This window comes from Nostoc sp. CALU 546, from assembly GCF_048836525.1.
Window position 1 is genome coordinate 1 of record NZ_JAWJTF010000035.1, and the last position, 57,671, is coordinate 57,671.

At 41.3% G+C, this 57,671-nt stretch carries 53 protein-coding genes (1 of these 53 running past the window's edge); 29 read left to right on the forward strand and 24 right to left on the reverse strand.

Annotated features, from left to right (window positions below; all coding sequences use genetic code 11):
• Positions 1–176 precede the first annotated feature (176 nt).
• From RRG12_RS18485 to RRG12_RS18500, 4 genes are all read left to right on the forward strand, one after another.
• Positions 177–1,289 carry a precorrin-8X methylmutase gene (locus RRG12_RS18485; RefSeq protein WP_420760280.1) on the forward strand — a complete coding sequence of 371 codons (1,113 nt, stop codon included), beginning with the start codon at positions 177–179 and terminating at the stop codon, positions 1,287–1,289.
• Between the two features lie 412 nt (positions 1,290–1,701).
• Complete coding sequence (locus RRG12_RS18490; RefSeq protein WP_420760281.1) at positions 1,702–4,023, forward strand: ATP-binding protein; 2,322 nt, start codon at positions 1,702–1,704, stop codon at positions 4,021–4,023.
• Between the two features lie 52 nt (positions 4,024–4,075).
• Positions 4,076–4,549 carry a response regulator gene (locus tag RRG12_RS18495; protein ID WP_069073249.1) on the forward strand — a complete coding sequence of 158 codons (474 nt, stop codon included), beginning with the start codon at positions 4,076–4,078 and terminating at the stop codon, positions 4,547–4,549.
• Positions 4,550–4,839: 290 nt separating this feature from the next.
• The gene (locus RRG12_RS18500) at positions 4,840–6,582 is read left to right on the forward strand and encodes an ATP-binding protein (RefSeq protein WP_420760282.1); all 1,743 of its coding nucleotides are present in this window, start codon (positions 4,840–4,842) and stop codon (positions 6,580–6,582) included.
• A gap of 131 nt (positions 6,583–6,713) precedes the next feature.
• On the opposite strand, the gene RRG12_RS18505 is transcribed toward RRG12_RS18500, so the two are convergent.
• The 3 genes from RRG12_RS18505 to RRG12_RS18515 form a co-directional block, all read right to left on the reverse strand.
• A complete protein-coding gene (locus RRG12_RS18505; protein WP_420760283.1) occupies positions 6,714–7,727 on the reverse strand; it encodes an alpha/beta hydrolase in 1,014 nt (337 codons plus the stop codon).
• 68 nt (positions 7,728–7,795) lie between these two features.
• Entirely contained in the window at positions 7,796–7,921 is a 126-nt protein-coding gene (locus tag RRG12_RS18510) for a hypothetical protein (protein ID WP_420760284.1), read from the reverse strand.
• A 77-nt stretch (positions 7,922–7,998) separates the two neighbouring features.
• A complete protein-coding gene (locus RRG12_RS18515) occupies positions 7,999–8,508 on the reverse strand; it encodes a hypothetical protein (RefSeq protein ID WP_420760285.1) in 510 nt (169 codons plus the stop codon).
• Positions 8,509–8,768: 260 nt separating this feature from the next.
• Between RRG12_RS18515 and truB the strand changes: the two genes are divergently transcribed.
• On the forward strand, positions 8,769–9,653 hold the full coding sequence (truB, locus tag RRG12_RS18520; RefSeq protein WP_420760286.1) for a tRNA pseudouridine(55) synthase TruB: 885 nt from the start codon (positions 8,769–8,771) through the stop codon (positions 9,651–9,653).
• A 393-nt stretch (positions 9,654–10,046) separates the two neighbouring features.
• On the opposite strand, the gene RRG12_RS18525 is transcribed toward truB, so the two are convergent.
• From RRG12_RS18525 to RRG12_RS18550, 6 genes are all read right to left on the reverse strand, one after another.
• Positions 10,047–11,258 (reverse strand): endonuclease, encoded by a 1,212-nt coding sequence (locus RRG12_RS18525; protein WP_420758009.1) that lies wholly within the window; start codon positions 11,256–11,258, stop codon positions 10,047–10,049.
• 212 nt (positions 11,259–11,470) lie between these two features.
• On the reverse strand, positions 11,471–12,250 hold the full coding sequence (locus tag RRG12_RS18530) for a hypothetical protein (RefSeq protein WP_420760287.1): 780 nt from the start codon (positions 12,248–12,250) through the stop codon (positions 11,471–11,473).
• 32 nt (positions 12,251–12,282) lie between these two features.
• Positions 12,283–12,492 (reverse strand): hypothetical protein, encoded by a 210-nt coding sequence (locus RRG12_RS18535; protein WP_420760288.1) that lies wholly within the window; start codon positions 12,490–12,492, stop codon positions 12,283–12,285.
• Positions 12,493–13,099: 607 nt separating this feature from the next.
• Positions 13,100–13,936: a CheR family methyltransferase gene (locus RRG12_RS18540; RefSeq protein ID WP_069070820.1), complete on the reverse strand. Its 837-nt coding sequence runs from the start codon at positions 13,934–13,936 to the stop codon at positions 13,100–13,102.
• Positions 13,937–14,134: 198 nt separating this feature from the next.
• Positions 14,135–14,665 carry a hypothetical protein gene (locus RRG12_RS18545; RefSeq protein WP_069070819.1) on the reverse strand — a complete coding sequence of 177 codons (531 nt, stop codon included), beginning with the start codon at positions 14,663–14,665 and terminating at the stop codon, positions 14,135–14,137.
• Between the two features lie 184 nt (positions 14,666–14,849).
• Positions 14,850–15,416 carry an HD domain-containing protein gene (locus tag RRG12_RS18550; RefSeq protein ID WP_069070818.1) on the reverse strand — a complete coding sequence of 189 codons (567 nt, stop codon included), beginning with the start codon at positions 15,414–15,416 and terminating at the stop codon, positions 14,850–14,852.
• A gap of 632 nt (positions 15,417–16,048) precedes the next feature.
• Between RRG12_RS18550 and RRG12_RS18555 the strand changes: the two genes are divergently transcribed.
• The 3 genes from RRG12_RS18555 to RRG12_RS18565 all read left to right on the forward strand — a co-directional run bounded on the left by RRG12_RS18555 (position 16,049) and on the right by RRG12_RS18565 (position 17,302).
• Positions 16,049–16,600 carry a DUF2231 domain-containing protein gene (locus RRG12_RS18555; protein WP_420760289.1) on the forward strand — a complete coding sequence of 184 codons (552 nt, stop codon included), beginning with the start codon at positions 16,049–16,051 and terminating at the stop codon, positions 16,598–16,600.
• Between the two features lie 80 nt (positions 16,601–16,680).
• Entirely contained in the window at positions 16,681–17,097 is a 417-nt protein-coding gene (locus RRG12_RS18560) for a DUF2809 domain-containing protein (RefSeq protein WP_420760290.1), read from the forward strand.
• Positions 17,075–17,302 carry a DUF167 domain-containing protein gene (locus RRG12_RS18565; RefSeq protein ID WP_420760291.1) on the forward strand — a complete coding sequence of 76 codons (228 nt, stop codon included), beginning with the start codon at positions 17,075–17,077 and terminating at the stop codon, positions 17,300–17,302. The genes RRG12_RS18560 and RRG12_RS18565 overlap by 23 nt, the downstream gene beginning before the upstream one ends.
• Before the next feature lie 122 nt (positions 17,303–17,424).
• Here the strand turns inward: RRG12_RS18565 and RRG12_RS18570 are convergent, their stop codons facing one another.
• Positions 17,425–18,036, reverse strand: a complete 612-nt coding sequence (locus RRG12_RS18570; RefSeq protein WP_420760292.1) for a glutathione S-transferase family protein — start codon at positions 18,034–18,036, stop codon at positions 17,425–17,427.
• Between the two features lie 199 nt (positions 18,037–18,235).
• Between RRG12_RS18570 and RRG12_RS18575 the strand changes: the two genes are divergently transcribed.
• From RRG12_RS18575 to RRG12_RS18590, 4 genes are all read left to right on the forward strand, one after another.
• Positions 18,236–18,937, forward strand: a complete 702-nt coding sequence (locus RRG12_RS18575; RefSeq protein WP_420760330.1) for an SOS response-associated peptidase — start codon at positions 18,236–18,238, stop codon at positions 18,935–18,937.
• Between the two features lie 112 nt (positions 18,938–19,049).
• On the forward strand, positions 19,050–19,571 hold the full coding sequence (locus RRG12_RS18580; RefSeq protein WP_069070822.1) for a photosystem I assembly protein Ycf3: 522 nt from the start codon (positions 19,050–19,052) through the stop codon (positions 19,569–19,571).
• Between the two features lie 82 nt (positions 19,572–19,653).
• Complete coding sequence (gene gatC, locus RRG12_RS18585; protein ID WP_069070812.1) at positions 19,654–19,944, forward strand: Asp-tRNA(Asn)/Glu-tRNA(Gln) amidotransferase subunit GatC; 291 nt, start codon at positions 19,654–19,656, stop codon at positions 19,942–19,944.
• Between the two features lie 273 nt (positions 19,945–20,217).
• The gene (locus RRG12_RS18590) at positions 20,218–20,478 is read left to right on the forward strand and encodes a MoaD/ThiS family protein (RefSeq protein ID WP_012412483.1); all 261 of its coding nucleotides are present in this window, start codon (positions 20,218–20,220) and stop codon (positions 20,476–20,478) included.
• Between the two features lie 250 nt (positions 20,479–20,728).
• Here the strand turns inward: RRG12_RS18590 and RRG12_RS18595 are convergent, their stop codons facing one another.
• The 5 genes from RRG12_RS18595 to RRG12_RS18615 form a co-directional block, all read right to left on the reverse strand.
• Positions 20,729–23,674 carry a lamin tail domain-containing protein gene (locus RRG12_RS18595; protein WP_420760293.1) on the reverse strand — a complete coding sequence of 982 codons (2,946 nt, stop codon included), beginning with the start codon at positions 23,672–23,674 and terminating at the stop codon, positions 20,729–20,731.
• A 325-nt stretch (positions 23,675–23,999) separates the two neighbouring features.
• On the reverse strand, positions 24,000–24,857 hold the full coding sequence (locus RRG12_RS18600) for a lysophospholipid acyltransferase family protein (protein ID WP_069070810.1): 858 nt from the start codon (positions 24,855–24,857) through the stop codon (positions 24,000–24,002).
• Positions 24,858–25,191: 334 nt separating this feature from the next.
• Complete coding sequence (locus RRG12_RS18605) at positions 25,192–26,139, reverse strand: IS5 family transposase (protein WP_420758163.1); 948 nt, start codon at positions 26,137–26,139, stop codon at positions 25,192–25,194.
• A 133-nt stretch (positions 26,140–26,272) separates the two neighbouring features.
• The gene (locus tag RRG12_RS18610) at positions 26,273–26,809 is read right to left on the reverse strand and encodes a hypothetical protein (protein ID WP_420760294.1); all 537 of its coding nucleotides are present in this window, start codon (positions 26,807–26,809) and stop codon (positions 26,273–26,275) included.
• Positions 26,810–26,991: 182 nt separating this feature from the next.
• Positions 26,992–28,428 carry a carotenoid oxygenase family protein gene (locus RRG12_RS18615; protein ID WP_420760295.1) on the reverse strand — a complete coding sequence of 479 codons (1,437 nt, stop codon included), beginning with the start codon at positions 28,426–28,428 and terminating at the stop codon, positions 26,992–26,994.
• A gap of 312 nt (positions 28,429–28,740) precedes the next feature.
• Between RRG12_RS18615 and RRG12_RS18620 the strand changes: the two genes are divergently transcribed.
• Positions 28,741–30,294 (forward strand): YcjF family protein, encoded by a 1,554-nt coding sequence (locus RRG12_RS18620; protein ID WP_420760296.1) that lies wholly within the window; start codon positions 28,741–28,743, stop codon positions 30,292–30,294.
• 606 nt (positions 30,295–30,900) lie between these two features.
• Positions 30,901–32,694, forward strand: coding sequence for a protein kinase domain-containing protein (locus RRG12_RS18625; protein WP_420760297.1), 1,794 nt, complete (start codon positions 30,901–30,903; stop codon positions 32,692–32,694).
• 88 nt (positions 32,695–32,782) lie between these two features.
• On the opposite strand, the gene RRG12_RS18630 is transcribed toward RRG12_RS18625, so the two are convergent.
• On the reverse strand, positions 32,783–33,562 hold the full coding sequence (locus RRG12_RS18630; RefSeq protein WP_420760298.1) for a class II glutamine amidotransferase: 780 nt from the start codon (positions 33,560–33,562) through the stop codon (positions 32,783–32,785).
• Between the two features lie 229 nt (positions 33,563–33,791).
• Positions 33,792–34,310 carry a 5-(carboxyamino)imidazole ribonucleotide mutase gene (purE, locus tag RRG12_RS18635; RefSeq protein WP_069070804.1) on the reverse strand — a complete coding sequence of 173 codons (519 nt, stop codon included), beginning with the start codon at positions 34,308–34,310 and terminating at the stop codon, positions 33,792–33,794.
• A gap of 152 nt (positions 34,311–34,462) precedes the next feature.
• Between purE and nagA the strand changes: the two genes are divergently transcribed.
• The 4 genes from nagA (at position 34,463) to RRG12_RS18655 (ending at position 37,178) form a co-directional block, all read left to right on the forward strand.
• Positions 34,463–35,626, forward strand: coding sequence for an N-acetylglucosamine-6-phosphate deacetylase (gene nagA / locus RRG12_RS18640; RefSeq protein ID WP_420760299.1), 1,164 nt, complete (start codon positions 34,463–34,465; stop codon positions 35,624–35,626).
• A gap of 371 nt (positions 35,627–35,997) precedes the next feature.
• Positions 35,998–36,255 carry a hypothetical protein gene (locus tag RRG12_RS18645; RefSeq protein ID WP_069070802.1) on the forward strand — a complete coding sequence of 86 codons (258 nt, stop codon included), beginning with the start codon at positions 35,998–36,000 and terminating at the stop codon, positions 36,253–36,255.
• Between the two features lie 119 nt (positions 36,256–36,374).
• Positions 36,375–36,683 (forward strand): DUF3181 family protein, encoded by a 309-nt coding sequence (locus RRG12_RS18650; protein WP_069070801.1) that lies wholly within the window; start codon positions 36,375–36,377, stop codon positions 36,681–36,683.
• A 279-nt stretch (positions 36,684–36,962) separates the two neighbouring features.
• Entirely contained in the window at positions 36,963–37,178 is a 216-nt protein-coding gene (locus RRG12_RS18655) for an acetyltransferase (protein WP_420760300.1), read from the forward strand.
• A 97-nt stretch (positions 37,179–37,275) separates the two neighbouring features.
• On the opposite strand, the gene RRG12_RS18660 is transcribed toward RRG12_RS18655, so the two are convergent.
• Positions 37,276–37,758 (reverse strand): ABA4-like family protein, encoded by a 483-nt coding sequence (locus RRG12_RS18660; RefSeq protein ID WP_420760301.1) that lies wholly within the window; start codon positions 37,756–37,758, stop codon positions 37,276–37,278.
• A gap of 637 nt (positions 37,759–38,395) precedes the next feature.
• On the reverse strand, positions 38,396–39,436 hold the full coding sequence (cobW, locus tag RRG12_RS18665; RefSeq protein WP_420760302.1) for a cobalamin biosynthesis protein CobW: 1,041 nt from the start codon (positions 39,434–39,436) through the stop codon (positions 38,396–38,398).
• A 107-nt stretch (positions 39,437–39,543) separates the two neighbouring features.
• Here cobW and RRG12_RS18670 point away from each other — a divergent pair, with 107 nt between their 5' ends.
• Positions 39,544–40,782, forward strand: coding sequence for a tetratricopeptide repeat protein (locus RRG12_RS18670; protein ID WP_420760303.1), 1,239 nt, complete (start codon positions 39,544–39,546; stop codon positions 40,780–40,782).
• A 193-nt stretch (positions 40,783–40,975) separates the two neighbouring features.
• Here the strand turns inward: RRG12_RS18670 and RRG12_RS18675 are convergent, their stop codons facing one another.
• Entirely contained in the window at positions 40,976–41,692 is a 717-nt protein-coding gene (locus tag RRG12_RS18675; RefSeq protein WP_420760304.1) for a heme oxygenase (biliverdin-producing), read from the reverse strand.
• Positions 41,693–42,254: 562 nt separating this feature from the next.
• On the opposite strand from RRG12_RS18675, the gene glmM reads away from it, so the two are divergent.
• The 7 genes from glmM (at position 42,255) to hpsP (ending at position 51,609) form a co-directional block, all read left to right on the forward strand.
• Positions 42,255–43,727, forward strand: coding sequence for a phosphoglucosamine mutase (gene glmM, locus RRG12_RS18680; protein WP_420760305.1), 1,473 nt, complete (start codon positions 42,255–42,257; stop codon positions 43,725–43,727).
• Between the two features lie 388 nt (positions 43,728–44,115).
• Positions 44,116–44,871: a glycosyltransferase family 2 protein gene (locus RRG12_RS18685; protein WP_420760306.1), complete on the forward strand. Its 756-nt coding sequence runs from the start codon at positions 44,116–44,118 to the stop codon at positions 44,869–44,871.
• 35 nt (positions 44,872–44,906) lie between these two features.
• A complete protein-coding gene (gene hpsL / locus RRG12_RS18690; RefSeq protein WP_069074626.1) occupies positions 44,907–46,562 on the forward strand; it encodes a hormogonium polysaccharide biosynthesis protein HpsL in 1,656 nt (551 codons plus the stop codon).
• An 11-nt stretch (positions 46,563–46,573) separates the two neighbouring features.
• Positions 46,574–47,725, forward strand: a complete 1,152-nt coding sequence (locus RRG12_RS18695; RefSeq protein ID WP_420760307.1) for a glycosyltransferase family 4 protein — start codon at positions 46,574–46,576, stop codon at positions 47,723–47,725.
• Between the two features lie 356 nt (positions 47,726–48,081).
• Complete coding sequence (hpsN, locus tag RRG12_RS18700) at positions 48,082–49,062, forward strand: hormogonium polysaccharide biosynthesis glycosyltransferase HpsN (RefSeq protein ID WP_420760308.1); 981 nt, start codon at positions 48,082–48,084, stop codon at positions 49,060–49,062.
• Between the two features lie 52 nt (positions 49,063–49,114).
• Positions 49,115–50,290: a hormogonium polysaccharide biosynthesis glycosyltransferase HpsO gene (gene hpsO, locus RRG12_RS18705; RefSeq protein ID WP_420760309.1), complete on the forward strand. Its 1,176-nt coding sequence runs from the start codon at positions 49,115–49,117 to the stop codon at positions 50,288–50,290.
• Positions 50,291–50,430: 140 nt separating this feature from the next.
• Complete coding sequence (hpsP, locus tag RRG12_RS18710; protein WP_420760310.1) at positions 50,431–51,609, forward strand: hormogonium polysaccharide biosynthesis glycosyltransferase HpsP; 1,179 nt, start codon at positions 50,431–50,433, stop codon at positions 51,607–51,609.
• A gap of 577 nt (positions 51,610–52,186) precedes the next feature.
• On the opposite strand, the gene ssuD is transcribed toward hpsP, so the two are convergent.
• A complete protein-coding gene (ssuD, locus tag RRG12_RS18715; protein WP_069074735.1) occupies positions 52,187–53,332 on the reverse strand; it encodes an FMNH2-dependent alkanesulfonate monooxygenase in 1,146 nt (381 codons plus the stop codon).
• Positions 53,333–53,611: 279 nt separating this feature from the next.
• On the opposite strand from ssuD, the gene RRG12_RS18720 reads away from it, so the two are divergent.
• The 3 genes from RRG12_RS18720 to vapC are packed head-to-tail and all read left to right on the forward strand — an operon-like array spanning position 53,612 to position 55,653.
• Positions 53,612–54,859, forward strand: a complete 1,248-nt coding sequence (locus tag RRG12_RS18720; protein ID WP_420760311.1) for a tetratricopeptide repeat protein — start codon at positions 53,612–53,614, stop codon at positions 54,857–54,859.
• A 6-nt stretch (positions 54,860–54,865) separates the two neighbouring features.
• Entirely contained in the window at positions 54,866–55,249 is a 384-nt protein-coding gene (locus RRG12_RS18725) for a hypothetical protein (protein WP_420760312.1), read from the forward strand.
• Positions 55,246–55,653, forward strand: coding sequence for a type II toxin-antitoxin system tRNA(fMet)-specific endonuclease VapC (gene vapC, locus RRG12_RS18730; protein ID WP_420760313.1), 408 nt, complete (start codon positions 55,246–55,248; stop codon positions 55,651–55,653). The genes RRG12_RS18725 and vapC overlap by 4 nt, the downstream gene beginning before the upstream one ends.
• Positions 55,654–55,703: 50 nt before the next feature.
• Here vapC and RRG12_RS18735 read toward each other — a convergent pair whose 3' ends face one another.
• From RRG12_RS18735 to RRG12_RS18745, 3 genes are all read right to left on the reverse strand, one after another.
• A complete protein-coding gene (locus RRG12_RS18735; RefSeq protein WP_420760314.1) occupies positions 55,704–56,510 on the reverse strand; it encodes a phosphate/phosphite/phosphonate ABC transporter substrate-binding protein in 807 nt (268 codons plus the stop codon).
• Positions 56,507–56,752 (reverse strand): hypothetical protein, encoded by a 246-nt coding sequence (locus RRG12_RS18740; protein WP_420760315.1) that lies wholly within the window; start codon positions 56,750–56,752, stop codon positions 56,507–56,509. Before RRG12_RS18740 ends, RRG12_RS18735 begins: the two co-directional genes overlap by 4 nt.
• 494 nt (positions 56,753–57,246) lie before the next feature.
• Positions 57,247–57,671, reverse strand: the final stretch of a protein-coding gene (locus RRG12_RS18745; RefSeq protein ID WP_420760316.1) for a TauD/TfdA dioxygenase family protein. It continues 439 nt past the right edge of the window; only the last 425 of its 864 coding nucleotides appear in the window; the start codon falls outside the window, past its right edge — the gene reads right to left on this strand; it ends in the stop codon at positions 57,247–57,249.

The following is a 57,671-nucleotide window of genomic DNA, read 5'->3' on the forward strand; positions in this document are numbered from 1 at the left end:
TCAAAGCGGATTCCTATAGTCTGTTTGTAAGGGTCGGGATATTTAGCCAAAGCTTGCTCAAGTTCATCTAACATAATTCTTTCTTGAAACCTGGCTCTAAACCCAGCAACTTTAGTTTTAATTTATACTCCTAACCTGCTGCCTCCTGCCTCCTAACTCCTGCTTTTTTGTAAATCATGAATGCTGATTGCTTAACCATTAAAGAACTCACTGATGCAGTAGGAGGCGGTTTAACTCCGCGGATGGTACGCCATTATCATCAATTGGGACTGCTACCGCAACCAGTGCGATCGCCTAGCAATTACCGTCTCTATACTAAAAAAGATATCCTCCGGTTGCAACGGATTGTAGCATTGAAGCAGCAAGGGTTTCAGCTAAACCACATCCGCAATATTTTGGAGGTGGAACCAGAGGCGGATACAACTGTTAACCTCATGGGACAACTCCAGCAACAATATCGGGCGGTGATGCAACAAATTTCTCAACTGCGGCAAACTGCATCAGCATTAGAAGGATTATTGGGGCGCGATCGCCATTGTCAAATTATCCAGGCGGAAGTTTTGGCGCAACTCAAGTTACTGGATGTCGAAACCCAAGCCGGATTGGGGGGATTGGAAAATCTGTGGAGTGGCTTGGATGCCGAAATTCATAACCATTCAGAAGCTTTTACTGAATCGCTACAACGTTTACTACCTGATTTGTCTCACCGTTCAGAAATTGAACAACACCTAATTTCTCAGTTGGTTTTGGCTTGTGGCGATGTGAGTTTGGTGTCCTTTGTCAAATTGAGTCGAGGCGCGATCGCAGCTAGTCGAGCAGCTCTATCTTCAAGTTGTCAAATTGTTGTCGATACCCAAACGGTTGCTGCTGCTTTAGATCAAACCCGATTAGTTCATTTGGGATGCCGCATTGAAACCTTGATTGATAACCCTCATATTACCACCGCCACAGAAGCAGAACTCGCTTTTTGGCAACATCGACAATGGCGAGAAAACTTGCAGCAAGTAAGTCCGGGTTGTGTGCTGGTAGTTGGTTATGCTCCCTCAGTACTTGTAGAAATTTGTGAAGCAATCGCTAACCAGAAAATTCAGCCTGCACTAGTAATAGGAATGCCCATTGGCTTTAGCCATGCTCCCGCAGCCAAGCGACAACTGATGCAACAAGGGATACCTTATATTACAGTTGAAGGAACTTTGGGAGGTGGCGCTTTAGCTGCAACTGCCCTAAATGCTTTGGTGGAATCACTGATTGATAAGCCAGATTGTCATTGTTATCTCAATGAGTACTGAACAATTGACAAAGATTTCTTGCTGTTTAAGGTATTGAAGAAGAATTCAGAATTCAGGACTCAGAATTCAGGAGTCAGAATTCAGGACTCAGAATAAATCAGTCGGGGATTCAGACCCGCGACTTTCTTGTTGACCACCAAATCGTAGATTTGGTGAGGGTGCAAAAACGCCGGTTATTCAGACGCTCTCTACGAGACGCTAAAAGCGAACGCAAACTCGCTAACGCTGTGCTATCCGCCAGTCATACAGAATACCTTTCCTGTATTTTGACTCCTGACTCCTGAATTCTGTTCGATAACCGTAATAAGTACAGTTGAGATGCGATCGCATTCATAACTTATCGGCATATACTTTAAAGAAATGTGACATTTAATTGCGCTATTGTAAAAGTCAGCTTTACATAAGTTCAGTTATGAGCCAGCCTGAATATACTACAGCCCAAGCAACAGCCCTGACTAACCACGATCGCAAACCTATTCATATACCTGGCTCTATTCAACCTCATGGAGTTCTACTAGCACTCAGTACTCAGCTAGAGATACTGCAAGTTAGCAACAATACCCAAGCATATTTAGGCAAGGAGCCAGAAGATTTACTTGGTCAACCTTTGAGCGATTTACTTAACTCTTTGCAAGTGGAAACTGTTAAGCAGTGCTTGGTGAAAAAAATTGGCAGTGCAAACGCTTTTAAAGTATTAATAAATACCTTACATGGTGAACGATACTTTGACGCGATTGCTCATCGTACAGAACAGGCTGTGATTTTGGAGCTAGAACCGACTGACTCAAAATCGGAGTTGAGTTTCTTAAGCTTCCATACTTTGGCAGGTGTTGCGATCGCAAAAATGCAAAGCACATCCAATCTGATAGAATTTTTGCATTTGGTAGCTGAAGAAGTCCAAAAAATCATTGGTTTTGATCGGGTGATGGTCTATCAATTTGACCAGTCGGGAGCGGGTTCTGTTGTTGCAGAAGTCAAACGGGAAGATTTATCACCTTATTTAGGACTCCACTATCCGGCTACAGACATTCCGGCTCAGGCTAGGGAGTTATACACGCGCTGCTTTCTCCGATTTCTCCCCGATTTGACTGCCGAACCTGTCAAACTAGTTCCAACGGAAAACCCGACAACACATCAGCATCTTGACTTAAGCTACTGTCTGCTGCGGAGTTTTGATTGGTGTTGTGCAGAATATCATCAAAATATGGGAGTGAAGGCTCTTTTGGTGATTTCGCTCATTCAAGAGCAGAAGCTTTGGGGATTAATATCCTGTCACCATCAAACACCAAAGTATATTTCTTACGAAGTCCGCAAGATGTGCGAATTTTTGGGACAAATCGTCTCTTCAGAATTAGCGCACAAAATTAGTCACTCAGAATGGGACTATAAGGTAAAACTCAAATCGCTACAGTCCGAGTTCCTTGAATCTATTTCCCAAGCAGACAATTTTATCGATGCTCTAATTAAACCTGAAATCCGCTTGCTCGATCTTGTTAGTGCCTCTGGAGCGGCAGTTTGTCTGGATAATGAAATTACCCTTGTGGGAACAACACCGAATATTGATGAAGTTCGAGCGCTCATTGAATGGGCGGATACCCAAGTTAGTGACAACCTGTTTTCCACTGATTCTCTACCCAAGCTTTACCCAGAAGCGCTGAGATTTAAAGATACTGCTAGTGGTTTGCTGCTACTGCGGATTTCTAAAATTCGCCGCTATTACATCCTTTGGTTTCGTCCTGAAGTTCTCCAAACGGTACATTGGGCTGGAAATCCACAGGAATCTATTCAAACCAAGGCAGATGGTAGCCATACTTTATCTCCACGAAAATCCTTTGAACAATGGCAAGAAACGGTTAGATTAACTTCTCTACCTTGGAAAGCTTGTGAACTTGATAGTGCGATCGCTCTCAATAATGCGATCGTTGGTATTGTACTCTCAAAGGCAGATGAGTTAGCTAAAATCAACCTGGAGTTAGAGCGCAGCAATCAAGAACTAGCATCCTTTGCCTACGCCGCTTCCCATGATCTCAAGGAACCTTTGCGGGGAATTTATAACTTCTCGACAGTACTGCTAGAAGATTATGGTCAACTATTAGATGATGAAGGAATTGAGTGCTTGCAAACAGTAGTCTCATTGTCTGTACGCATGGAAACTCTCATTAATGCTTTGCTGCGACTTTCACAGTTAGGACAAGCGCACCTGCGAGAGCAAGCAACTGACCTCAACGAATTACTCACCCAAGTAATTGAAGTCTTTCGTGCTAGTCGCCAAGACTCTGGGCTGATGGATATTCGTATTCCTCGGCCTTTGCCAACAGTTCAGTGTGACCGAGTTCTCGTTAATGAAGTCTTCAGTAATTTGCTTAGTAATGCCTTCAAATACAACGATAAAGCGGAGCAATGGGTTGAGATTGGCTACTTAGATGAGGGACTGGCGACTAGGGACTGGCGACTAGGGAAGAGTTTTCTTAACCCAATCCCCAATCCCCAATCCCCAATCCCCAATCCCCAATCCCCAATCTTTTATATCCGCGATAACGGTATTGGAATTCCACAGCATCACCTAGAAACCATTTTTAGATTATTTAAGCGGCTTCATTCCCAGGAAAAATACGGTGGAGGAGCGGGTGCTGGACTAGCTATTGTTAAGAAGATTGTTGAGCTTCACAACGGTAAAATTTGGGTTGAATCTACCATAGGCGTTGGCTCAATGTTCTATTTTACGCTGGAATAGTTTAAGATAATGACTAAATATGTATTTTTGTTAAGCTCTTTTAAGACCACGAATGACAAAAAAACTTCATGAACCGCTGCTCGTTGTTGAGGACAGCAATGAAGATTTTCGGATGCTGCAACGCCTCATGCGGCGCATGGCTGTCCAAAACCCCATACACCGTTGTACTAATGGAGATGAGGTTTTAGAGTTCCTCTATCAACAGGGGAAAGATGCCTACGCTAAGGGCGAAAACTTACCCAACTCTAAAGTAGCATTACGACCCTCTGTGATCTTGCTCGATCTCAATCTGCCAGGTATTGATGGCCGTGAGATTTTAGATCGGCTCAAGCAAGACAAGAGTTTCAAGGGAATTCCCATCGTTGTTTTTACCACATCATCTAACCCCAAGGATATTGAATTGTGCTACCAAAAGGGCGCAAATGGATATCTGGTAAAGCCGATGGATGCTCAGGAATTAAAAAAGACGATCCAGGCATTTGTGGATTACTGGCTTGAAGCCAATACGCCACCCGTCTTGGATTAATTTGTTTATTTTCTGCTGATGAGGCAGTAGGGACAATGGGATAACTAAGGAGACGGCTCAGAGGACACAGCGACATTTTCCTCTTTGAGTCACTGTGTCTGCTTGTCTCTGATATATGTGTTTTCCCCATTTTCCTGTTTTTTACCGATGCTCGACTGCTTGTATTGCTTTAGAATTACTAAAGAATTTAGATTTTATTTATACTTATTTTATATTATTTTTAGAATTATGCAATAAAAACACAATCTGGATAAAAGGGATCTATATGACTCCCTGATCCTCATAACCTTATGTTGGACATACGGACGCTACTCATCATCGATGATTGTGCCGCAGATCGAAAAATCTATCGTCGGTATCTTTTGAAAGATCCGCACCAGTCCTACCAGATTTTGGAGGCAGATTGTGCCGAAGATGGACTTGCTTTGTGCCGAAAAGTCCGCTGCGATGTCATTCTGCTGGATTTTTGCCTACCTGATATGAGTGGGTTAGAACTCTTCGATCAGATGCAGCAGGAGATATTTGAGACTTCTGTCCCCGTAATTATGTTGACAGGGCGTGGCGATGAAGAGGTTGCTGTGCAAGTAATGAAACGGGGTGCTTTGGATTATTTAGTCAAGCAACATTTGACACAGGATGTGCTGCAACTAGCAGTCCGCAATGCCATTAAGCAATCGTGCTTGCAAGCCCAACTCCAGAAAACTCAAGATAGACAGCGCCTAATTGCCACGACTGCTTTACGAATTCGCCAGTCTCTTAACTTAGAGCAAATTTTGAATACGGCTGTAGCCGAGGTACAGCAACTTCTGAAGTGCGATCGCGTGATGGTCTATCAGTTCGCCCCAGATGCGGACGGTAAAATAGTTGCCTCATCAGTTGAATCATACCGCACTGTCGAATTGTGCGATCGCATTGGGGCGGGGACTGGGGAGCAGGGGAGCAGAGGAGCAGAGGAGCAGAGGAGCAGGGGGGAAGTTGCAGTAGGTCTTTCCCCTCTGCCCCTTTGCCCCTCTGCCCCTCTGCCTTTTAATTCCCAATCCCCAATCCCTTATATTTATGAGCTTGGCTTGTGTAATTGTGTCAGCCTAAAAGAGCAATTTAATACTAAGGCAAATCTGGTAGTTCCGATTAATCTGAGTAATAATGGGAACCCAACGCCCAAGCTTTGGGGTTTATTGATTGCTCACCATAATTCTGGGGAACGACACTGGCAAACTGATGATGCCCAAATGCTCAATGAAGTATCAGTGCAACTAGCGATCGCTATTCAACAGGCGGAATTGTTAGCCCAAACTCAAGCAGCCCTTGCTAAAGAAAAGCAACTCAATGTATTTAAATCCCAAATCATTGCAACGGTTTCCCATGAGTATCGCACGCCGCTAACTTCAATTCTGGCTGCTGCATCAACTTTGGTAAAACATAGTCAGCAACTAGATGAGTCTAAACAACAGAGGTTTTTGGGAATCATTGAACAGAAAGCAAGGTATATGTCCAAACTTGTGGATAATATGCTTCTGGTTAACCAATTTGAACTGGAAAAACCCAAGTTTAAACCAATCCCACTTGATTTACTACATTTTTTCTCCGACCTCATAGAACAAGAACGAGAAACAGCAGGCGATCGCCACGAATTGATTTTTAAAATTACTGGGAAAAACCAGGAATTTTGGGGCGATCGCGGACTTTTACAGCAAATTTTTATTAACTTAATATCCAATGCAATTAAGTACTCTCCAGATGGAGGTACTGTGGAATTCCACCTCATCAGTAAAGAATCAGAAGTAATCTTTTACATCAAAGATCAGGGAATTGGTATCCCGATAGCAGATCAAGAAAATTTGTTTCAATCCTTCAGTCGTGGAAGTAATGTTGACACAATTCCTGGTACAGGCTTAGGGCTAGCGATCGCTAAAGGTTGTGTTGAGTTACATGGTGGTAATATTACCCTGTCCAGTGAAGTGGGGCAAGGAACTAAAGTTACAGTCAACTTACCAAAGGCATTCCCAATCAGGGCAAACGCATCTAAACACTGACGAAATGATAGTTATTTTTATACATATCTGCGGCAGAAATTTATAGCGATCGCTCGAAAGCGACTAATGTCCATACTGGACTAAACATATTTTTTGAGTCTCTTCGTTTTTTTGCAAAATTGGGATGCTCACTAGGAATCTGGATTGATGCATTTGAGATCCTCACAGCCAAAAGCTTGAGTCATCATTGCAGATAGCTGTTGAGAAACTTGCCTATCAAAGTTGAGTTCTCGCATGATTTGGTCATAGGCATGTCCCTGCGTGATCCGCGTTGCCATTTGCTCAAACTCTAGCCAAGTCAAATCACTCTCAACAAATGCTTTCGCAAGGGTAATTATCAGTTCCTCATAATCATTGTCTTCCAGTTTCGTCATCATTCGGTGTTCAATTTGAAGTGAATCATCGAAACAGTAATACCAAGATTTTGGTTGCTGCTTAAGTACTCTTCGGAAAAAATCTTGCTGTTTCGAGCGATTAACAGCATGATCTGCTTCACTACATACCATTAAGATAGGGGCAGAAACACAGCCTTGAGCCTTTTCTAAAACCTGATATCCCAATTCAAGAAATATCCGTAATGCCTTAAGACGAAAACCTTTATAACCAAAATTACCAGGTGCATCTTTGTTAAACCATTCAAAGTAAATTGGCAAGATTTTTATAAGTAAATCGAATAGTGAGTAGCGGCTACCTAAATAAGGCGTGAACAATAAGGTGCGGTCAATCTCTTGAGGATGCTCTAAAGCTAACCAAGCAGCTAAAGTTCCACCAGTCGATAATCCACCAATCACAACTTCTTGACCTAACGTTTTTGCAATCTCTAACCATTTAATTACAAATTCTTGATAAATCTTAATATCTGTTGGCAGAGGTGGAGGGTTTTGATGCCTCCAGTCACCGGAGCGTCCATGACCGGGTAGTAAAGGAATTAAAACATTATATCCGGTGTTAAATAAGGCTTTACCGAGCGGCTCGAACTGGTAAGGGCCTGCTGTAAAACCATGCAAAAATAAAAAAACTTTTGATCTAAAGTCAGGGTGAATCAAAAATTTGGAACGACAGGCTTCATTCTTTAGACCCAGTGTAGATTCTAATTGGTGAACTTGCTCTAGGATTTCTGCTGTTTTTTGAATGCCAGTTTTCATTGATTCCCGGTCGTATTTACAGATATCAACTTATTTTATCAAGGGCAAAGTTGAAATCTTAACCAGTTTTAGCTGAGTCTGCGAACCTGATCTTGAATTCCCAGTTCACGCAGCGTCTTTGCAGGAGAAGGGGTTGACCTCTGTTCTTGTAGCGAGAATAGGTCGATATTAGTCAAAGGTGCAATCGTTGTCATCTGCTCCAACCCCTACCCTATGAGTAGATTGAGGGTAGGGAGTGCTGCGGTGCGTTTAAAAATAAATCTTGTGATTCTTAATCTCGAATTTCTATCTTGCTAATTAGCCATTCTTTGATTGTTTTCCCACAAGGTTCAGAACTTTGGCAATCACTGACGTTTTCTATCTGATAATACATTCGTACTTTTTTATTGACGTATTTCTCTGGTTCGCAAACATCAAATGTTGCACCGACACCTTCATGTAATTTATCATTTTCGTCGATAACAGTAACGTAACATTTTAAGTCTCCATTTTGCATCTCTTTGATAGTACCCAATGTCGGTTTATCGTTAGGAACTTCATTAGTTTTATTGTTTTTAATAGGTGTTTTTTCATTTGATGTTGAATTACTAGTTTTTTTGCTAGCTTCGATATTATCTATCTTTTCTTTATTTGCAGAAATAGATTCAGAATTAACTGGAGTACTTGTTGCAGTCTTTGCTTGATTAACTTGATTTTGTTGAGAAGCAGTATTGCCATCGCTACAACTTGCAATCAACATAGAACAAAGAATTAATGTAGTAGTGAAGATTGTTTTTTTCATTTTATTAATTTTTCTATAAAATTTCTTTATTGATTACAATAATATGTATTGTCACTTATAAGCGACATCGTGGTATTTACTGTATATGCTCGGCGTTATCTGCGCTTTTTGTGAATTATTCGGTAAAGTGCTTAGAGAATGTATTTAGCCTAGTTAATGTGTATAAATTAATGCTTAATTAAGCCTTGATTACCAAATATTAATGCTTTGAGCATTAAATAAGTATTTAATAGAGTTTAGAAGCTGTAAGTATTGATTTTGTGTTATTTCAAGGTTTTCTCAACTTAAACAAACCATCTGACTGGACTTCCCACGACTGCGTAGCGCGGGTGCGAAAATTATTGCGCCTCAAACGTGTAGGACATGCGGGAACCTTAGATCCAGCCGCTACAGGGGTTTTACCGATCGCACTTGGTAAAGCCACAAGACTATTGCAATATCTCCCAGAAAACAAAGCTTACAAGGCTACGATTCGCCTGGGTGTGCGGACTACAACCGATGATTTAGAAGGTGAAATCATCAATTCTCAACCTTGTGCTGGATTGAGTTTGGCAGAGGTGAAAACTGTACTGGCACAATTTGAAGGCAAGATTGAGCAAATACCACCGAGTTACAGTGCAATTCAAGTAGATGGTAAACGCCTCTACGATTTAGCACGTAAAGGTGAAATAGTGGAAGTTCCAGTGCGGACAGTGGAAATTTTTCGCATAGAAATTTTGGACTGGAGAGAAGGAGATTTTCCCGAATTGGATGTTGCGATCGCATGTGGATCTGGTACATATATTAGAGCGATCGCTCGTGACTTAGGTGCAATCTTAAAAACCGGTGGCACTCTTGCAGCTTTAATCCGCACCCAAAGCAGTGGTTTCGATTTAGCAGATAGTCTCACTTTGAGCGACTTAGAAACTAAGCTGCAAGCCGGGGCATTTCAACCTCTTGCCCCTGATGCAGCGTTACAACATTTGTTGTCTGTGACTTTACCAGCAACATCTGCTCAAAAATGGTGTCAAGGTCAGCGAGTTTCTCTAAATTCTGATATTACTGGGATGGTGCGAGTTTATGAAGAAGAGACTCGCTTTTTGGGTGTTGGAGAATTACAAGATGAAGTGTTAATTCCTCAAATGGTTTTTGAACCAATTTCTTGAAGAAGAATTCAGGAGTCAGAATGGGCTAAACCTTAGCTATCCGCTAACAGAATTCAGAATTTAGGAGTGGAGCCGGAGACGTTTCCGTTAGCTCCGGTAAGAATCAAGATGTTCTCTACGAGACATTGGGTGTAGCTAGCTTACTTTGTTAGCTGTAAGGGTACGCGGACTCGCTACCCTTGCACATAATTCAATTCTGACTCCTGACCCCTGAATTCTTTCTTGTTAAACCAATTTAATGTGAAGTTGCATATATCTTGATCCCTCTAAATCCCCCTTAAAAAGGGGGACTTTGATATGATATATGTTCTTCCGGTTCCCCCCCTTAATAACTACGGTGTACACACAAGTTGAATTACCCCCCTTAGTCTTTCAAGGGTAGGTATTTAAAAATCAGGCAGTAGAGAGGGTGATTTGAGAGACATGGAGTTGTGGAGTCAAGGAAGGCCAAGGTTCAGGGAAAAAGCTACCTTGAGGTAGGGGAAGACGATTAAGAACGGCAGCCTTAATCACTAAAAATCCACGACGGAAACATGAGAGACAACGATGGAAGACACTATTTTTCAAATTGCGTCGTGCAACGTGGGTTTGTGGTAATTCGTCTAAACTACTAATAGGCAAATTGGCATCAATAGCACCTCCAACACTAACCTGCCATAAAGTAGCGATTGCGATCGCTAACCAATGTCTCTCGGCTCGTTTGGTATCTGTCATTTTAGTTTGATGCCAAGCAAAACCACCTCTTTTACCGTCTTTAAATAGACATTCAATCCAAGAGCGCATCGAATACCAACAAGCATCCGCAACTTCGGGTTGTAAATCGGTGAGAATTAACCAAGGTTCGGCATAGCCCTCGTCATGACGGGCTAACAATGTACATTCAATCGGGTTACTTTTGAAACAAGTTACCAATGACTCAAATGACTGACCAACTTCTCGAACAAGAGTATTTAGAGGTAGCCAAGAAACAGTACCTTTAATTTGAAACTGCCCCTGAAGGTTAATCCGCATAAAAGGATGCCAACCACAGTTCAAGATTTGTTGATACAACCACTCAGCATAAAGCCCTCTATCTGTGGTGACAATTACAAACCAATCTGGTGGTACAGTTTTGTCTATATGGCGAAATAATTCTTCCCAGTGAGGTTTCCAACTTCCAGGAATGGTAGCTTCAACTATTTTCCAGGCAATTGGAATTCCACAGCCACGGTAAACAATGCTAATTGCTAATACAGTAAAGCGATCGCTTAAAGTTGAAGCATCTGCTGCCAATGCTAGACGTTTTTCACCTTTAGGCCAAAGACTTAGAATCCAAGATAGTAGTGGACTAAAACAAGATGTCACATCCAATGAAGTTCGACCAGTTTTTGTTTTATCTTCTGCGTCTCGATACCATTCCCGCAGTTGCTGACGTATAGTATTCTCCTTTTTACCCAGTAGTTCTGCTAAAAATACTGAAACCGTTGTCAGTCCACTTGATTGGGTCATTACTATCCCAAAAGTCCACATTGCCAGTACAACAGCTTGAGGTTTTGTGAGATTTGGCATTTTTTCAATTACTTTTCTAGTCCATTCTCTTAATTCCTCGCTTTTTCCTACTTGCATTCACCCTCCTGCACCCGTAGTAATTCTGCTGATAAAAGCTAGATAGTATTTTACCTGCAAAAATACGCCTTTATTAAATACCTACCCTTGAAAGAGGATTAGGGTGGGGTAAAACCTTGATTAATCAGCTATTTCAGACTTGTGTATACACCGTAGTTATTAAGGGGGGCTAGTGGGGATCGAATTATATGCAGCTTCATAAAAAATTGGTATTAAACCAAATAACTTGTATTGGGTACGATCGCAAAAAAGGCATACTCATACCAAGCAGTCCAGATGAAACTGCGAATCCATCGCTGACGTTTTTCGGGACTCAACTCATATTCAAACGCCCCACGAGATACATCAATAGAAGATAGATGAGAGTTGCAACCGCAGCCATGTTGATAAGTAAAACCATATTTAGAAGCAATACTTTGTACTTTCATTTGGATAGCAAATACCTTACCTGCATGGAGTATGGCATCCCAAGAACGTTTGTGTTCGATATCGCGTTTATCAAATCGTAAGGCACGTTCTTCAAAAACATGATCGCGGTAAATTGGTGCTAGATGCACATGGTAGAAACTTGCTGGTAATTCATAACCAAACTCGTTGAACAAATCTATGCCAATGCGAGCCACTTTTACTTCATCAGCATAATCTGTCCCCTTTGACTCCACATTATGGAGAATTTCTGCAAAGTTCGGATAGCTGTGTTTGAGAAAGTCTTGTCCAAAAAAGTCAAGAGTTTCCCATGCCAGTTGTGCAAATAGCTGGGAAAATGACGGTATCAAGTGAGCCAGTTGGGGGCGATCGCTAAATAAGTCAACATCGCCATGTTCTAATTTGTATAAGAACAACTGTGCCATCTCAACATAGTCTTGGGGATGGGAAAGTCCGATACTTGGGGTTCCTCTAGCAATGTCTTGCCATATAGAAGGTAGTTGAGAAACGTGAACGGCATTTTCTCCAGCAATGACTGCAACAGGAGGACATTCGAGAAGTTGCATCGACAATCTCCTTTAAGACGTTAATGTGTAATTTACCTTAAGCGATCGCTATATCTGTCTTCTGAACACAAGTGAAGTACTCCGGCTTGCTTCGCTGAAACCGGAGCTTCAGAAAAAACAACCATCATCGTTTCGCGTCTCATTCGCCGTTGCCACGTTGGGTATATCGCAGGGATATTCGGGACTAAACCCGATGATGGTCTTACACAGCGTCTCTCGGTTTGCACCGTTTGTCTCTTCATGGAGAGAACCCGCGTAGCCGTCCGCCTTCCGCAGACAGTTTTATTACTTTCTCGTACACCCCTGTGTGGCTTATTTTTTACCGTAGGACGTAACCTTGCGAACCAGTGACCAAGGTTTTTCCCCCTTTCTCACGCTCTTAGACTTGGTAAGCGTACTACCGCTACTGTGACCGTTTGTTATGAGCCGTGTGGGTGGGTCAACAACCATTTATATATTACTATAAATATGTACACATTATGAACATATTTATGAGTAAAAAAGATTTGCATGTTCGTATATCCTCTAGAAGACACGACAAACTCAAGGCTTATGCACAGGACAAGGAAAAGACGGTGACTCAACTTATTGAAGACTGGATCGATAGGTTGGCAAGTCCAAAAACTGACGATTCCTTAACCATCCCACTCCCTAATCAACCTGGCGGTTGATATTGGTCGGAGATGTTTTTGTCATCGTCCGGCTATCCATCCCCTTCCTGCTGCGCTGAGGAAGGGGAATTCCGCCGAATTAGTTAAAAATGTTTGACAGACTGTCTTTTGACAGCAAACGCAATTTTACTGATAATTTTCAGGGCGCTGCTTATTTTACCCTCTCAGAGCATTCTCTTCAGCCACCTGCAATTTTCTTATATATTTTCTCGCCTCTGACTATCTCCTCATAGTACTGCTCATAAGGGGTAAACCTGATGGATTCTTGTCGTCCTAAACCCAAAATTCCAAAGGTGCAAAGACTATTATAAAACAGTTCATGTACCCGCTTTTGAAGTACCTGATTGAAATATATAAGAACGTTACGACAAAGGATGACATTAAACTCATTAAAAGAACCGTCAGTTGCTAGATTGTGCTGTGCAAAAACAACATTTTCTCTTAGGGATGCTCGAAAAATAGCATTGTCATAAGCGGCTGTATAATATTCTGAAAAAGACTTTTTGCCGCCGGCTTTTAGATAAAGCTGAGTGTATTCCTGCATCAATTTGAGAGAGAAAATCCCACTTTTGGCATTTTGTAATACCTTCTCATTCGTATCAGTAGCATATATGCGGCAACGGTGATAAAGTCCTTCTTCTTGCAGTAAAATTGCCATTGAATATACTTCTTCACCGGTGGAGCATCCAGCGTGCCAAATGCGAATAAATGGATAGGTTTGTAAGAAGGGGATAACTTGATTTCTGAAGGTGTTATAAAAGCTAGGATCACGAAACATTGATGTTACATTCACCGTCAGAGCAAGCAAAAATCGTTCTAAATAGGCCCGGTTGTGAAGTAACCGCTCTTGTAATGCAGAAACATTTGCTAACCCCTCTAATTGCATGAAGCTATGAATGCGGCGCTTAAGTGAGGAAATAGCATAATCCCGAAAATCATAACCATAGTATTGATACATCCCTTCCAAAAGCAGATGTATTTCGATGTCCTCTAAGATCGGTTTGGGCAGAGGCATAATAATTCGTAATTCGTAATTCGTAATTCGTAATTTGTAATTTGTAATTTGTAATTATTACTCCAGGCATGAATAGTTTTTTTGAAAAAATGATGCTGGATTTTTGGTAATTTTCATAAATAATTTTAGCTGCTCGTTAGCAAAAGTAGCTTGCTGAATCAATTAAACTTGATTGCGGTGCTACTTATGGGTTTCAGGTTAACTAAGTGCTGCGACTCCTAAAACAGCGATCGCAATTATTGCAATTCCAGCTAGCCATCTCACTTGGTAACGCAGATTTTTTATCTCTTGGCTCAAATTTTCTGTCTGTGGAATGGAATATGGTTGTAGTTCTGTAACTTCGATTGGTACTTGTTGGGGTATATTTGGTAGATTTCCAAAAGACACTTGTGTATGTAGCCAACTAGTAATCAGTTGGGGACAGTTTTTCTTAAACCAATTAAAAGCTAAAGTTTTAAAAACTGGTTTGGACATTCTGGCTATTAATTTCATCACCCTGTTTAGAGGCTTTGAGCGAAGCTTTTGGTTGATCAGATTGACTGAACCAACATCATAGAGACAACCCATAATTAGTTTTACAGTGGCTTCTTCACTGTTAATCAAGTTTTGCAGTAAAAGCAGAACATCATGCATACGCTCTGCTTCAATATATTTTTCTGCTAAGTTCTCTGGAGGACTTACTGAAGAATTTACGTTTGTATTAAGGGTGTTTTGTCTTACTATAGTCATATTAGCAACATAACAATGAGAAGAATATAAGTATACTATCTACCGAGGGAAAGATTTTTTATCTAGAGAGAGAACCTAAAAGCCAATTTTTTCTTGTGATAGACATGACTATATCGTGTCTGTAAAAAGGTTATTTGTCTAGTTCCTATGAATTTTTTTTCTACTTCTGGGTAAATAAACTTTTTTATGAAGATGCTAATACCTCAATTTGTGCAACTACCCGTTCTAATTCGTCAATGATTACAGTGCTTTCAGTCTTTTTGAAGGCATCTACAAGCGCCCGGTAATACCAAAGAGTTCCTTCTTTGCGCCCCTGAAAACGTTCCCAAAGTGATTCACCTAAAATGCGATAATCTTTGAGAATAGATTGAGCATTATACAATTTATCTGCTAGTGACACGAGCAGAACTGATGGAGAAGCAGTAGGAATATGAGCAATATAAGCTTCCTTGCGCTGTCGCCAAGGGGGTTTTGGAGTTGTATCAGCGTCAGTACAACCATCTACAATTGCTGTTACATTGTCACCAAAACGGTGGCGAATTTCTTCCCGTGTTGCGTCGCCACCCTGATCTTCGATCGCATCGTGTAAGAGGGCTGCGATCGCTTCATCTTCATTTGCTCCGTATTCTAAAGCAATACTGGCGACACCTAATAAGTGGGCAACGTAGGGGACACCTGAACCTTTACGAACTTGGTTAGCGTGCAGTTGGGTGGCATAAGTCAGGGCTGCGGTAAAGCGTTCTGAGAGCATTGTATCAAAGGAGTCAGGATAACTCCGCCGAATAAAGAAAGGGCTTGTGTCAATTTTATAACAAACCGTTCCAAGTCCAGAGGTCACAAACTCGGATTTCTCACCGATGCTCAAAGCTTATGCTTTTGCAGGGGAGCAGAGGAGAGTTATTGTACAAGTTCTTTCCCCTCTGCCCATTCTGACTCCTGACTCCTGACTTCTGAATTCTGTTCGATAAAAGTAGGAGCCTATGTATTTAATTGCCTAGAAAGTTAGAATTTCGGTGAACTTTTTGAGATAAGTGCTAGTTGCCAAAGAATGCGTTTACGTCTTCACAAACCTGGATATAAAAGCATTTTTTATTGCAAATAATATCATTATACTTTTAGATAGACAACATTTAAACCCATATTACATCGCTAGATAGATAAAAATATGATGAAATTTTATTAAATTACCTTCAAGATATGTTGTTTTCAGCAGGAGTTAAATTAATCATGCCAAATAGTTCTAGATTAAGAGAGCAAGTGCTGAATAAAGCAGTAGAAAAACTAAAAGTATAACTAGACAAACTAACCCTACAAGCTGAAGCTTATTTTAGAAAAAATCTTTCAGCTTCAAAATATAAAGCTCATAAATTCAGGATACTAATAATGGAAACTACAGAAACCACACAAACAAGTTCAACACCTTTTCCAAATATTCCACCAGTTATTGAAAGTAACGACAGTGAGTATCGTGATACCGGCGTACCTAGCACAGTTGCGATCGCAGGACATCCTCTACATCCATTGAGTGTGATCTTTCCCATAGCCTTTTTAGCCGCCGCCTTGGGAAGTGATATCGGCTACTGGTTAACTGGTGACTTCTTTTGGGCTAGGGCTTCATTATGGTTAATCGGACTCGGATTAGCTGGAGGCGTACTTGCATCTGCGATCGGCCTCAGCGACTTTTTGAAAATTGAACGAGTCCGTAAACGTACCGCAGGTTGGGCGCATTTGATACTTAACGTTTCTATTTTAGTTTTATCACTCATCAACTTTCTCCTGCGTTGGGGCGACGCTGAATCCCGAATAGTACCTTGGGGATTGCTAATCTCGCTTATTGTCGGTATACTAACCAGTGTTTCCGGGTGGTTCGGTGCTGAACTCTCCTATCGCCACAAAATCGGTGTGGTGGGTGCAGGTAGCAGAAGATATCCTTAACCTGTAATATCCCAAATTGCGAATTATTGACAAAGAGATAGTAGAGGCTAAAATTTTGCTTAGTCTCTAGTCTGTAGAAAATGCGTCAAAACCGTAACCAAACAATATTTATTATTCTTTCTGTGCTCATCGTTATACCGATGGGCTTTTTGTTTAAGTATTATAATGGGCCTGCTGATCAGTGGTTTAATGACTACGGAGCAGCTGTATTTTACGAAATATTTTGGTGTCTATTCGCATTTTGGTTTTTCAGAAGTCGGGCAGCGATAATTCAAATTCCTATATGGGTTTTTGTCATCACCTGTATACTAGAATTCTTGCAACTTTGGCATCCGCCACTATTAGAAGAGATTCGCGCCACCTTGATAGGTAAATTGCTACTTGGCACCACCTTTGTTTGGTGGGATTTTCCTCATTATCTATTGGGTTGTGTTTTAGGTTGGTTGTGGCTGCGACAATTACACGGAATAGGTTATGCAAAAAAAAGTCAAGGTTAAACCTAATTCAAAACAGCAAAAGATTGAAGAACAACCTGATGGCAGTCTGACTGTGTATTTAAAATCTCCTCCAGTTGATGGTAAGGCTAATGAAGAGTTAATTAAACTACTAGCAGAGAAATTTGATTTACCTAAATCTCATATCAGAATTAAGTCAGGTTTATCCTCGCGGCAAAAGCTGATAGAAATTGATACTGATACTTAGCTGCTGCTTACTAACACCTTTTTTGAAACCTCTTTTGCCTCTTGAATATGAGGTATATCTCACTTCTTAAATGCTCTACTAGAACCAAGAAACGAGAGACATAAACTCACAAAATCTAATCTTTATGCTTGTGTAATACTGAGATACCTTGATTGAGCCTTGACTCTTTCTATCCAAGCTTGGATAGCAGGAAATTGTGTCAAATCAAACCCACCTTCATCAGCTACATGAGTGTAGGCGAACAAGGCGATATCAGCGATCGTGTAACGCTCTCCTACAAAAAAAGTGTGAGAAGTTAAGTGTTTATCCATCAGCCTAAGTGCTGCATAACCTGGTTCACGGTTTTGCTTGATAGCTTCATCATATTCTTCAGTTTTACCTAAAATAGAAATCCAAAATCTTGATTTAGCAATAAAAGGTTCATGGCTATATTGTTCAAAACACAACCATTGCAGCACTTGCGCTCGTAAAAAGCGATCATAAGGTAAAAACTCTGTGCCTTCACTTAAATAGACTAATATGGCATTTGATTCTGCCAAATATTTCCCTGGCTCGATTTCCAGAACAGGTATTTTACCGTTGGGATTTTTACTTAAAAATTCTGGTGTTCGAGTCTCGCCTTTCAAGATGTTAAGCTCTATCCTCTCAAAAGGCATACCTAGTTGTGTCAATAAAAGACGTATCTTATAAGCATTGCCAGAAGGTAAAAAATCGTACAGACGCAGTAGTTTCATGCTAAAATCCAGTTAGGAATATGTTGATAACTGAAGGTTTAAAATACAATATCTTACCAAAAGATTTTCCCAAAACCGGATATTTTTTTTATATTTAGCGTCTGAACGTACTACATAAAATTATCTGAGAAAATAAAAATAATTAGTATTTATTTCTAAATTGAGATGTTTAATTTAGTCAATGGTCGAGAATAAAAGTATGTGTGGAAGATTTACTCTAAACCAGTCATCAGCAGGATTATCTCAAGTTTTCCATGTCGAGTCAGTTCCAGATTTAGCAGCCGAATATAACATTGCGCCTACGCAAATGGTGGCAACAGTGTTACAAAATCCCGAAAGCGAAAAGCGTGAATTTAAGCAATTGCATTGGGGGTTAATTCCGTCATGGGCAAAAGATGCAGGCATGGGGGCAAAGCTGATTAACGCGAGAGCGGAAACTGTTGCCGAAAAACCCGCTTTTCGCTCGGCTTTTAAGCACAGACGATGTTTAGTGATAGCTGATGGCTTTTATGAGTGGCAACGCCAAGAAGGTAAGAAGCAGCCGTTTTATTTTCGTCTTCAAGATGGGCAACCCTTCGGCTTTGCAGGTTTGTGGGAGAGATGGCGATCGCCTGCCAACGAGGAAATAATCTCTTGTACAATTTTGACAACGGCAGCTAACGAATTACTCCAACCCATCCACGAGCGGATGCCAGTGATTTTGGAGCCACAAGATTACGATTTATGGCTAGATTCGCAAGTGCAAACGCCCCAAACCCTACAGCAGCTATTGCGTCCCTATCCAGCGCCAGCAATGGTTGCCTATCCAGTTAGCACCTTGGTAAACAACTCTCGGCATAATAGCGCGGAATGTATCATACCCCTAAGTGAGAAGAATGCACCCGCAAATCAGTTAAATTAGCTATTGAATGAACTAAGGAATTGGGGAGATGAGGGAGACAAGGGGGAAAAGAGAATAACCCATGCCCAATGCCCCATGCCCAATACCCCATGCCCAATACCCAGAGACACATATGCCAAGAACACAAAAGAACGATAATTTTGTTGACAAATCCTTTACAGTGATGGCAGATATCATCCTGAAGATCCTGCCAACCAACAAAAAAGCTAAAGAAGCGTTTGTTTATTATCGAGATGGGATGTCGGCCCAAGCGGAAGGGGAATATGCGGAGGCATTGGAATACTATGAAGAAGCCCTAACACTTGAGGAAGATACTAACGATCGCGGCTATATTTTCTACAATATGGGGCTAATCTATGCCAGCAATGGCGACCACGAAAAGGCTTTAGAACTCTATCACCAGGCAGTTGAGTTAAACCCACGTATGCCCCAAGCCTTGAATAACATCGCCGTGATTTATCACTACCAAGGCGAAAAGGAGAAAGAATCTGGAGATAACGAGGCTGGCGAAGCACTTTTTGACCAAGCCGCAGACTATTGGATTCGAGCGATTCGCATGGCTCCCAATAACTACATCGAAGCCCAAAACTGGCTGAAAACCACCGGGCGATCGCAAATTGACGTATTCTTCTAAAAGTGAAGAGTTAGGAGTTAATAATTCCTAACTCCTAACTCCTAACTCCTAACTTCCCACTCCTCACTCCTCACTAAAAAAAATGATTGACCAAGAACAAGTTCACAGAGTAGCTAATCTTGCTCGTTTAGAATTGACTCCAGAAGAAGAAGAACAATTCACTACCCAGTTGGGAAGTATCCTGGACTATATCGAACAACTGAATGAACTTGATGTCAGTAATGTGTCGCCAACAACACGGGCAATTGATGTCAGCAATGTCACACGAGAGGATGAATTGCAACCCTATCCTGACCGCGAAAGCATTCTCAACAGTGCGCCTGAACAAGAAGGCGAATTTTTCAAAGTGCCAAAAATCCTCAATGCTGAATAATCAAACGGCAATGCGAGAGTTATTAGTCATTGGTCATTTGTCATTGGTCATTGGTCATTGGTCTAAGAGAAACTACGTCCAGTCTTTAACGTGGTTTGAATTAGTCATATGAAAGACAAAGTTTTTACACCCACCATAAAAGCAGAGCTACTGTTATCGCAAGGGCAGATTATGCACTAATTACCAAAGTTATTTAATGTATAATAAACCTCAAGAGTTCAGGGTGCTTCTCAAGTATTAAACCACTTGGTGGTACTGCCAAAGATATATTGTATGTCTAAATCTGCAATCACTGTTACCGTCAAATTGTTCGCTGCTTATCAAGAAGCCTTTAAGGTTTCGGAACTGGTACTGGAATTTCCTAATAGTATGCCAGTCAAAGCAGTATGCGATCGCCTCATAGCTGAACACCCTGAACTCTCCCAATGGCGTGATATCACCCGTTTTGGGATTAATCTAATATTTGTTGAACCAGATACCCTACTACAAGATGGGGATGAAGTCGTGCTAATTCCACCAGTCAGCGGCGGCTAGGAAAATAGTTAGGAGTTAGGAGTTAGGAGTTAGGAGTTAAAGATTCAAAACTGCTAATTCCTAACTCGGATTTCTCACCACACCTCTTAAAGCCTGCGCTTGTGCAGGGGAGAAGTAATGAGTAAGAAGTAAGAAGTAAGAAGTTTTTACTCATTACTCATTACTCATTATTCATTACTTCTCTTCTGCTCCATCAAACGCCTTGAGAAGAGTGAGAAATGCGGGCTAACTACTCACTCCTCACTTTTTCTTATTTCACCCTGGCGCGGAAGCGGACAAAACCGTAAAAATCTTTGGCTAAATTAGGTAAATCTGGACTCCGCGTGATGCTTACCACCACAGCTCCATTGGTGTTAGCACCACAGTATGATGGTGCTGGTTCATTAGCAGCATAAAAGCGTCCGCGATCGCTTGCATCCTCTATATTGGTGAGGTAAACTGTGGGACTGCTAGAACCAAGGGCAAGGGCAATACCTTGATCTGCGACTGTTAAACCACCATCACCAGGAGTATTACCATTAAACGCAGTGGAAATAAAAGTAGTACTGCTAGGTACTAAGTCGCAGAATTTAACGTTAGTAGCATTACTTGGGCCCTGGGAGAGGAAGTAGATAGTGTATTCCAACTCATCTCCTGGTTTGACGGTTCCAGCATTGATCAATCCCCGCAGGTAGCCAGCCGGCCATGTAATATAGTTATCATCAGAGGCGAATGGTTCTGGGACATAATTAGCAGCAGTAATAGCAACGTTACTCAGACCATCGACAATATCGGTTAAATCTTGGTTATTGATGCGGGTGATGCGTTTTACTAACAAAAGCTTTGCATTCACAGCAGTAGCACCATTATTACTTTCCCCAACACTAGTAACACGATTAGCTATAGTATCAGTGTCTCTAGTTGGTAAGTAGTTTGGACATCGTGTGCTAGAGTTTCCACTGGTGGTTGCTTCCCAGCAAGCACTAACATTAGTATCCTGGCCATTGGGGGTCAAGCTGATAGATTGTCCATTGCTAGCCCCAATTAAGGAAGACTGATATGTGTTGTCCCAAAGATTGAGAACACTTGCAGGAGGTGTATTAACCTCATTACCACTGCCATAGGCGATATAGTCAATAATTTTATTCTGATTATCGTACAACCAGATATCATCACCGGAGTTATTGAGTTTGGGAGTCTGTCCCAACCAAGCTTGGAAAGATGCTGCTGTGGCTTGATGGTTGGCGTTGTTATCCCCAATCCAAATCACAGCATATTGCCCCGGTTGTAAAGTTGTGCCGTTAGGAAATGTATAAGTAAAGCCGTTAGTACTATCATTATCATTAGCCGTCAGGTGTCCGTCTGCCAACTTCAAACCACTCAAATCTACAGGCGATGAAGATGGATTATACAGTTCAATAAACTCATCATTAGTATTAGTCGCAGTACCAGTTTCACTATACAAAACTTCGTTGATCATAATTTTGCCAGCGCTGGGTGAAACTATATCAATGATGTTCAATGGAGTTGGTGCAGTTTGACCAGGATAATAAGTCCATAAATCCAGCCCTTTGGTATCTCCAAAAGAGCCGTTGCATGATGTCCCAGCATTACCAGCGTTACCATTCTGACCAAATTTCCGGTCATTACTGGCGGTGTCAAAACCATTAAGTGGGTCGCTGAAGGCTGGGTTTGGTGGATTAATTCCACAGAGTACTTGACCAGAAGTACCGATTTGAGTACCAGCGATAGTTTTATAACCGCGATCGTCGTAAAATCCTCTACTGTTGCCTATGGGGTTAGTAGCATTCAGCATTGTAATGGTAGGGCCACCAGTAAAATTGTTTTCCGCATCAAGCAAAGGAAAGTGATATTCGCCTCCATAAGTTCTGACACGAACTTTGTAATCACTGCCAACCGGGAAAAAATTGCCACTGTTATCTTTACCATCCCAACTAATCGCTTGCTGTCCCGTTGTAGCCATAATCCCTCGCATAAGACGGTTTTGGGAGTTGCTGGGATCAAAATTGCTGCCGTCTCGGCTGATAATGAGTTCGTAAGTGCCTGTGACGTTGCTATCAAAGGATAAAGTACCGCCCGTACCGAAAGAACTGTTATTTCCGACAACTGTACCGTTGAATTGTAAGTTACTAATAATAGGAATAATTGGGCTAATGGGAGTACCAGTTCCTTCTAAAGTGCCATCTCGTTTGTAACGGTCAACGTATGGAAGCACGTTGGTGTCGATGGAGTTGAAAAAGGTAGCGTATTGGGGACGAGCCAAGCTAACGCCACCTTGGGGATTTGCCAGCTGACTATCCGCCCCTAGTATATCGTGATACAAGGGTGATATCCCGTCACTGTCAAAAAAGCCAGTTTGATTACCATAGAGAACGAATCCATTCGGATCTGTGCCTCTGAGTTCTACTTTATATCGGAATCCATCTGTGGTTATTGGATAGACCGGGAAGTTGAGATATCGACCGTTATTACCAGTAAATAAAGCTAGATAATAGCTAAATAACCGCCCGTTAAAGTCAGTTGTTGAAGTTTGATCGCTACTTCGTACCGTTACATCCCAAGCTGCAACACTAGTTCTTTGTTGATCGTTAAAGTTGTTCCCACTACTCAAATCAATCTCACCTGTGGGAGCGCCATTAACGGAAGAGTTACCTCCATCCGGCCCATAAAAAACTATGTCATAAACTCCAGTGGATGGAGCCTGGTAGTAGCAGGGAATATAGCCGTTGGGATTACCTCCGCCAGAAATAGCACGGGGACCATTTAACTCCTGTTGGCGAGTTGAGATAAAGCCCCGCCCAGCTTGAGAAGTACACACAAAATCTGCTGTGCCGGGAACAGTTTCACTGCCAATACTTCCACTGACACGACCGGGGTTGTAAACGCGCACATTACCACTATTTACCCCAACTGCGCTGGAACCCAAAAGAATATACTCATCTTTATTGGCATAGACTTTTAGCAAAGTTCGTCGCAGCACAAGACCGCCATAAGTATCAGTACGCCACTCTAGGTTAGCTCTACTACTGCCGGCTGGGGCAGTACTAGGATACAGGGTACGACTACCTTCAGCTTGAGCAGCTTGTATGCCAAAACTCAGGGTGCAAAGTGAGAGAGCAAGGCTACTTAGTAGTTTTTTATAACGGTTGAGGGGGTTGTGATTGACCGCTAAAAGACATTTTAACAGTAGACTCATTTATGCTTCACTAGCTCCTGATTTTAATTGAATGAGTGCAATGCCTGTGACAAGGCACTCTGTCTCTACGCAATACTGTATTCACCGAGTAAGGCAAAAGTTAAAAGGCGATCGCTTACTTTTAGGTTGCCCAATATATCTGAGAACCTACCATCTTGATTTACATTCACTGTGGTGTAGTTTACCCGCCGTAAGCATCGCTAAGACGGGCACAGCATTGCTGTGCCCGTCTGGTATGGTCTATTTACCTGAAAATGGCCTTGAGAGTAAGACGCTGCGTGAAGGGCTTTTGTTTTGCAGTAGGCAGACTAAATTATATGTATCATCATAGAGAATTGGCTTTAGCAGTTAGCTTCACTAAGTTATCTAACTCTTGCTGCATCTGACTAACAACTAATTCATAACATTCATTGACATAGTGGCGATCGCTAGCTGCTTCAGGGCCGTAGCGTTCAAATACAATTGGCGGACAAACCCGTGTGTACATGGGCACAGGTAATGGAATGTTGGGCAAAGGGCCAATTGCTAATCCCCAAGGTAGTCCAAGATAGATCGGAAAAACTTCCGGATCAATCCCCAACAGCCAAGGCATCCCCCACTCGTGGAGTTGCTGCACAACTTTGTAAATGTCAGCAAGCACAATTAGCGTATCGTGAGCGCCCCAGGAAATCACAGGCACAATCGGCACATTTTCCCGTAACGCTAACTTGATAAATCCTTGCCGCCCTGCAAAGTAGATTTTGTTACGTAAATAACAGGGTCGAAACACATCTTCGGCTCCACCTGGATAAACTAGCACACTAGCTCCAGAGTGCAAGGCGGTATAAGCCATTTTCGGATGGGCAATGATTGCTCCTGCCTTGGCAGCCAGTTGCGCTAGTGGCGGACTAACCTGCCAAGCTTTGGGATGCATCAAGCCATAAATGGGTTGCTCCACACCAAATCGGCGGAACCAGTCGTACATCACCATTGCCATGTCGGGTGCAGCGAGTCCCCCATTGTGCGAACCGACAAATAGAACTTTTTGTTGGGGTGGAATGTTATCCCAGCCACTAGTTTGAACTCGGAAATAGTAGTGATACAAAAAGCCAAACAGGGGCATCAGAGATTCTATGAACTTTGGATCTCGCTCATCCAAAGACCAACCGGGTTTTTTGTTTAAGAGATGTTGCTTTTTTGACATCGATGCATTTTAACAGGATTGGCAAAGGTCAAACAATCCTTTGTAGGTATAATTAGTTTTGCTCTATGCACAAAACCTGATTCCTCTAAAGATTTTATTAAAGAAGGCAGGAGGCAGGAGGGAAACCGCCCGACGCTCATTCGCCCTTGGGAGATATCAAAACTGTTGGTGTTAAATGCATTGTACTATGTTGTACTATAAGGATTGATTTACCTTAATTGCGATCGCATAAATCATTGCCACATCACGGCGATTACAGCGCTTCCGGCTATTATGCAAGGCTTTGTTGCATGAAACAGAAAAAAGGCACACCAACTCTTAGCAGAGTTAGTAATTATTTTTCCACTTTGTAGCTATCTGGCTTGCCTAACTGAATCATGCGATTAAGTGCAGCACATTGCAGAAATAACTCAACAGCTTGATTGTCAAAAAAGCGTCGTCTTAGCTTACCCCCAAAAATAATTTTTAGTCGAAACATAGCTGTTTCAGACAAAGAACGTCGATGATATCTACTTTCTTGCTTCCATTGCTGGCGACCAATTTGATGTATCCGACGCAAATTTTCATCTCTTTGATGTGGAGGCAGTTCAGAGTTATGAGGCTGTTGAATCTGAGCGTTACTGCGAGGTGGAATCACTGCTTTGGCTTGGCGTTGAGTGATTGTGTCGTAACTTTTGTTTGTGTCATAACCGCCATCACCAGATACTTGTTCAATATTGGAGTCAATCTGCTCCAACAAGTCGGGTAGTACCTCGCAATCAGCTACATCATTAGTAGTCACCACCGCAGCCAAAATCTCTCCGCTTCCTTGATCAACTCCCAGATGCAACTTCCGCCACGTCCGTCGTTTACCTACCCCATGTGTGCGAACTTTCCATTCTCCTTCACCATACACTTTTACCCCAGTTGAATCCACTACAACATGGATTGCGTCATCCTTTGGGATTACGGGCAGTTCCACCGATAAATTGCTCAAACGACGGCATAGGGTGGAGTGATCTGGTACCTTCAACTCAATTCCCATCAAGATAAACAGTGATTCTAGAAATCCTTCCGTCTGCCGCCCTGCTAAGTTAAATACCGATTGTACAGTTCCCATCGTAGCGATCGCCACGTCACTGTAATAGTTGGAGGCTCCTTTCCGTCCTGTTTTCTTTTCGTTGCGCCACTGTTCGATTACTTCTTCACTCACCCAGAAAGTCAGGCTCCCTCGCTGCTTGAGCGCCGCATCATATTCCTGCCAGTTACGGACTCTGTAGTTAGTTTTGGCTTTCGTCTTCATAGTCCAACTAAGAAACTAGGAGGGGATTAGTAGAGGTAGGAAGGAATAAGTAAAATTTACCATTTTTCTCTATTCATGCAACAACGCCATTATGCAATACAGTTTTTCTCCTTGCCCTCTCGTATCAAAGCTTTCAGATTTGGGGATGTACCTCATAGCTGCCGTAAGTGCTGTATTTTGGTGATGAGGATGGAGTAATTGCTGGTTTTGAACGCTGTTGCTGGTAAAAACCCACAACTTTTTGAAGATATGCAGCAGTAAATCCGCTATTGCAGCCTGTATAGTTACCAGTCATCCACCAACAACCGACGCCACGCACAGCGGCGGTTTCATTATTGCTGCTGGCGATAAACTGCTTATTTAACTCTCGGCGGGTGATACAGGATATAACTTGGCGTGCTGTCGCAGGGCTGTTTTCAAACTGCGTCGGCGTTAGTTCTTTTTTGAGACAATGTTTCGACCAGCCTTTTAAGGTTTCTGGTTTAACTTGCCACTCACTGTAAAGTCCATCATTTGCAATGCCGGTCTGCGGTGCAGCTAGTCGCAGCGCCTCTACCATCGCCGCGACTTGGGCATCAGAAACCTGTTGTTGTGCTTGAGCCAACAATGATGACAATCCAAAACTGACAATCACTCCGCTAAGTAGTAATCCTATGGGGTTTTTCCTCATGATTTTGGAATTATTTTTATATACCAGTATGTAGGATACTACGTTTTTACACTTAGCAATTCTCAAAGATTAGATTGAATTGGGCATTGGGCATGGGGCATTGGGCATGGGGCATTGGGCATGGGAAAGAGGCAGAGGAGAAAATTCTTCTCCCCTGCTCCCCTGCTTGATTCCCCAAATTGTTATGCTGGGTTCCAAGTACCGTGAAAGCTGTGGGGAATGACGCTAGGTAATCCTAGTTTGCAAACGGGTTCTGCATCCAGGCGATCGCAATCAAAGATCCAAACTTCACTACTATGAGAATTACCATCGTATACAACGGTTAGCAGCCAGCCTTGTTCAGGGTTTTGGGCATCTTGGGCGTGGATGGGTTCTGAAGGATAGCGGTTTTCTCCTAAGTCGGCTTCGGTGAGGGTTTCGGTTTTGTAGTCGAAGCGGGCGATCGCACTGAAGGATTCTTTGTCTGTATCTGTTCTTTGGGGCATTAATGATATGTAAGTATAGCGCCAAGGTTGCCCAACTTGCGATCGCTGCACTACAGGAAATTCACACTTGCGGTTGACAACTTCCTGTGTTTCTGTAACTTTACCAGTTTGGGGGTTGAGATGTACTTGCCACAATGTTCCTTTAGTAACTGTGTGTGTCTCACCACTGGCAAATTCTCTGAGATATTCATTAGTTTGGTGAAAATCTGAATATCGCACCATGTCCAGAATCACCGAACCGTCTTGATCTTCATAGCCATTGCCAAAATGCCAATTAAACCAAGGATCGGTTTCGCCACGACTAACTAAGGATAAGTTTTCGCGGTCAAATATTAACACCTGGGTTCCTAATTGAGGTTCCCACAACAGAGATTCACTAAAGGTATTCAGACCTAGCATCATTGACAGCATTTTCATCCGCATCGGTGGCATGAAAAACACCAGATATCTTTGAGTTAAAACAAAATCATGCATTATAGAGTAGCGATCTAGCTTAAAAGCAGCTTTTTGGATAATTTTGCCAGAAGCATCGCTTTTATAGAGATTCAGTTGTACAGAACTTCCGATACTGATTCCAAAGTTAAAAATCTCGCCTGTTTGTGAATCACGCTTGTAATGAGCAGAATAAGGTAATCCGTTATCTAAAGCGCCTAAATCATCCAATCCCTTCGTTTCTAAAGTTTGCAAATCAAGGGCATAAGGATTGGTTGCTTCCCATAAAGCCAACAATTTATCAGGTAAAGCCAACACTGAAGTATTGGCTGCATTTTTGATCTGTTGACCCCAGCGCTTCCAAATCGGCCCTGGCGTATGCATCCCATAGACACCATAAAGAAACCTATCGGCTTGAGTTTCAGCTTGATATTCTGCTGTTTGCACATAGCGATAGATTCCACTGGCTCCTGCATCCGTGAAATGGACGCCGAGAATTGCCCCATCTCCATCAAACCAGTGTCCCACACGCTCACCACCGCGTTCTAGGCGTGCGGGGCCATTGCGGTAAAGTGTGCCACGCAAACCATCTGGAATTTTGCCAGAAAGAATCGACAGTTGAGTAAGAGGAAATTCTTTTGCCGGTTCTGCGATCGCATTAGCCCAAGCTTTTTTTGTTGACTGTTTGCTTATGGTATGCATTTTAAAATATTGCCTGATACATTGATGTACACAGTTACATATATTTATTGTTGCAATTTTTAATCAGGAGTCAGAATTCAGAATCCTGCCTCCTGCCTCCTGCCTTCTGCCTCCTGCCTCACTGCCTCACTGCCTTCTGCCTCCTGCCTCACTGCCTCCTGCCTTCTGCCTCCTGCCTTCTGACTCCTGCCTTCTGCCTCCTGCCTCCTGCCTCCTGCCTCCTGCCTCCTTCCTACGACTCTGGTAAAAAATGCTGAAACTATTAAGATTAGAAGCATCTGCCTACTGAATATTTACTAATCTTTCCCAGCCATGCCTCTGTCACGCATAGTAACGCTGATTGTCGGTCTGATCGTCATTTTGGGGCTAGCCCTGTGGCTAATTGATTCCCTATCACGGCTCTACTGGCAATTATCCTATTCGCCTTTGCTAGGCAATTTGCTGCTGTTACTGCTGATTGTCCTCATTGGAGCCTTAGTTGCAGCTTTTGTTTATTATGTATTGGTGATTCAATCTGGGGAAAAGCGATCGCGCCGTAACCCTAAACGAGTGACTGCGGCACAAATTCCTGCTGGTAAATCTGATGCTGCTTCTACAACTCTCCAAGCTGTGCGCCAACAGGTAGCGCAAATTCAAGATGAAGTAACACGCCAAGCTTTATTAAGTAAATCACGAGAGATTGAAGCCAATCTAGCACGGGGTGAAATTCAAGTAGTGGTATTTGGTACGGGAAGCGCTGGTAAAACTTCCCTGGTAAATGCGATCATGGGACGCATGGTCGGTCAAGTGGATGCACCGATGGGTACAACCCAGGTTGGGGAAACTTATTGCCTGCGGTTGAAGGGATTAGAACGCAAGATTTTAATTACAGATACGCCAGGAATTTTAGAAGCGGGTGTAGCGGGAACGGAACGCGAACAAATGGCGCGAGAACTGGCAACAGAAGCAGATTTACTGTTGTTTGTGGTAGATAATGATTTACGACGCTCAGAATATGAGCCGCTACGGGGGTTGGCAGAAATTGGGAAGCGATCGCTTTTGGTTCTCAACAAAACCGATTTATATACAGATGAAGATAAAGAATCCATCCTCGCTAGGTTGCGTCAACGGGTACGGGGATTTATTGCTACTAATGATGTGGTAGCGATCGCTGCGAATCCCCAACCTGCACAACTAGAAACTGGCGAAACCTTTCAGCCGGAACCAGATATTGTTCCTTTACTGCGGCGCACCGCTGCTGTTTTACGCGCCGAGGGTGAAGATTTGGTGGCGGATAACATTCTTTTACAATCTCTGCGATTGGGAGACGAGGCGCGAAAACTCATTGATGGCCAGCGTCGCCGTCAAGCTGACAAAATCGTGGAACGGTTTCAATGGATTGGTGCTGGTGTAGTATCAGTGACACCTATACCAGTCGTAGATTTATTGGCGACAGCCGCAGTCAACGCTCAAATGGTTGTAGAAATTGGCAGAGTGTACGGCTGTGAATTGAATATGGAACGGGGACGAGAGTTAGCACTTTCTTTAGCGAAAACTATTGCCAGTTTAGGTATTGTTAAGGGAGCAATTCAATTATTATCTACAGCTTTGCAACTCAATGTTGCTACCTTTCTGGTTGGTAGAGCCATTCAAGGCGTGACAGCAGCTTATTTAACACGAATTGCTGGTAAAAGTTTCATTGAATATTTTCGTCATGACCAAGACTGGGGTGATGGTGGAATGACTGAAGTTGTGCAGAAACAGTTTCAAATTAATCGCAGAGATGAATTTATTAAAGCTTTTATTCAAGAAGCGATCGCACGAGTAGTGAAACCTTTACAAGATAAATCTGAAGTAGTTGAACACGATGAAGAAATCAATAGTTAAACAATTAAAAAATCAATGTACTTACTATTATTAGGCAATAGAATTCGCTACTACACAAACCAAGTCTACGAGGGTGGAAAGCGTGAAAAATCAAGGGCTTTTAACCCACGGAGGTGGGTTTTGTCTGTATACCCGTGACTTCCAGTCGCCAGAACTGTAATAAATTAGATAGATTTTTCAAACAACCTCTTAGACAGATTCAGAATTTTAATCAAATATTATATAGGACTCCTATTTAATTTTTGAACAAGACTCAGTACTGATCTATGCTTTCTTTCCTGTTCCCTATTCCCTATTCCCTACCCACGCAAGTAAATTCAGGAATCAAACCGGATTCCTATATTTGATTACGCAAAAATACTGAGAAATTAAACTTGCATTCAAGGCAATACTTTTCGGTTAAAAGGGAAAGGGAAAGGGTTTGAATTTACCTTTACCCGCAAGTCCATTAACCTTTCCTTAGAGCAAAAGAGAGATTGTTGGGTTTATCCGAAAAGTATTGGTATTCAAGGTATCAAAACTCTCATTATTTATTTCTCAAGCATTCCGGAAACAGGAGGGAATGTCAGAAAAACTAAATAAAAGAACTTACTGAGTAACCAGGTCATGACCCACCACATAATCGGTAAATTACTACAAGGGCGTTACCAAATTGTCCAAAGCCTTGGTGCAGGGGTGTTTGGACAAACATACATTGCTGTTGACGTAGATTATCCAGAGAATCCCAAATGCGTTGTTAAACAGATTAAGGTTAGCAGTTCCGAATCCGGCTATTTGGATATGTTGAGGTTAATGTTTTTGACTGAAACTGAAACCCTCAAGCTTTTGGGAAGCCATCAGCAAATTCCTGAATTCATTGCTTGCTTTGAAGAAAACGAGCGATTTTATTTAGTGCAAGAGCTTATAGAAGGACATGCGCTGACTGCGGAATTGCCTATTGATCAACATTGGGGGTGTCTGTGGAGTGAAAAGGAAGTTGTAGAATTCCTGATAGATGTCTTAGGTATTCTAGAATTTGTTCACTCTCAAGGTGTGATTCATTGCGATATCAAACCAGAAAACTTAATCAGACGTACTAGCGATGCCAATGGCAACGATAAAGCTGTACGCAAGTTAGTTTTGATTGATTTTGGCTCAATCCAGTCTATCGATTTTGGCATAGGTGCGGAATTGCCTATTTATAGAATTCCCGTCACTTCATTGGGATATATACCGCCAGAGCAATTTATTGGACAAACACAGCCCAACAGTGATATTTATGCTTTGGGCATGATTGCCATCCAGGCTTTGACTGGGTTAGAACCATTACAATTAAAAGCTGATCCTTATACTAATGAAATTTTTTGGCGTTCTCAAAACACGCCAGTTAACGATTATCTAGCTGCTGTTCTCAGCCAAATGATCCGCTACAATTACCAAGACCGCTTTCAGTCTGCGGCTGAGGTGCTGCGGGTACTTAAACAAATAATCTGGGAAACTGAGCCATCACAAATATTAGAAACAGATGATAAATTTCCTCTAGAGGTGGCGATTGAGGATAATAATTCTCCAAACCCTGTATCTGGCAAATCATCCCCGTTATTCACAGGGATGAAAGTAGGACTGGCGGCTAATTCTTTATTAATGGGATTTGGTGTATATTCTTTAGTTAATACTGCACCTGCATATTCAGAAACAGACACTTTATATCAAGCGAAAAAAGAATATCAGGCTGGGGATTTACAAGAAGCGATCGCATTAGCGAAATCAATTCCCTCCCACAGCAATGTTTATCCAGAAGCACAAGCGACAATTGAAGAATGGCAACAGCAATGGCAAGTTGCTGCACAGCAACACCAAATAGCACAAATAGCTTTTCATGAGAGCAGATGGTCAGATGTTCTTCATGCTGCTGCTAAAGTTCCAGATATTTTATATTGGCAATCTAAAACAGATAAACTAGTTCAGAAAGCATACGTCAACATTGAAACACAGACGCAAGATTTATTAGCAAAAGCTTACGAAAGAGCAACTGAAAAAGATTTTTCTACTGCATTACAATATCTGCGGCAAATTCCTAAAGAAAGTTCTGCTGGTGCTTTAGTTCAAGACAAGTTAGCTGAATACAATCGAAAGCGGCAGATCAGAGCAGCTTACTTTTTACAAAAAGCTTACAAGAAAGCATCTATTGGTGATTTTAATCGGGCTGTAAAATTTCTCCGAAATATTCCCCAAGATACTCTGGTTTATGCTCAAGCTCAAATCAAATTGAATGAGTATACTCAAAAGCAACGTGTCCTGGCTGACAATCAAAAGGTAGCTTCTACAAAAAGAACAAATTCATCCATCCCTAAAAATTCAGCTACTAGAATTGAATATTTTCAGGGAGTAAATTACCTGCAAGAGGTTAATATTCGTTAGTTATAAATATGAAAAACAAAACCCATCTAGAAAGTATCTAAATGGGAAAATCTGGTTAATTTTGGAATTTGCTAACAGGATAAGATTCTTAACTGAGTGCATATTTCAGAGGTAATCCGTCCTGAAAAACTAGTAATTCTCCCGGTTGAATTTGTGTCCAAACTTCGTTGTCAGTGAGGGGAGTAGTAGCAATGACAGCGACGCGATCGCGTTCAGTAGTCACTTCTCGAAAATCTACGGTCATATCTTGGTCAATTAAATGGGCAGCCGCAAAGGGCGCTTGGCGAACAATGTAGCTGAGTTTAGTTGAGCAATAAGCAAAAAAGTGTTCTCCATCTGATAATAGGTAATTAAATATACCCAATTTTGCAATTACAGCAGTAATTTCTCGCAGCACAGAGTACAGTTCCTTTATGTCAGGCTTACCTTTAGGAAAACGCGATCGCAATGTTTCTAGCATCATACAGAATGCTTTTTCACTATCGGTATCACCTACGGCTTGATAAAAGCCCAAATTTTCTGGATCAAAATCTGGCAAATTACCATTGTGGGCAAACACCCAATATTGACCCCATAATTCTCTGCGGAAAGGATGGCAGTTGTGTAGGGCAATTTCACCCTGAGTAGCTTTGCGGATATGGGCTATGACATGGGTTGAGTGAATGGGATAATTCCGCACAAACTCAGCTACCGGAGAAGCAACAGAAGGTTGAGCGTCTAAAAACATTCGACATCCCTTTCCCTCAAAGAAAGCAATGCCCCAACCATCGCTATGATCATCCGTTTTTCCTCCCCGTGCAGAAAACCCTTCAAAAGAAAAGCAAATATCCGTTGGAACATTGCAATTCATTCCGAGCAATTGGCACATTAGCTCTCAATTTTTGACTAAGGTCTCAGGATCAAGATACTTCAGAATGCTGCATTGATTCTGGAGCGATCGCTTCAATCTTGGAATTTCGTGGGCATTGGGCATGGGGCATTGGGCATGGGGCATTGGGCATGGCTCAAGAATCAATCAATAGTTCTTCTTCCCCTGCTCCCTCATCCCCCTGTTGTGCTGTTAAGATTTCTTACCGAATTACGAATTACGAATTACCTTAAAGCATTTGCTGTAAATATTGCTCATAGCCTAGTTGTTCTAGTTTTGCTTGCTTTGCAATTACTGATTCACATAGGGTTTGGCGATATTGTTGCACTTTTGCTAACAATTCTGGTTGGTGAGTTGCGAGGATTTGTACTGCTAAAAGTCCGGCATTTTTGGCATTACCAATCGCCACTGTCGCCACAGGAATACCAGCAGGCATCTGTAAAATAGAATACAAAGAATCCACACCTTGTAAATTCCGGGTGGGTACAGGAACACCGATCACAGGAAGGGGAGTTAAAGACGCTACCATTCCAGGGAGATGGGCAGCACCACCAGCGCCAGCAATAATTACCTTAATACCGCGTTGGTGTGCAAGTTGAGCATATTGCACCATGCGTTCTGGGGTACGATGAGCAGAAACGATCGCCACTTCGCTCTCTACGCCAAATTCTTCACAAACTGCGATCGCATCTTTCATAGTGGGCAAATCGGAATCGCTGCCCATGATAATACCAACTAAGGGAGTCATAATAATTCAAAATTCAAAATTCAAAATTATTTGAGCTAGCTTATGGAAGCTAGGTAATGCCGATAATCATCTCATCTATTGGCGTTGTTTGAATTGATTTATTGAGATTGGTTGCATTTAAAATCAGATTTAGCTATCTTCTCGTCAGTGTGATGACCCAAGCAACACAAAATCCTGTAGATATTATCAATGCTAGAGTGCCTGGTTACAAAGATTTGCAGATGCTCTTGGTTAACCAAGAGGGCATAATTGAGCAAATTTTACCAATGGGTACGGTAGGGATACACGGATGTGTGTCCCTACTAAATGTAGGAGGTGACTGGATTTCTCTAGGCGGCGTTGATTTGCAAATTAACGGTGCGTTGGGTTTGGCATTTCCTGATTTGACGGCTGAAAATGCTCATATACTCCAGAAAATAACGAAATTTTTGTGGGATGTCGGGGTAGATGGATTTTTGCCGACACTTGTAACAACTTCAGTAGAAAAGATTCAGCGATCGCTTGCAGTCATTGCTGATATTATCCCCAGTCAACAAGCAGGTGCCAAGATTCTCGGAGTACATTTAGAAGGCCCATTTTTGAATTTTCAAAAGCGCGGCGCACACCCGGCAGAGTACTTGTTACCCTTAACAATTGATGAGGTAAAGCGGGTTTTGGGAGATTATGCCCACGTTGTGAAAGTTATCACCTTAGCGCCGGAGTTAGATCCCACAGGTAAAGTTATTCCATATTTGCGTTCTTTGGGGATTACCGTTAGTTTAGGACATTCTCAGGCAACATTTGCCCAAGCGCAACTTGCTTTTGAACTCGGTGCAACGATGGTAACTCATGCTTTCAATGCCATGCCACCATTACATCACCGTGAACCAGGATTATTAGGGGCAGCAATTACCCATCCTGATGTGATGTGTGGTTTTATTGCTGATGGTGAACACGTTTCGCCGACGATGCTGCAAATTTTACTCCGTGCTAGCTATCAAGAAAAAGGGCTGTTTCTTGTGAGTGATGCCCTTTCACCTCTGGGACTACCCGATGGGGTATATCCTTGGGACAGTCGGCAAATTGAAGTTAAAAATGGTACGGCGCGACTGGCCGATGGCACTTTATCGGGGACGACTTTACCCTTATTAGTGGGAGTGCAGAATTTGGTTAAGTGGGGAATTTGTGATGTGGAGACTGCCATTTTATTGGCTACAGATGCACCTAGACAAGCGATTGGTTTGCCTGGAATTGTCAAGAATCAACCCGCTAATTTATTACGTTGGCATTTGGATGAAGTGACACAAGAACTAACTTGGCAACGATTATTGGGGTAAATTCAAACCCAATACTTCTCGGTTAATCACTTTTAACTCGGAATCTGGTTTGGGGAAAAGGTTAAAGGTTAAAGGTTAAGGGGTAAAGGTTTTTTCTTTTCCCTTTCCCATTCCTCTTTCCCTCAAAACCCGACAAGTATTGCAGTAGAACCAGCCCTTTCAAGGTGTCTGTTTTTAGGTATTATTTTTGGGATAGAATTTTAGCTGTAGAAACATGGGGTCGTCTGGAAGGACGAGCAGCTAGGACAACAGAAAGGATATTGTAGGAAACCAAGGCAACGCAAAAATTTATGTAATAGGTAGGGAACGCCCACCACTGCCCCAAAAACCTTAGAATAGGTAGGGTGTATTTAAATCTGTAACAAATATTTATGCCTCCTCGTTGGCCTCGCAAACCCGATCGCAAAGACCCTGATTACCGCAAGATCGATGACCGGATGAATTTTGCCGTGCATGTAGCGATCGCTTCTACTGTTAATTCTGGGTTATGGTTTTTCCATATCTTGAAAGGCACTACCTGGGAGTGGCTGCCGTTGTTGACTGCAAGTTGGACAGGAATAGTTTTGGTGCATCTGATTTATATTAGTGCGATCGCTAACTACAGCGAAACTCCACCCAAATCCACCTGAAGACGGACAGCTGATGCTGGGGTTATTGTAACCTGTGGTAGTAGAATCAGCCTTTTAAGTGAGCGATAATGTAAAAAAGCCTGAGATTTCGCACACTTTCTTAATGTAGGGTTATTTTTATGGCTAAGACTAACACCACGGAATTACTAGAAGCCCTAGCAGCTGAAATTGGCGAAAATGTCTACATAGACATTGCCAAATGGCATCTTTATTTATCTAATGCCAAACTGCATACCCTTGTTGCTGAACAGTTGTATCCTTTAATTACTTCCAACAATGTAAATGAAGACCAAGTTATCAAAGTCTTGGAATCAATTCCAGTCAAAATTGGCGGCGGTAGAAGTGAACTTCCTTTAATCGATTTCCTGCCACTGCAATGCCAAGTCACTCTAGTAGATATTTTGGAAAAATATCAACGCGAAATCTAATCTCTAAAACCAAGATTATTTGAATTAAACAATTTTCTCGGTCAGTATTCCCTGATTAACTTTGGAATGCTAAATTGAGGATTTGTTTGCTGTGTCAATTTTATAAAAATAAAAACCAACGAGTCACATAGATTAATTTGTGTAATTTATGTGTGCGTATCTGGTAAAAGTGTCCTTTAACGATTAAGGAATCTCAACGTTCTAAATCGGTTGAGATGTGAGTGAGTTTATCTTGAAACTCGCTCCCAATTTTCATGCAAACTTATTGAGGCAATCTCTATGCTTTTACAACTCAAAAATTCTGGCGAATTGGTAAAAATTCTTGAAATTCAAGAACTGCTTGACCCGAATAGTGATGTCGTCCAGGGACGAGAACAAGAAGGTGAAGAGGAACAGCCACCTGATACTTTTAAAAAAGAAAATCTTGTTTTTCCTTCTGGTGAAGTTCTACCACGCTGTTGGTTAGATGCCGACTATAGACATGACAAAGCTTAATGATTTTAAAATTAGGTAATAGGTAATGGTAGTAAATTATTGCCTATTATTAATTTACCTAATATGAGTAGGGGCGCACATCTGTGCGCCCCTAATACTATGTGCCAGTTGATGATACTTCTTGTTCTGCTACTGTCGCCGTTTCATCCTGCTGAAACTTGGGAAAAAATGTCTTAGTAATCCAGTCAGTCAAGATATGAGATAGTAATCCTAAAGGCCCAGCAAACAAACACAAAGCCAGGGAGTGAATTGTCCAAGTACCTGTTTTCTGCCCTTCCCAATAAATCCACCGACCGACAAATAAATCCATCACTAAAAAATGAATCCAACCCGTTGCAGCGACTTTTTCATCTGCAAAAAGTCGAGCAACATCAGCTAATTGTATATTTGAGAAATCTTGGGCATTTTCTGGCGTAATGCTGTTGACAAATAAATACACATACGCTCCAGCTAACAGCAAAAAGGGTAGATATGATGACATTATCTGTCGTGTAACTTTCCAGTTTGGCAATAAAATCATCAACGCCCAAAATGGCAATACGAAAAGATTAGCAATGTTAAATAGTTGAGAAATTGTCATGTTTTTGTAAAGTGAATAGGGAAGGTTTAAGTTAGAAGTTAGGGATTATATAGGAATCCGCTTTGATTTCTGAACGAATTTGCGTAGACAGGCAATAGGCAACAGGAAAGAAGGCTTCTTAGTTGTACTGAGTTTTTTCAGAAATCAAATATGAGTCTTATATCATGTCCGCATAATTCTGACTTTTCACGGTATATAGAAAATCTCTCTCCTAAAAGGCTACGGTGTAACACAAGTCCTAAAAACCTAGTACCGCAAGGCGGAATTCGTAATTCGTAATGACGCTCCTGCGTCGCTAACGCTGCGCTAACGTAATTCGTAATTAATTGTTTGCAAGGGTTTCAGACGTTTAAGATGGGTGGCTTATTTACGCTGTGCGGTACTAGCTTGATAAGCATTTCCTCGTTCCCTGGCTCCGCCTGGGAATGCATTCATTGAGTCTCTGACTCAATATCTGACTAGAGGCAGAGCCTCTAGTCAGGCATTCCTATGCAGAGCATAGGAACGAGATAAACGAGATAATAATGCCAAATTGATCTTTTTTTGACTTGTGTGTACACCGTAGCCGCAAGCGGGGTAGGGTTCTTCGGGTTTAATAAGTAATCAAGCGGACACAATATAACTCCTAACTCTTAACTTATAAAGCTACAAGTTGTGATTCAATTTCAGAAGACTTCAAATCACGACCGATGAAAACTAAGCGCGTTTGTCTGGCTTCTTCTGGTTTCCAGGGGCGATCATAAAATTTCTCAAATCGGGTTCCCACGCCCTGCATCACTAGGCGCATCGATTTATTTGGCACTGCCACAAAGCCTTTAATCCGGTAAATTTCTTGTTGTTGTGCCAATATTTGCAACTGCTGTTGCAGCTTTTCTGGGTCAAAGGTACGATCCAAAATTAAATTAGCTGAGGTAATTTCTTCGTCGTGGTTGTGATCTTCTTCAGTATCGTGATGACTAGGACGAGAATCTAAGTTGTCTTCCACTGCGGCTTGAAATCCTAATAATATAGACGCGTCAAGCTGAGAACGATCGCTCTCGACAATTTTCACCAGTCTGGGCAACTCTTGCTTAATCAATTCCTCAACTCTGGCTTTTGTCTCGGCATCTACCAAGCCGATTTTATTCAACACCACCAAGTCTGCACAAGCAAGTTGGTCTTCAAACAGTTCTTGCAAGGGTGTTTCATGTTCTAGATTATCATCTGCTTGCCGCTGGGCTGCGATCGCTTCTGGATCACTAGCAAATGTCCCCGCTGCTACCGCCGCACAATCCACCACGGTAATTACAGCATCCACAGTGGCGGCGTTACGAATTTCTTGCCAGCGAAAAGCCTTCACCAAGGGTTTTGGTAAGGCTAAACCAGAGGTTTCAATCAAAATACAGTCGATGCTGTCTCGCCGCTTGATTAACTCTTGCATCATTGGGTAAAATTCTTCCTGCACCGTACAGCATAAGCAGCCGTTGGTTAATTCAAAGATATTAGTGTCACCCTCACCATCTTCCGGGCAAATTTGACAAGATTTCAATAATTCGCCATCAATACCGAGTTCGCCAAATTCATTGACTACAACGGCAATGCGGCGTCCTTGGTTGTTTTGTAGCAGGTGGCGAATTAGGCTAGTTTTTCCACTACCTAAGAAGCCTGTGATCACTGTGACAGGAATTTTCGTAGCCATATTTTTGCCTGATTTACTCAGTATGGTAAGTTTTACGGGTTACAAACTTAAATACTGAGATTAAGCTTGGTTTGAAGATTTACTTAGTTATTTTAAGCTGAAAGTCTATGAGAAGCCTGAAAATATTGCCGTTGGTGTTGAGTTTAGGTTTGGCGTTGGCTCCTCAAATCAGTGTGGCGCAAACAGTGGAGGAGTTAGAACAAAAAGCGACATCTGCCGAAGAAGTGAAAAATTATGAAGAAGCCGCTAATATTTGGCGGAGTTTCATTCAGAGGGATGCCAAAAACAGTTACGCTTACGTCAAGCTGGCAGATGTTTTGTCTTCCCAAGGCAAAATTGCAGAGACGATCGCTACTTATCGCCAAGCTTTACAATTAACTCCCGATTCGGCAATTTATCTCAAATTAGGGAATTTTCTGGTAGAAAAGGGACAAACCACTGAAGCGATCGCAGCTTTTCGTCAAGCTATCAAACTTAAACCTAACAGTAACACGTATTACTACTACACTTTAGCGTCACAGTTGATGGAACTTGGTAATACAAAGGAAGCACTCTTGGTTTACCGTCAAATCGTTAAACTTGAGCCAGATGCAGATAGTTACAACATTTTAGGTAATTTATTGCGTAAATTAGGGCAACGAGAAGAAGCGATCGCTGCTCATCGAGAAGCCTTGAAAATTGATCCCAAGAGTTATCTGGCTTACCACTATCTGGGTGAAATGCTGGAATATCAAGAAGCCGTTGCTATCTATCGTCAAGCAAGCAAAAATGACTCCAAAAATGAAGTCTACTATGAGCGTTTGGGATCACTTTCATTACAGCGTGGCTTTGTTAAGGAAGCGATCGCTGCCTACCGCCAATTAATTAAAATCAAGCCTGAAGCTTCAAAGTATGTAGAACTGGGAGATGTGCTGATGACACAAAAAAAACCAGAAGAAGCGATCGCTCTTTACCGCCAAGCCGTTGCCACAAAACCCACTGATGATTATTACAGTAAATTAAGTCAAGCACTAGCTCAACAGGACAAACTAGATGAAGCTCTGGCAATTTGCCAAAATGTGGTAAAAACTGGTGAAGGCAGTTATGAAACCTGCTCCAATATAAATTTGCCACTTTACAAGCAAAAAGGCTTTCCTGCTGTCATGGCTTTTTATCAGCCGTTGGCGAATATGATTCCACGCCGTAAAATGGCAGAACTTTACATCAAACTTGGCACAGAGATTTTCTATAGTGAATCTGGTGATGACTCAAAACAAGAGGCCGAGGCAGTTTTTCGGGAAGCATTAAAAATAGATCCAGAAAACACTGATGCTCAAAGTACTATCAAAGAATTACTAACCGATTAAACATAATTGAGGGGCAATTTCCCCATGCTTGCTTTCACAAATAAAAAGCAGTCACAGGGCTATTGCCCCTAAATATTTTGAGCATTTTTCGCTCTTTCTCCAGAAAAACCTATGAATCATCTTTCATCAGGCTGTCTGGACTTATAATTCCACACACCATACTCCGCACTCATTACTCATTACTCAGCACTCATTACTCAGCAGTGACGAGTTCAGTACTACCGCGTGTACGACGCCGTGTGAGGCTGTTGTAAAGCATTACACCGATCGCCTTGATTAAATTACCTTCCAATTCTTGGAACATCTTCATGTTCGTACCAAAGGCGGCGTTAGCTTCCTCAACGATGCGATCGGTTGTCGCTTCGTCAAGAGGTAATTCATCCAAATTTTGGCGATATTTCGCTTTGAATGCCTTCTCGTCAGGAATCTCTGGAAACTCATAAAAAGCTGTTCCTTGCCCTTCCGACAAATTCATCGCCGTTACAGCAATATTTTTGAGAATTTGTCCCCCAGATAAGTCGCCCAAGTAACGAGTGTATGAATGAGCGATTAACAATTCCGGTTCTGTGGCAGATATTTCTCGGATGCGCTTTACATAAGCTTCACCTGCGGGAGATAGTTTAATTTGCTCTCTCCAGTTAGCACCAAAGTAATAAGCTAGGTCTTGCTCTAAGGTATACTTGCGGTTTAACTGAGGAAAGTTAATTTTAGAAAGAATTGGGTGCTGGCTATGCTTTTCCATTTCTTCTTCCATCGCTGAGTAGACGAAGTAGAAGTTAGCAACTAGTTTTCGGTAAGAGTTTTTCTCGACGACTCCTCTTAAAAAGCACTTGACAAAACCTACATTTTCTGCCATCGTGTGTGCTTTCTTAGTGCCTACACGTAATTTGGTTGCTAAATTGCTGCTCATATTTAAAATTCTCAACTTTAAAAAGTTAACTGCCGGAGTTTTGATTCACTAACGGCTAAAAAAGCCATTAAAAGGTTACCTTAAAACTATTTGATGAGAATTTATATTAAAATTTTTTAAGCCGCGATGATTTTGTAGTTTTTTACACAGCAACAAGGCTATGAAAATAGAACTTTAGATTTTGGTTTTTGGTTCTTATTAGCTTAATTTTGCTTTCATTCTCAGGTTTCCTAAAAAAGCTTGTGATGAAATTAGGGTAATATTTATTACATATTTTTTGGGTTATGAAGATTGCCAAATGTAAACTAATACAGATAAAAATCAAGACTAAAGTTGAGGGCATAAAGGGAATAATTAGCTAAAATGTGGAAACTTTGTTGATAATGTAAAAACCAATACTGACTTTATGAAAGATTTACATTTAAAAAGGCAGAGCTTAAGTATTATTACGTAAGCTAGCCGAATCTAGAATGAATTTCTTAAAGAGAAAAAGCATGTCGAAATTGCTGAATAAAGTCTTAAGTGCTATTTTCCAGTGTGATTGTGTGGAGTGTTTAAAAATATGGTTTCATCTATAACTCGGACACCGGGCATTTCTGGGGGTTCTGCTTCTGAAAGTGAGGGATTGGGGAAGGGGATTGAGAGCAGTTTTGGGCTGAATTTAATCCCACTACCAGCAAATCCGTTATTTGGTACAGATGGGATTCGCGGACGAGTTGGAGAATTACTGAGTGCGCCCCTAGCATTGCAAGTTGGTTTTTGGACGGGGATTGTTTTACGTAACCATGCTACTCAAATAGGGCCAGTCATTCTCGGACAGGATTCTAGAAACTCCAGCGATATGCTGGCAATGGCTTTGAGTGCAGGGTTAACAGCAGCGGGGTTAGAGGTTTGGTATTTGGGATTGTGTCCCACTCCTTGCGTTGCCTATCTCACCAGCATCAGCGATGCCATTGGCGGAGTGATGATTTCTGCCAGTCACAATCCCCCAGAAGACAATGGCATTAAAGTTTTTAGTGGCAATGGTGGGAAGTTACCGCAAATATTGCAGGCAGAAATAGAAGCGGGACTGCGTGGGAAGATATCACCGATTGCTAGAGTCAGTAATTGCGGACGGCATCACTCACGTTTTGAGTTAGTGGGGCATTATAGCTCGGCGTTGAAAAAACCCTTGAACAGTGCCTTAAATCTTCAGGGAATGAAGATTGTTTTAGACTTGGCGTGGGGTGCAGCAGTCGGGTTAGCACCATCAGTATTTACAGAAATGGGGGCAGAGGTAATCTGCTTGCATAATGAAGCAGATGGCGATCGCATTAATGTTAACTGCGGCTCTACCCATTTAGATATTCTTGCAGCCACAGTACAAGAACACAACGCCAATATCGGCTTTGCCTTTGATGGCGATGCCGATCGCGTCTTAGCAGTAGACAATACAGGAAGGCAAGTTAACGGCGATTACATTCTCTACCTGTGGGGACGCCACTTACAACAAAACCAACAATTGCCAGACAACCTGATTGTATCTACAGTCATGGCCAACTTAGGCTTTGAAAAAGCTTGGCAGCAAATTGGTGGTAACTTAATTCGTACCGCAGTTGGTGACCAATATGTGCAAGCCGAAATGTTGCGGACTGGGGGAATGCTAGGCGGGGAACAATCTGGTCATATTCTTTGCCGTCATTATGCTGTGACTGGAGATGGCTTGTTAACAGCATTACATATCGCAGCTTTGGTGAAAGAAGCGGGTGTTCCCTTGAGCGAATTAGTAGATCAAAGTTTCCAGACCTATCCACAATTATTGCGGAACGTGCGAGTTGTTGATCGCGATCGCCGTTTAGGATGGCAAGATTGCGAACCAGTACAAAAAGCGATCGCTCTTGCTGAAGCCGCAATGGGTGATTCCGGCAGAATTTTGGTTCGCGCCTCTGGTACAGAACCAGTCATCAGAGTAATGGTGGAAGCAGCCAATGCCGAACTCACTAACTACTGGACAAATGAACTAGTTTCACAAGTCCAACAGCATCTAATGGACTAAATTAGCTGAATATCTCAGCTTTTAAAAAACGTAAAATCTTATCACAGCTTCTACAAATTAACCAGCCTGGGTTATGTGTAGAAGCTGTGACATTTGTATTTAGATAGTCTTGAAGAAGAATTCAGAAGTCAGAATTCAGGAGTCAGAATCAATCAGTCGGGGATTCAGACCGCGCAGGAATTGAAGACCACCAAGTTGAAAATTTGGTGGTGGTCTTAAACCCGGTTATTCATCCGCCAGTCATACAGAAAACATTACTGAATTCTGACTCCTGACTCCTGAATTCTGTTCGATAAAAGAGCGTTAATCCTAACATCAGTCTGAATATGTTATTATTTGCTTCGAGCTTATTAGTTATTTCTTCTGACAAAACACAGTGCTTGTTTTTGTGATTCCACTCAAAAGTGCACAAGTTTCCAATTCCTGGGAACGTGTTACACAATTATTTGAAAGATGCATTAAATCAGTTTGCAATCAAACCTCACCTAATTTTCACGTTATTGTTGTTTGTCACGAAAAGCCCAAAATAGAATTCACTCATCCTCATATTACATACATTACAGTTGATTTTTCTCCTCCAAATGAGACTAACCCTGTAGCAAAAGGAGACACAGATAAAGGGCGTAAAATATTAAAAGGATTGATTTATGCTCGTCAATTTTCTCCCACCCACACTATGACTGTTGATGCTGACGATTGTGTTAGTAAAAAGTTAGCCAAATTTATTCAACAACACCCAGATTCTAATGGATGGTTTATAAATAAAGGTTATAAATATCAGGAAGGCAGTAATTATATATATATTAAAAGAAATAATTTTTATAAGATGTGCGGCAGTTGTAACATCATTCGATATGATTTGAATTATTTGCCCGAAACCGCAGAATATAATCGTGGCTATGGATACTATAGATATTATATAGACCATGCCAAAGTCAGAGAGATTTTAAAGAACAAAGCAAAACCTATTAAATCATTACCATTTCCAGGCGCAGTTTATATTTTGGAAACAGGAGAAAATCTTTTTGATAATTCCAAAAGATTAAGATTTAGCATTTTTAATCGCAAATTATTAAATCAATCAGTTAGAGATGAATTCGGATTGTACTACTTACAGCAATCCAAAGAAATTTGTCAACTATAATAGATTCTCCGAGGCTGATAGACGACAGCACCACTATGCCAAAACTAAAGTCAAAATCTAAGCAATCTAAAAACTCGAAAAAACAGACTAAAAAGGAAAATTCTGCCCTTAACCTTAAAGAACAGTTAGCCCAAAAGCGCAAAACAGCCCAAGCACGTAAAGAACTCACTAGCTTACTCACCACCGCCACCTTTAGCGGTGTTTTTGTTGGCATTCTGCTTTTTTTCGTAGCTGGAATTAAAGTAGCAGTCCCAGGAGTATTGGGAATAATAGTCATATCCCTTTCCTACAAATACCCGCGCCAAGCGCTATATGCCTTTATCATTTATGTACCTATTGGGGGTACTATCACCTACTACTTGGGCAATAGTCCCGTACTTCAATTAGCTAAAGATGCTTTTTATGTTCCAGCCCTAATTGGACTTTGGCAGACTTGCCGTAAACAGGGGCTACCCTTAATTATCCCCCAAGGTATTAAAATCCCACTTTATATTGTTTTGGGTTGTAGTCTGCTAACGCTGTTATTTGTTAATGGTGGACAGCAATTTAACCCGCCTAGTGTCGGACTATTAGAAAAAGCAGCCAAAGAAATACCTTTAGGTATGGGCATTCTGGGACTGAAAGTATTTTTAGGCTATGTCCCTTTGATTGGTTGTGCCTACTATCTAATTCGCGATAAGCGGGATTTTCTATTTTTATCGCGCCTCCAGATTGTCCTGATACTGATTTGCTGTGTACTGGGATGTATTCAATACCTGCTACTACTAACTGGTATATGTCAAGGCACTAGAGGTCTGGAAGGAAATGCCCTATTTGTCACATCACTAGAAGCCCGGTGTTATTTTGGTGGAGCGCTCTTATATAGTCCTGAAGAAGGGGTTATTCGCTTACCAGGGACATTTGTAGCCCCTTGGCAGTGGGCATGGTTCTTAATTTCCAGCACCTTTTTTACCTTTGCTACCGGCTTTACCGACCCTTCCATTGTGTGGCGGGTAATCGGTTTAGGTTCTTTAGTGACAGTCTTTATCAATGCTGTAATTTCTGGACAGAGAATTGCCCTAGCTTTAGTACCAATCTGCTTCGGGATTTTGCTATTGCTCACTGGGCAACTTGGCAACCTAAAACGATTTATCCCTATAGGGATAGGACTTGCCCTAGTTCTGGGAATTGCGATGGTGAGCAACCCTGCTGTCGTACAAGAGAGAACCGAGAGTTTTACCAGTCGTTGGGAAGCTTCACCACCTCAAGATTTTATCGTCCAGCAATTTGAAGAAAATTGGAAAAACGTAGATGGGCCACTAGGAAGTGGCTTAGGACGAGCAACTAACTCTGCCCGTGCGATGGGTAAAACTAAGCTTGTGGAAACCTATTACCCCAAAGTACTTTTTGAGGTTGGAATTCTTGGGGTACTAGCCTTTCTGGGCTTGGTAACAAGTTTAACAATTATTAGCTTTAAAACCTATCGCTCCATAAAAAACCGTAATTTCCGCAGTTACGGAGCAGCTTTATGGGTGTTTATATTGTTTATTAGCTACAACACCTACTACTATCCTCTGGATGTTGATCCTGTTGCTGTCTATTATTGGTTTTTTGCGGGAGTTCTTTTTAAATTGCCAGAATTGGAGAAACAAGATAAAGAAGATGCTAACCCTCAGCTAAAAAACAAGAAAAAACGTCTCAAAACAATTTAAATGAAATAAAAATGGCAAAAGTTATCATAGGAGGTCAAAAACACCTCAGCATTCCCAACCTACCTCGAAATTCTCGGCATACACTCATCCGCCCTAAACCTTTTCCCGCAGGCAGATATCCGATAGAAAAAATTTGGTATCCTTTAGCCAGCTTTATTGCGTGGCAACCCGTATGGGAAAGATACCAAGCAATTCATTCTTTCAACAGAATTTTATATACAAATAAACCTTGGTTTCTCACCTTTGAGGATCATCGTGTTTTATATAGAAATCCTCAAAATCAAGCTGAAGCTGCAATTTATGAATTATTAAATAATCGATTAGCACTAGAAAATTGCCAAAAAATTATCGCCATTTCAGATTACGCTAAGTTGAGATTAATTAAGCGGATAGAAGGTTGGAAGATAGAAGCAAAGATAAGTAAGAAAGTAGATGTAGTCCATCCCAACTTTCCAATCAGAGTTAACCAATCAAAACTTTATCAAGAACAGCAAAATCTCCAGCTTGTATTTATTGGCAATCATATTGCCCGCAAAGGTGGAGTTGTTGCTTTGAGACTTGCAAAAAAAGCTGAAAAATTAGGTTTGCCTATTACTGTACATATAATTTCGGGACTGGAACATGGTTCAGGAGTTCCGACAGATTTTCCAGAACGCAGCAAATATGTAGAAGATTTAAAGTTACTTAATCTAAATAACGTTGTCTTTCATAAGAATATTCCCAATGACAAAGTTATTGAGCTATTATCGCAAAGTCATTTTCAATTAATGGCGACATTACATGATACTTATGGCTATAGTATCATCGAAGGATTTTCTGTTGCTACCCCTGCAATTACGACAAATGTATGTGCCTTACCAGAATTTATCCGTCATGGTGAAAATGGCTATATTTTAGAATTACCAATTAATGAAATTAGGCACTGGAGTAATTGGCAGCACGGAGAAAAAACCAAAACTAATGAATATTGGGAAATTCTAAATAGTACTTACGATTATTTGGCAGAGCAAGCATTGCAACAAATAATTCAATTTCTTGATAGAAATGATAAACGAGAACATTATGAATTTTTAAGTGCAGGAGCATTAGCTCAAGCGCAAATTGTGCATAACTCCGAAAAGCAAAATGAGTTCTTTGATAATCTCTATGCAGCAGCACTATGAAGAGTGCTAAGTTCCGTTAGAGGATGTTTGAAAAGTGGTTAGCTGTGATTTTAAGCACTGGTTGATCCCCCCTAACCCCCCTTAAAAAGGGGGGAAAATCCTTAAAGTCCCCCTTTCTAAGGGGGATTTAGGGGGATCGAAAACGTTTTGATACCGACGAGGAGACTTTTCAAACATCCTCTTAGGAAGGCGTTGAGCCAGTGCTGAGTTTAGTAAATAATTGATTGAATGTAATTGAAAAATAATTCATAACTCAGAATTATTTTTCGATAAAAGCAATGATAGCTTACTGAATTTCATGAAAATTAATTTTTACAAGGCTAATATAGAAGTAGTAAAATTACTGAATATAAATCATGAATAATTGGCCATTAATTACTGTAGTAATCCCGACCTACGGACGGGAGGAAGCACTACGAGATAGCATTGTGGATGTCTTAAAACAGGACTATCCAAATTTTGAAGTTTTAGTTGTAGACCAAACCGCAAAACACCAACCAGAAATTCAAGCTTACTTAGAAGAGATGGCGGAGGCAGGTAAAATTAAATGGTTGCGTTTAGATTGGGCGAGTTTGCCAGGGGCGCGAAATTATGCTGTCCGGCGGTCATCTGGTGAAATAATATTATTTATTGATGATGATGTTCAGCTAACCCCTGGATTGTTAGCAGCCCATGCGAAAAATTATTGGCAAAATCCAGAAGTGGGGGCTGTCGCCGGTCGGGTATTTGACAGAATGAAATTGGGTGATTCTGGCGGAGATTTAGAGATTGAATATTTGCCCCCCCAAGCTATGGACCCAGGAATTGCTTGGTATCATATTGATTTAGTGCATACAATCAAACCCCAGCAAGTGCTAACAGCGAGGGGTTGCAATATGTCTTTTCGCAGGGAAATTTTTACTAAGTATGGGCTGAGATTTGATGAGAGGTTTCGCGGTAGTGCAGTACGCGAAGAGTCAGATTTTTGTTTGCGGGTGAGGCAGACAGGATATAAGATTTGGTACGACCCAGAAGCCCATTTGGTGCATTTAGGCGAAGAAACAGGTGGTTGTCATGATATTAGTATGCGATCGCTCCAATATCAACTCACCTTCTACCACAACCATTTCTTACTAGGGCTGAAAAACCTTACTGTGACTCAAGCCTTACGTTTATACGGCCGTTTATTCGACTGTCACGTACTGGGACGCCCACCTTGTAATAAAAGCGGTTCCCCCATCAAAATTGCCACTCGCGCTATTTTCTACACTTTGGGTTTTTTCAAAGCCTTGGGTACTGTCATCCAATCAATATGGAACGATGGTCAAATTTACAGTCGATTGGATAAACAAGTTTAGTCATTGGTCATTTGTCATTTGTCATTGGTCAATAACAAAGAATAAATTAAAAATGAAAATTTTAGTTGCTAGTCACACTTATATCGTAGACCTCAACTGTGAAAAATTACGTGCTTTATCTCAATTAGAACCCGATATTGAAGTGACAGTTGTAGTCCCAAAGCGCTGGAAACCAGGTGGTGTGCAAAATAGAATTATTGAAACTGAATATCGCGATGAAGGCACATTTAGAATAGTTCCAGTTTCTAATTTTAGCCAAAATCACCAGGGACTCCTTACCTTTGGTGCTGATTTGATATCTTTACTAAAACAATTTCGTCCCCAAATCATTCAGGTAGAACAAGGGTCTAGAGCCTTGGCTTATACTCAAATGATTACCTTAAATAAGCTATTAGGACTCAAGGCAAAAAATTTATTTTTTACCTGGTGGAATCTTCCATATAATCTGAAACCACCAATTGCTTTATTAGAAAAATATAACCTCAACCACAGCCACGGCATTATTTCTGGCAATCAGGATGGAGCAGAAGTTTTGCGACAACGAGGATATCAAGGGGCAATTAAAGTCATGCCACAACTAGGTGTAGATGAAAGTCTATTCACTCCCAAAGCCCAACCAGAATTAGCTGCTAAGTTAGGCATTGAAAAAGAAGATTTTGTGGTAGGTTTTGTTGGACGATTTGTGCAAGAAAAGGGTTTATTAACACTTTTAGAAGCCTTAATCAGTTTGAAAAGTAAATCTTGGAAGTTACTGCTGCTAGGACGGGGAGAGTTACAAACTCAATTAATCAAAATAGCGACAGAAAATAATATTAAAGAACGGTTAATTTTGGTAGAGAGTGTTCCTCATGACGAGGTTGCAAACTATATTAATTTAATGAGTACTTTGGTACTGCCTTCAGAAACAACTTACAAGTTTAAAACATTAACTTCTGCTGGCTGGAAAGAACAATTTGGTCATGTGCTAATTGAAGCAATGGCTTGCCAAGTGCCCGTGATTGGTTCTGATTCTGGTGAAATTCCCCATGTAATTGGCGATGCTGGTTTAGTATTTCCCGAAGGTGATGCTCAAGCCCTTGCTAATTGCTTAATTCAATTAATAGATAAACCATATTTTGCTCACAGTCTAGGTGAAATGGGTTATCAAAAAGCAATGATTAAATACACAAATAAAGCTTTAGCTAAACAGCAATTAGAGTTTTATCAAGAATTGGTTAATAGTCATTAGTCATTGGTCATTGGTCATTGGTCATTGGTTATTAGTGAATAACAAAGGACAAAGGACAAATAACAAAGGACAGAGGACAAATGACAAATCAGAAATGACAAAGGACAAAGGACAAATGACAAATCAGAAATGACAAAAAAATGAAAATATTACAAATTGTCCCCTCAATTTCTCTGATTTACGGCGGCCCCAGTCAAATGGTACTAGGATTAGCTCCGGCGTTGGTCAAAGAGGGAGTAGAAGTTACAATTCTCACAACTGATAGTAATGGCGATAATGGTCAAACACCTCTGGATGTTCCTTTAAATCGCCCAATTAAACAAGATGGCTATGAAATAATTTATTTTCGTTGTGCGCCGTTTCGTCGCTACAAATTTTCCCTAGATTTATTAAAATGGCTAAAACTTCATGCTCATGAGTTTGATATAGCACATATTCATGCTTTATTCTCGCCAATAATTAGTGCTGCTGCAATTGTGTGTCGTCAGCAAAAGCTACCTTATATTTTCCGTCCTTTGGGTACTCTCGATCCGGCTGATTTAAAGAAAAAAAAGCGATTAAAACAGCTTTATGTCGCAATTATAGAACGTCAAAACTTAGCGGGTGCGGCAGCAATTCATTTTACCAGCGATCAAGAAGCTAAAATATCAGAACGGTTTGGAGTATCTACACCAGATTTGGTGATTCCCTTGGGTGTAATTCCCCCTCAATCTTCTTTTAAAAATATATTTAGTCAGTTAGAAATACCAAAGGATGTGCCTTTAGTGCTGTTTATGTCACGAATTGATCCGAAAAAAGGGTTAAATTTGTTGATTCCGGCGCTAGAGAAGCTATTAGGGATTGGTTATAAGTTTCATTTTGTCTTAGCTGGGACTAATCCTCAAGATCCAGATTATGAACAAAAGATAATATCCCAAATTCAAAATTCACCACTGCGATCGCACACTACAATTACTGGCTTTGTCACTGGTGAACTCAAAGTCAGTTTACTACAAGCTGCTGATTTATTTGTCTTGCCTTCCTACTATGAAAATTTTGGGATTGCTGTAGCTGAAGCGATGGTAGCAGGTGTACCCGTTGTCATTTCTGATCAAGTGCATATTTGTCAACAGATTCGTGATAGTGAGTCGGGTTGGGTGGGCGCAACAGATGTCCAAGCATTGATAGAGTTACTGCAAGAAGCTTTGCAAAATCCCGCAGAACGCCAACGACGGGGATTAAATGCCCAAAAATATGCCTTGGAAAATTTTAGCTGGGATGCGATCGCAAGGCAAACAATCCAAACTTACCAGAAAATTCTGGCGAACAAATTAATTTAACAATATCTAAAATAGGGCTTGCTGAAAAAGTCTGATGGCTGGGGTAGGCAATAGGGAATAGGCAACAGGCAATAGTTTCATCGTGATTTTTGGTGTTTTTTTGTGACCGAATCCATTAGAAATGCAAAATTTTTCAGCCTGATACCCCAATTTACTTGCACCTGTTTCTACAAAAATAGCCCCAAAACATTGAGAAATCAACGTTTTATCATTATTCAGCAGACCCTAAAATAGCTAGATCACAAAAAATCGGTAGCTTGTCACTGACAGCTTTGTTTATGTGCTCTAGATTTATAGCAGGAGGCAGGAGGCAGGAGGCAGGAGGCAGGAGGTAAAAGTATTACTATTCCTAGCCTTGGGGTTTTCAAAATGTCCTAACCTATGTGGCTACTGCTATAATTCTTGCTGTGATAGGGTTTTGGCAGCGTGTTCGAGAATGGTGTAGGTTCTGGAAGGGTGAGAGGGACTGCCGGCGATGCCTACGGCAAGCCGCTTTGCGTCTACGCTAATATATTTGTCATGGTAATTAAACCTTTTGGGATTTTAAACGCAGAGGTACTTGAAGGCGGAGTGTTTTTTAATCTACGGTGGCGATTTGTTGTTTGGGGAATTCTTGGTTGGCTACAACTTCGCCAAAGGGACTTAATAGTTGGGGTTCTAGTGTTGGCTGATTGTCTAGGGGTAAACGAGGGAAAAGTAATTCTGCTACCCGATATGCTTCTTCTAGGTGGGGATAACCAGAGAAGATAAAGGTATCGATACCTATTTCTTGATATTCCAGCATTCTCTGAGCAACGGTATCAGGATCGCCTACTAAAGCTGTGCCAGCACCACCACGGACTAAACCGATTCCTGCCCATAAATTCGGGCTAATTTCTAAGGCTTCACGAGAGCCGTTGTGTAATTCTTTCATCCGGCGTTGTCCTTCGGAATCCATGCGGGCGTAAGCTTGTTGCGTTTTGGCGATCGCATCTTCATCTACGTAGCGAATCAAATCGTTCGCTGCATCCCAGGCTTGGCTTTCTGTCTCTCGCACAATCACGTGGAGACGAATCCCAAAACGTAATGTTCTCCCTTGGGCTGCTGCTAACCGACGTACAGAGGCAATCTTTTGGGCAACTTGTTCTGGTGGTTCGCCCCAAGTTAAATATACATCTACGTGTTTGGCTGCAATTTCTTGAGCAATTGGGGAAGAACCTCCAAACCACAGAGGCGGATGAGGTTTCTGGATTGTGGGAAATAATAGCTTACCACTTTGGATATTCAGATGATTTCCCTGGAAGTCGGCAGTTTCTCCAGATGCAATCTCTCGCCACACTGCCAAAAATTCATCTGTTAATCTGTAGCGATCGTCATGGGAAAGATGCAATCCATCTCCCGCCAATTCCACCGGATCGCCACCGGTGACGACGTTAATCAACAACCTTCCACCAGAAATGCGATCAAAGGTTGCTGCCATTCGTGCTGCTACTCCCGGCGACATCAACCCCGGACGAATAGCCACCAAAAACTTCATCCGCTTGGTGTGTGTCACCAAAGTTGATGCCAAAATCCAGGCATCTTCACATGAACGGCCTGTAGGTAGTAATGCCCCTGTAAAACCTAAATGATCTACTGCTTGGGCAATCTGCCGCCAGTAATCAAAGTTGACTGCCCGCCCACCTATGGCAGTACCAAGATAGCGCCCTTCACCGTGAGTTGGAATAAACCAAAGTAGCTGCATGATATCTATGTCAGAGTAGCTGCAATATTTCCTGGACTTAAAGTACGGTAATTTTGTCAATTTACCGTATTATTTAATTCACTTTTAGACTATCGCACAGCCAGTCAAGCAAAGCAATACCTTTACAAAACTAAATACTGTTAGTCGGTAGAGTTTTAGTGGTTTAATGCTTGCGGTTTTGTGGTGGCTATGACATACTTGAGCTTGAAATTACATTATTCCTATAGACTTGCCGTAGTTTATAGTTTGCTTCACAAATCTTGCTGCACAGAATTAATCATGCTTAAAGATGCACAAGGACTAGTAGTTACAACAGATTCAGCCGATGCGAAAGCAGCCATTAACCGTTTTATCGATCAGATGCTTGGTTATGGTAAAGATGCAGAAACAGCAATTTTACAAGCAATTGCAGCAGATCCTACTTGTGCATTAGCTCATGCTTATGCGGCTGCTTATTATCTCACCCAAGAAAATCGCAAAGCTTGGCAGCAAGCCCAACCATATCTGCAAACTGCACAACAGCATTACACTAAAATTACTGCTAGAGAAAAGTTATATGTGCAAGCGATTTTAGCTTGGGCAAATCAAGAAATTGATGTAGCGATCGCCACTCATGAAGAGATTGCCAATCAATTTCCCCGTGATTTGATTTCTGTGCAGCAAGGACAGTATCACTATTTTTATACAGGCAATAAAGAAAAATTACTAGAAATTGCCCAGAAGGTTTTACCTAGCAATCCTCAACAACATTATTTATATGGCATGGTGGCCTTTGGATTAGAACAATGTCACCAACTCCAAGCAGCAGAAAAGATAGCTCGTCAAGCGATCGCATTGAATAGATATGATCCTTGGGCGCATCATGCTTTAGCTCATGTCATGGAAACTCAGGGAAGAGTCGATGAGGGAATAGCTTGGATGGAGAGTTTTGCAGATACCTGGGAAAACTGCAACTCCATGCTCTACACTCATAACTGGTGGCACATTGCACTATATTATTTGCAGTTAGAAAACTACCAAAAAGTTCTCAAACTCTACGATACGCATATTTGGGAACGTGCTAACAAACAATCTCCTAAAGACCAAGTAGGAGCAATTTCATTATTATTGCGCCTAGAATTGCGCGGTGTAAATGTGGAGAACCGTTGGCAAGGCATTAGTCCTTATCTTTACAGCCGGATTGATGAACACGCATTACCATTTCAGGATTTGCATTATGTCTATGCCCTTGCCAAAGCCGGACACCATGATTGGGTGAACCAAATGCTTCAGAGTATGCAGTATCACACTTTGAGTATTAATCCTTTTCTGCGACGGAGTTGGGTAGAGTTAGCAATTCCCGCAGCTAGAGGAATGGTAGCTCATGCCAAAGGCGATTTCAACACAACTGTTGCAGAACTGAAACCTGTTTTACCACGCTTGCATGAGATTGGAGGGAGTCATGCACAGCGAGTATTATTTGGGCAAGTTTATCAAGATGCAGTATTGTCGGCACAACAGCAGAGTTGGAATTATGCCGTGTCTTAAAAACTAGTGCAAAATAAAATTATCCTCCACACCCTCATCATGGCTATCCAAGAACTCGAACAACAACTTCTTCAGCTTTCGCCCAATGATAAACTGTATATTATCCAACTTCTCGCTCAAAGCTTGACCACACACAATAACAACGCCCACCCAGATCAACCAAGCAAACTCTCAGACTTTTTCCGTGAATCTCCTTTGGCTGAACTCACTGAAGAATTAGATATTAACCGAGGTTTGGTATTACTAAAAACCCTGATTGAGTCTTTACAACCAGAAACCAAAACTGAAACCCCAGAATATCCTCTGACTCAATTTTATGGATGTATCCAAGATGAAACATTCTTTCGCCATCCCCAAGGACAACAACAAGAACGTGAACCCATCCTGTGAAATTCCTGCTAGATACTAACACTTGCATTATTTATATGCGTGGAAAAAATTCCACCTTAAAACAGAAACTAGAATCCACTGCAACTAAAGATATTGCCGTTTGTTCAATCGTCAAAGCTGAACTATTTTATGGTGCAATGAAAAGTGCCAATCCAGTACGTAATCTTACATTACAACAAGAATTTTTAGCACAATCTATATCATTAACCTTTGACGACCTAGCAGCAATGAGTTTTGGAACGATTCGCTCTCAACTAGAAGCATTAGGCACTCCAATTGGAGCTTATGATTTACAAATTGCCGCTATTGCACTGACAAATAACTTAACCCTTGTCACCCATAACACCAGGGAGTTCAAGCGCGTTAATAATTTGTTTACTGAAGATTGGGAGATAGATAATTGAGAACCTGTCTCCTTCTCTTTGTGCCTCTGCTTGAGCTTTTCTTTTATTTCTTACTTAGACAAGCTAACACAAGAGCGGTCTTTATAAATCTGATATAACATCTGATAATCTTCCAATCTCACTGCGGCAAAACGTCTAACTCCGAACTGTTTCATTACTCTTTGCAACTCTGCATCTGGTTGGAGTAATGCCAACTGCATTTGCTGAATTAAAGATATACCTAGACGCTGTGCTACTACCAATGGTGGCATTGGAGAAGGCCCCAGCACTTCCACCACACGCAAATGCTGTGATAATTCAGGAAAATCCTTTAATTCCTGTTCTAGTACCACGCTATCAATCGCTGTACAATCTGCTAATCCCTCAACTATCCAGCGAATTGAACGCTGATGCGAACCTGATTGTAGCGTTTTGCTAAAGAAATTTTCAGGATATTTTTCTTGAACTAATCTATGAGAAAGTAAATTATAACCACTATTAGAACCCAGGTCATTATAACAAAATGTTTTTCCTGCTAAATCTGTAAACTTTTTGATATAACTATTAGCATTGACAATAACATCTGCATAGTAAACAGGGCAGTTGCTATATCGTGATGATTGCATTACTGGCGCAACTAAAGTCTGAAATTGGTTTGAAACTATTTGACTATAGCGAATTAGTGGCAATCCACAAATAAAAGCTAAATCTATCTGGTCTTGAAACAATAGATCATCTTCTAGGGGATCATATTCACCTTGTTGTAGTTGGAATTCTACTCTTAAAACACGACCTAAATAAGCTGCAATCGCCTGATAAAATTCAAACCAATTGGGAGCCAGATAAGATGTAATGTGCAATCTTTTATATATAGTCATTTTTGTTCTAAAACAGTTTTATGTTGAATAAATCGACTTAAATTTTTTCCAGATAAATAATGTATGTATAAAAATCCGAGACTGGCAAAGGTCAACGACATAATACCCAAAACTGTTGTGTATGCTTTAGTGTGCCACCATAGCTGCTTTAAAAAATCTATACCAAGTAGTAATATCTTCCACAAAAAATAATCATTTACTTTTTTAGCGTCTTGGATATTGATGTGTTGAGCTAATGCCATTTCTATTTCTGCCTTCAATCAAAGCAAAGAACGGTAATTCGATATTCTTAACGTAGATTATAATATATATAATCTAAGTTCGTCAAAAAATCTGAATAATTAACGTTAATAATTTTGGAGTTGAAGAAGAATTCAGAAGTCAGAATTCAGAAGTCAGAATGGGCTAAACGCACCGCTACCGCTAACAGCAGTCAGAATAAATCAGTCGGGGATTCAGACCGGCGCAGGTCTTATTGACCACCAAATCGTAGATTTGGTGGGGGTCTTAAACCCGGCTATTCAGACGCTCCTGCGTCGCTAACGCTGCGCTATCCGCCACTCGCAAAGAATACCCAACTGAATTCTGACTCCTGACTCCTGAATTCTGTTCGATAAAATTCATATATTCTCAATCAATAAAACTTAAATCGTCATAAAGTACAAAACCCCGGTTTATTCAATAAACCAGGGTTATTCTATCTCAACTTATTTTTTCAAATAAATGGGATTTTTACTCAAAATGGACGGCTACCCGCTAAACTTATCCGTTTCATCACCCGGCGTTGATTGGGATCAAATGCTTGACGATAATGCAAAGTTGCTTGATTATCCCAATAGACAATATCGCCTACAGACCATTTATGTTGATAATAAAACCGAGGTTGATGTAAATGCGATCGCAGCTGTTCAATTAATTCAAATCCTTCTTGCGGATCTAGACCAACAATTTCTACTTCTGTGGCGTAATCTAAATATAAAATCTTTTTCCCACTTTCTGGATGTGTCCGTACTAGTGGGTGAGGAAATACAGGGCTAATTAGGGGAATACTGTTGTCTAAACGGTATTTAGAACGAGGTATATTTGGTTTATTTAAAAAGGGATTGTATGTAATCAACTGCAAATCTGCAATTCGCCGCTTGATAGATTCATCCAAAGTTT

What these genes read in the sequence shown, in the direction of transcription:
- RRG12_RS18535 (WP_420760288.1), bottom strand. Translation starts at nt 12,492, where the DNA reads ATGAAGAGACAAACGGTGCAAACCGAGAGACGCTGTGTAAGACCATCA.
- RRG12_RS18655 (WP_420760300.1), top strand. Translation starts at nt 36,963, where the DNA reads ATGCTTTTACAACTCAAAAATTCTGGCGAATTGGTAAAAATTCTTGAA.
- nagA (WP_420760299.1), top strand. Translation starts at nt 34,463, where the DNA reads ATGACCCAAGCAACACAAAATCCTGTAGATATTATCAATGCTAGAGTG.
- hpsN (WP_420760308.1), top strand. Translation starts at nt 48,082, where the DNA reads ATGAATAATTGGCCATTAATTACTGTAGTAATCCCGACCTACGGACGG.
- hpsP (WP_420760310.1), top strand. Translation starts at nt 50,431, where the DNA reads ATGAAAATATTACAAATTGTCCCCTCAATTTCTCTGATTTACGGCGGC.
- RRG12_RS18540 (WP_069070820.1), bottom strand. Translation starts at nt 13,936, where the DNA reads ATGCCTCTGCCCAAACCGATCTTAGAGGACATCGAAATACATCTGCTT.
- RRG12_RS18505 (WP_420760283.1), bottom strand. Translation starts at nt 7,727, where the DNA reads ATGAAAACTGGCATTCAAAAAACAGCAGAAATCCTAGAGCAAGTTCAC.
- RRG12_RS18605 (WP_420758163.1), bottom strand. Translation starts at nt 26,139, where the DNA reads ATGAAGACGAAAGCCAAAACTAACTACAGAGTCCGTAACTGGCAGGAA.
- RRG12_RS18600 (WP_069070810.1), bottom strand. Translation starts at nt 24,857, where the DNA reads ATGTCAAAAAAGCAACATCTCTTAAACAAAAAACCCGGTTGGTCTTTG.
- RRG12_RS18515 (WP_420760285.1), bottom strand. Translation starts at nt 8,508, where the DNA reads ATGAAAAAAACAATCTTCACTACTACATTAATTCTTTGTTCTATGTTG.
- RRG12_RS18740 (WP_420760315.1), bottom strand. Translation starts at nt 56,752, where the DNA reads ATGGCATTAGCTCAACACATCAATATCCAAGACGCTAAAAAAGTAAAT.
- ssuD (WP_069074735.1), bottom strand. Translation starts at nt 53,332, where the DNA reads ATGCAGCTACTTTGGTTTATTCCAACTCACGGTGAAGGGCGCTATCTT.
- RRG12_RS18525 (WP_420758009.1), bottom strand. Translation starts at nt 11,258, where the DNA reads ATGCAAGTAGGAAAAAGCGAGGAATTAAGAGAATGGACTAGAAAAGTA.
- RRG12_RS18590 (WP_012412483.1), top strand. Translation starts at nt 20,218, where the DNA reads ATGTCTAAATCTGCAATCACTGTTACCGTCAAATTGTTCGCTGCTTAT.
- hpsO (WP_420760309.1), top strand. Translation starts at nt 49,115, where the DNA reads ATGAAAATTTTAGTTGCTAGTCACACTTATATCGTAGACCTCAACTGT.
- purE (WP_069070804.1), bottom strand. Translation starts at nt 34,310, where the DNA reads ATGACTCCCTTAGTTGGTATTATCATGGGCAGCGATTCCGATTTGCCC.
- RRG12_RS18545 (WP_069070819.1), bottom strand. Translation starts at nt 14,665, where the DNA reads ATGACTATAGTAAGACAAAACACCCTTAATACAAACGTAAATTCTTCA.
- RRG12_RS18530 (WP_420760287.1), bottom strand. Translation starts at nt 12,250, where the DNA reads ATGCAACTTCTCGAATGTCCTCCTGTTGCAGTCATTGCTGGAGAAAAT.
- RRG12_RS18675 (WP_420760304.1), bottom strand. Translation starts at nt 41,692, where the DNA reads ATGAGCAGCAATTTAGCAACCAAATTACGTGTAGGCACTAAGAAAGCA.
- hpsL (WP_069074626.1), top strand. Translation starts at nt 44,907, where the DNA reads ATGCCAAAACTAAAGTCAAAATCTAAGCAATCTAAAAACTCGAAAAAA.
- RRG12_RS18550 (WP_069070818.1), bottom strand. Translation starts at nt 15,416, where the DNA reads ATGCTCTCAGAACGCTTTACCGCAGCCCTGACTTATGCCACCCAACTG.
- RRG12_RS18510 (WP_420760284.1), bottom strand. Translation starts at nt 7,921, where the DNA reads ATGACAACGATTGCACCTTTGACTAATATCGACCTATTCTCGCTACAA.
- RRG12_RS18580 (WP_069070822.1), top strand. Translation starts at nt 19,050, where the DNA reads ATGCCAAGAACACAAAAGAACGATAATTTTGTTGACAAATCCTTTACA.
- RRG12_RS18670 (WP_420760303.1), top strand. Translation starts at nt 39,544, where the DNA reads ATGAGAAGCCTGAAAATATTGCCGTTGGTGTTGAGTTTAGGTTTGGCG.
- RRG12_RS18615 (WP_420760295.1), bottom strand. Translation starts at nt 28,428, where the DNA reads ATGCATACCATAAGCAAACAGTCAACAAAAAAAGCTTGGGCTAATGCG.
- RRG12_RS18625 (WP_420760297.1), top strand. Translation starts at nt 30,901, where the DNA reads ATGACCCACCACATAATCGGTAAATTACTACAAGGGCGTTACCAAATT.
- RRG12_RS18495 (WP_069073249.1), top strand. Translation starts at nt 4,076, where the DNA reads ATGACAAAAAAACTTCATGAACCGCTGCTCGTTGTTGAGGACAGCAAT.
- RRG12_RS18720 (WP_420760311.1), top strand. Translation starts at nt 53,612, where the DNA reads ATGCTTAAAGATGCACAAGGACTAGTAGTTACAACAGATTCAGCCGAT.
- glmM (WP_420760305.1), top strand. Translation starts at nt 42,255, where the DNA reads ATGGTTTCATCTATAACTCGGACACCGGGCATTTCTGGGGGTTCTGCT.
- RRG12_RS18695 (WP_420760307.1), top strand. Translation starts at nt 46,574, where the DNA reads ATGGCAAAAGTTATCATAGGAGGTCAAAAACACCTCAGCATTCCCAAC.
- cobW (WP_420760302.1), bottom strand. Translation starts at nt 39,436, where the DNA reads ATGGCTACGAAAATTCCTGTCACAGTGATCACAGGCTTCTTAGGTAGT.
- RRG12_RS18610 (WP_420760294.1), bottom strand. Translation starts at nt 26,809, where the DNA reads ATGAGGAAAAACCCCATAGGATTACTACTTAGCGGAGTGATTGTCAGT.
- RRG12_RS18595 (WP_420760293.1), bottom strand. Translation starts at nt 23,674, where the DNA reads ATGAGTCTACTGTTAAAATGTCTTTTAGCGGTCAATCACAACCCCCTC.
- RRG12_RS18575 (WP_420760330.1), top strand. Translation starts at nt 18,236, where the DNA reads ATGTGTGGAAGATTTACTCTAAACCAGTCATCAGCAGGATTATCTCAA.
- RRG12_RS18560 (WP_420760290.1), top strand. Translation starts at nt 16,681, where the DNA reads ATGCGTCAAAACCGTAACCAAACAATATTTATTATTCTTTCTGTGCTC.
- RRG12_RS18735 (WP_420760314.1), bottom strand. Translation starts at nt 56,510, where the DNA reads ATGACTATATATAAAAGATTGCACATTACATCTTATCTGGCTCCCAAT.
- RRG12_RS18620 (WP_420760296.1), top strand. Translation starts at nt 28,741, where the DNA reads ATGCCTCTGTCACGCATAGTAACGCTGATTGTCGGTCTGATCGTCATT.
- RRG12_RS18645 (WP_069070802.1), top strand. Translation starts at nt 35,998, where the DNA reads ATGCCTCCTCGTTGGCCTCGCAAACCCGATCGCAAAGACCCTGATTAC.
- RRG12_RS18660 (WP_420760301.1), bottom strand. Translation starts at nt 37,758, where the DNA reads ATGACAATTTCTCAACTATTTAACATTGCTAATCTTTTCGTATTGCCA.
- RRG12_RS18565 (WP_420760291.1), top strand. Translation starts at nt 17,075, where the DNA reads ATGCAAAAAAAAGTCAAGGTTAAACCTAATTCAAAACAGCAAAAGATT.
- RRG12_RS18570 (WP_420760292.1), bottom strand. Translation starts at nt 18,036, where the DNA reads ATGAAACTACTGCGTCTGTACGATTTTTTACCTTCTGGCAATGCTTAT.
- gatC (WP_069070812.1), top strand. Translation starts at nt 19,654, where the DNA reads ATGATTGACCAAGAACAAGTTCACAGAGTAGCTAATCTTGCTCGTTTA.
- RRG12_RS18490 (WP_420760281.1), top strand. Translation starts at nt 1,702, where the DNA reads ATGAGCCAGCCTGAATATACTACAGCCCAAGCAACAGCCCTGACTAAC.
- RRG12_RS18650 (WP_069070801.1), top strand. Translation starts at nt 36,375, where the DNA reads ATGGCTAAGACTAACACCACGGAATTACTAGAAGCCCTAGCAGCTGAA.
- RRG12_RS18555 (WP_420760289.1), top strand. Translation starts at nt 16,049, where the DNA reads ATGGAAACTACAGAAACCACACAAACAAGTTCAACACCTTTTCCAAAT.
- RRG12_RS18630 (WP_420760298.1), bottom strand. Translation starts at nt 33,562, where the DNA reads ATGTGCCAATTGCTCGGAATGAATTGCAATGTTCCAACGGATATTTGC.
- RRG12_RS18500 (WP_420760282.1), top strand. Translation starts at nt 4,840, where the DNA reads ATGTTGGACATACGGACGCTACTCATCATCGATGATTGTGCCGCAGAT.
- RRG12_RS18485 (WP_420760280.1), top strand. Translation starts at nt 177, where the DNA reads ATGAATGCTGATTGCTTAACCATTAAAGAACTCACTGATGCAGTAGGA.